We start from the raw sequence: 57,671 nt of genomic DNA on the forward strand, positions 1-57,671 counted from the left end.
GCGGGGCTCCGGGCGGCCATGTTCCTTAAGCCATTTCATCGGCTCAACCATGACAGCCATACCCGGAGCCCCTGAGCCCCACCGATCTTACGAATGACCAGTTCGAACCCACCAAGAAGGTAGGACCCCATGACCCTGATGGAACAGGCGACAGCGCTCCCCGCCCGGCAGACGCTGCCGGCCGAGGAGCGCCACGCCACCGAACTCGCCTTCCTCGCCGCCCACGACGACGGTCCGCGCCCGCCCCGCTGGGCGCTGACCCCGCGCGCCGTGGTCGCCTTCATCTGCGGCAGCGGCGGCGAGACCCTCCAACTGCCCAAACCGCATGAGACGTTGCCCGCGCGGCTGGCCATAGCCCCCAAGTTCGTCGGCGAACGCGCCCTGGTGGAACGCTGCGTTGTCACCCTCGCCGGTGAGCGCGGCCTGCTGCTGGTCGGCGAACCGGGCACCGCCAAGTCGATGCTCTCCGAGCTGCTGGCCGCCGCCGTCAGCGGCACCAGCGCCCTCACCGTGCAGGGCACCGCCGGCACGACGGAGGACGCGTTCCGCTACGGCTGGAACTACGCCCTGCTGCTCGCCCAGGGGCCCACCCCGCAGGCCCTCGTGGCCTCCCCGGTGCTGACCGCGATGCGCGGCGGGCAGGTCGCCCGGATCGAGGAGATCACCCGCTGCCTGCCCGAGGTGCAGGACGCCCTGGTGTCGATCCTGTCCGACCGGCGCCTGAGCGTGCCCGAACTCGCGGGCACAGCCGACGCGTTGGTCCCCGCCGTACCCGGCTTCAGCGTCATCGCCACCGCCAACCTCCGGGACCGGGGTGTCTCCGAGATGTCCGCCGCCCTCAAGCGGCGCTTCAACTTCGAGACCGTCCACCCCATCGCCGACGCCGACGCCGAGACCGCCCTCGTGCGCGGCCAGGCCACCGCCGCCGTCCAGCGGGCCGGTGCGGCCTTCGCCGTGGACGACGCCGTACTGGACGCTCTGGTCACCGTCTTCCGCGACCTGCGCTCCGGCCGCTCGGCGGAAGGCTGGGACGTCGAGCGGCCCGGCACGGTGATGTCCACCGCCGAGGCCGTGCAGGTCGCCGCCTCCCTGGGCCTGGCCGCCGCCTACCTCCCCGCCGGGGACCTCCTCGACCTCGTACCGGGGCACCTCCTCGGCGTCGTACGCAAGGACGACCCCGCCGACCACGGACGCCTGCTCGGCTACTGGGACGGCCCGGTCCGCCGCCGCGCCGAGGACGGCTCCGTCATGTGGCGCCGCCTCTGGGACCTGCGGGAGAACCTGCGTTGACCGTCACCGACCCCCGGGAGGCGGTGGCGGCCCTCGCGGCCTCCGTACGGCCGTACCTTCTCGGCGTACGCCACCACAGCCCCGCGCTGGCCTCCGCCGTACCCGCCCTGCTGGACGCCGCCGGGACCGAGGTGGTGTGCGTCGAGCTGCCGGCCGACTTCCAGCGGTGGCTGCCGCATCTCGCCGACCCGCGCGCCGTCGCCCCGCTGGCCGTCGCCGGCGCCGGAGAGGACGGCGGGCTCGCCTTCTACCCCTTCGCCGACTTCTCGCCGGAACTCGCCGCGATCCGCTGGGCCCGCGAGCGTGGGGCCGCCGTGCTGTGCTGCGACCTTCCGCTGGCCGATGCCGGCTGGTCCGCACCAGCCGCCACGGACAACGGTACGGACACCGGCGGTACGGAGAACGGCGCGGACACCCCGCCGGCCCGCGCCGGAACCGTCTACGCCGATGGCCTCACCGCCGCCGGTACCGGACGCGACGGCGACGACCTCTGGGACCGCGCCGTCGAAGTCCTCGCCCCCGGCTGCACGCCCGAAGCCGTCCGCCGCGCCGCCCTCGGCGTCGGCTGGGCCCTCCGCCAGGACGCGGCGGCCACCGGCGGCATCCCCGCCACCGACCTCGCCCGCGAAGCCCATATGCGCCGCGTCCTCACCGAGGCCGCCGCAGGTGGCCGCCGCGTCGCAGCCGTCGTCGGCGCCTTCCACGCCCCGGCCCTGGCCGGCCCGGACGACACGGTGCCGCCCGTGGCCGGTGCGGACGCGACCGGGTCCGTCCCCCTGGGTGAGGCCCGGTCGGCCCCGACCGGATCAGGGACAACGGAGACGAAGGGGACGACGAGTGGGGCCGTGCGCCGGGCTCCGGTCACCTCGCTGGTCCCGTACGCCTTCGATCTGCTGGACTCGCGCTCCGGCTACCCCGCCGGAATCCGTGACCCACGCTGGCAGCAGGCGGTCCTCACGGCCGGCGGCGACCCCGGCCGGATGCGCGACGCCGCCGCCCGCGCGATCACCGGCCTGTGCCGGGAGATGCGCGCCGCCGGGCACACCGCGGGCACGGGTGAGGCCACCGAGACCCTGCGACTGGCATGCGACCTCGCCAGGCTGCGCGGCCTGCCCGCACCCGGCCGGGGGGAGCTGCTCGAGGCGGTGACCACCGTGCTCGGCCAGGGCGAACCTCTGGGCCGGGGACGGGCGTTGGCCCGCGCGCTCGAAGTTGTGCTGGTCGGTGCCGAGCGGGGACGCATCGCGCCCGGCACGCCCCGATCGGGTCTCGGCCCGTCGGTGGAGGCGGAGTTGGCCGCGCTGCGGCTGCCGGGCCCGGACAGCGCGGAACCCCGTGAGATGCGCCTGGACCCGTTGCGGTCCGAACTCGACGGTGGCCGCGAGATCCTGCTCCAGCGGCTCCAGGTGTGCGGCGTCGGATACGGCGAGCCGGTCGCGGTGGCCGGTACGGGGGACGCGTCCGCCCTCACCACCCGATGGCGGGTGGCCTGGACCCCGTCGGTGCCGGCGCGGCTCGACCTGGCGGGCGTACGCGGCGTCGACGCCGCCCAGGCCGCCGCCGGAACGCTGCGCGAGACGTACCGCCGCGAGACGGCCGACGGCGGCGCGACCTGCGCACAGCTCCTGGGCGGGCTGCGCGACGCGGCCCGGTGCGATCTGCCCGATCTGGTCGCCGACCGTCTCGCCGAGGCCGCCGTCGTCCTTCCCTCCGCAGCCACACTCCCCGAACTCCTTGACGCCCTCGACCTGTTGGAGGCGCTACGCCGGGGCCACCTGCCCGGCACCAAGCCGGAGGGGCGCGAACAGGCCGCCGAGTTGGCCGTCACCCTGCTCGAAGCCGCCGTGAGGGCACTCCCCGGACTGGCCGGCAGCGACGATCCGCAGGACGCCGCCGCGCTGGTCGCGCTGGCGGCCAGGGCCGGTGAACACCGCCTCGGGCTGCGGATGGACGACGCCCTGGGCGCACTCGCGCGCACCGGCTCCCCGCTCGTCCAGGTGGCCGCGCCGGCGGCCAGGGTCCTGCTCGACCTCGACAGCCCCGACGCGCTCGGCGCCCGTGCCGCGGGCTGGGTCGACGCCGCGACCGGCCCGGACGGCCGCCACCGCCTGGCGCGCCTGCTCACCGGCCTGCTCACCGCCGCCGGACCGCTGCTCCAGGCGGCTCCCGCCGCCCTCGCCCCCCTGCTGGACCGCATCGACAGACTCACCGACCAGGCCTTCCTGGACCGCCTGCCCGCGCTGCGCGGCGGCTTCGACACCCTGTCCCCGGCGGCCCGCGACCGTCTGCTGCACACCATCACCGAACGTCTCGGCGACCGGCTCGACCTGACGCTGGCCGCCCCGCCCGAACTCATCGCCCTGTGGACCGCCGCCGACACCGCCGGACTCGCCGCGCTCAACGCGCTGGGCCTCCCGTTCCCGGCGGACGGCGTGCCCGGTGCGGACGGCTCAGCCCATCGGGTGGCCCAGGGGGTCCTGGACACCTCCGAAGAAGCACACGGACCGGCGCAGCCGCCCGAGACCGCCGCGACAGCACCCGAGCCCGCCGAGCAGGAACCCGCGAAGGGAACTCCGGCTGACGCCGGGCCTGCCCTCGCGCAACCCGCAGTACCAGTCCCAGCCGCCGTCGCGACCGCGCCCCGGGCTGTGGCCGTCCCCGCAGCGACAAGGGTTGAGCCGACCGGCGCAACGGCGACCACCGCGCCGGCCGACACCGCGACACCACCGGCCGCCGCGGCGGAGCCGCGCCTCGCCCCCGCCGACCGGTGGCGGCTGTTGCTCGGCCGGGAGACCGACCGGCTCCCCGCCGGAGCCCGCCGTTACGCGAACGCCCTCGACGAGCTGTACGGGGCCGGGCGCGGCGAGGGCGCCACCGACCTCGCCGACGGAACCGGCGGCGGGCAGGAGGGGGCCTTCCCCACCGCGCGCGAATGGGCCGAGGAACTCAACGCCCTGTTCGGGGCCGAGGTCCGCGAAGAGGTCCTCGGCCGGGCCGCCGGCACGGGCCGCACCGACGTACTCGCACAGCTCGACCCGGACGCCGTACGCCCCTCCGTCGAGCTGCTGACCTCCGTCCTCTCCCTCGCCGGAGGCATGCCCGAGCAGCAACTCGCCCGGCTCCGGCCGCTCGTACGCCGCCTGGTCGACGAACTCGCCCGCGAACTCTCCACCCGGCTGCGCCCCGCCCTGACCGGCCTCGCCACCCCGCGCCCGACCCGCCGTCCCGGCGGCCGGATCGACCTGCCCCGCACCCTGCGGGCCAACCTCGCCCACACCCGCCGGCTCGACGACGGCCGGACCGTCGTCGTTCCCGAGAATCCGGTCTTCAGCACCAGGTCCCGGCGCGAGGCCGACTGGCGGCTGATCCTCGTGGTCGACGTGTCCGGCTCGATGGAGGCCTCCGTCATCTGGTCGGCGCTGACCGCCGCCGTACTGGGCGGCGTACCCACCCTCTCCACCCACTTCCTCACCTTCTCCACCCGCGTGATCGACCTGACGGACCATGTCGCCGACCCCCTCTCCCTCCTCCTGGAGGTCCGGGTCGGCGGCGGCACCCACATCGCGGCCGGGCTCGCGCACGCCCGCTCCCTGGTGACGGTGCCAAGCCGCACTCTCGTGGTCGTGGTCAGCGACTTCGAGGAGGGGTATCCGCTGGGCGGCCTGCTCGGCGAGGTACGTTCGCTGGCCGCGTCCGGCGTCCACCTGATGGGCTGCGCCGCCCTGGACGACACCGGAGCCCCGCGCTACTCGGTGCCCATCGCCCAGCAACTTGTCGCGGCCGGAATGCCCGTGGCCGCCCTCAGCCCACTCGCCCTCGCCCGCTGGGTGGGCGACCGCCTCCGCGGAGAACCCCGATGAACGAGCAACTCCCGCCCGTCGCCCCGGATGTGGTGGCCGCCGCCGTGGAGAGTCTGACCTCCCGGCTGCGCAAGAAGCTGGACGCGGCGATCGAGCAGTACGCCGCCGTGCGCGCCGCGGTCGACGGCGACACCATCTCCGTCAACTGCGGCGAGGACGCCGTGGTCACCCTGGCGCCAGGCCCCTCCGGTACGGTCACCACCGCCGACCAGGCCCGCTGCACCTGCCTGCTCGCGCCCCGCTGCCTGCACCGGGCCGCCGTCCTCGGCGCCTGCCCGGTGGCGGACGCGGAGGCCACGGCGGCGGAGGGCACGACGGCAGGGAGCCCGGCCACGCCTGCTCCCGATGCTCCCGAGCCCGTCGCGGCCCAGGAACTCCCCGAGCCGGTGGCCGCCGCCCTCACCCCGGCGCAGACCGTGGCGGCATCCGGCCTGTGGTCGGCCGCCGCGGCGGTCCTCGCCGCAGGGGTGCCCGCCGCCGGAGCGGTACCCCAGGCCGAGTTGCTGCGGGCCGCCCACACGGCCCGCCTGGCCGGTCTGCACCGGGCCGAGGCCGCCGCCGTGCGCGTCGTACGCGGTCTGCGCGGCGCCCGTGCCCGGCACGACGGCCATCGCCTGGCCGACCTGGTCGCCGCCCTGAGTGAACTCCTGCTCACCACCCGCCGGTTGGCGGCGGCCCACTCCGACCCGGCCCTGATCGGCACCGCCCGCCGCGGCTACCGTCCTGGCGACGACGGCCTGCGCGTCCACGGGGTCTGCCGTGAGCCGGTGATCAGCGCCACGGGTTACGGCGGCGTGGTCACCCACCTCGTCACCGACGACGGCCGCTGGTTCTCCGTCGCCGACGTCAAGCCCGGCGGCGCGGCCCGCGCCCGGGGCGCCGCCACGGCTCCCGTCTCCCTCGGCCCGGCCGCGCTCGACCACGCCCAACTGGCGCGCGGCGGCCTGCTGATCACCGGGGCGACCGTCTCCCCGGACGGCCGCCTCGGCTCCGGCAAGGGCGTCCGGGCCACCCCTCTGACCGGCCTCCCCTGGTCATCGGGGCCGCTGGCCGCCCTGTTCGCCCGCCCACTCGCCGAGACCGTCGCCGAACGGCTCGCCACAGCCCCGGGCCAGGACGGTCAGGACGGGCGGACCGGCGAACCGATCGGCTGCGACCTGGTCGTCGTCGGCGCCTCCGGCGACCACCTCCTGGCCCGCGAACTACCGACCGCCACCGGCCCCCTCATCCGCCTCGCCCCCGCCAACGCCCACCCCGACCTCGCCCACACCGCCAACCTCCGCCGACTCGCCTCCCGCCCCGGCCTCCGCATACGCGTGATCGGCCGGCTCGACCCCGACCGGGCCGCCACCCTGCACCCGCTCGCCGTCGGCCCGGTACCGGGTGCCGAAGTGACCCTCCGACTGCCCCCGGAGTGGCTGGGCCGCGCCGACCTCGGCTACGACCGCATCCAGGGCGCGCACCTTCCGCCCCCCGACGTCGGTCAGCCCGCCGCCGAGGCGCTCACGGGGTCCCCGCCCGACCCGCTGGCCGACTCACCGCTGTGGCGGGTGCGGAGGCTGGTCGAACTGGCCGTCGCCGGAGGCCGCCGTGCGGTCGCCGAGCCCGCCCGTAGCGGCGATCTCGGCCGTGACACGGCTTCCCTGCGCCGTACGGGATTCCGCACCGCCGCCGACCTGGCCGCGGCACTCAGCGCGGCGGCCGACCGCCGCACCCGTGACGTCTTCGGCCGGCTCGACGAAGCCGACCCCGACCACTACGCGTCGGCCTGGCTTGCCGCGGCGGTCCACCTGGCGAGCACCGAACGGGTTCTGGTCCAGGCCACTTGGGGTGATCCCGGTCGTTCCGTCCCGTAGCGCGACGGCGACTCGACCCGCGATCGATCGGAGCCCGGTCGGCTGGACAACCGCCTTGCGGCTCCGGCCTGCCGAAGCCTCGCCGACCCGCGTTCACGCATGGACGTCCACATCGCCGGCCGGCACGGCACAGCACAGCAGTGCCTGGCCGGTGCCCGGCGGTACGGTCGGTTCGCTCAGGTGTGCCACCGGGCCGGTGACGCGCTGGCGGCAGGTCCCGCAGGCTCCGGCCCTGCAGGCGGAGGGCAGCCGGAGACCGGCGGATTCGGCCGCGTCGAGGAGCGTGCCGTTGTCCGGGGTCCATGTGGTGCTGACACCGCTCACCGTGTAGCGCACGGTGAAGGGGCCGGCGGCGGGTGGCGGTCGCTCGTCCAACCGCGCCGGGCGGGGCGAGTAGAAGTGCTCGTCGGTGATGGAGTCGGCGGGGACTCCGGCGGCCATCAGCGCCGTCCGGACGCTGTCGACGAAGCCCTCCGGGCCGCACAAGTACGCCTCCACGGTTCCCTCCGCCGACAGCGCGCGCAGGTCGGCGGCGGTGGGGCGGCCGGCTCGGGCGTCGTCCGGCAGTCGCTCACCGGGGCTCGTGACATACAGCCGTGACGTACCGTCCGGCAGTTTTGCCAGCAGCTCGACGACCTCGTCCCACAGGGGGACTTCGGCGCCGGTGCGGACCACGTTGAGCACCGTCACCGGTCGCAGCGGCGTGGTGTCCAGCAGGGAGCGGAGCACGGGGAGCACGGGGGTGATGCCGATCCCGGCGACGGCCAGCAGGAGCGGGCGGTGTGGGTCGGGTGTGGTGAGTTCCTGGCCGTAGGGGCCGGAGAGGAGTACGCGGGAGCCGGTCGGCAGCTCGTGCAGCCGGGACGACATCCGGCCGTCGGTGACCCGTTTGACGCTGACACGCAGTTCGGCGGTACCGGTACCGGTGATGGTGTAGCAGCGCCACAACGGAGGGTTCTCGTCGGTGAGATGGAGCCGCAGGTGCTGGCCCGGCCGGCAGCGCGACCCGGCGGGGTCACGGAAGGCGAAGGTGGTGACGGTGGGGCTCTCCTCGGTCCTCCCGATCAGCTCGGCGTACCGGGGGCGGCCGGGTTCGGCGAGCCGCGCCGCGTAGCGTGACGACCCCGGACCCGGACCTGGCCCCGGCGTCCTGACGGTTGCGGCGGGTCCGCCGTCCACGAACCGGTCCCCCACCGTGATCGGGCCGCCGCGTACGACCCTGGCGTAGATCCCGCAGTAGAGGTGGCCGAAGCGGGAGGCGAGCAGCGCCGGGACGTTGAGGTCGCGGGTCGCGGAGCCGGGTCGGACCGTGGTGGCACGGCAGCGTTCGGTGGGGAACGTGATCTCAAGTTCCGCGCCGCCCAGTCGGATCCGGTGCCCGGGCAGGTCGAGTTCGCGCCAGGCGCCGAGTCCGGAGACATACAGGTTGGCCCGGAAGCGGCGGGGGTCGACCGGTACACCGGCCGCTTCCGCCATGGCCTGCAACGTGTCGAGGTTGATGACCGACACGGGTGCGTCCGGCCAGTCCCACAGCGCGGCTCCGGGCCGTACGAACCGGACGGGGCCCAGTGGTCCGTGCGGAACCAGTCCCCGATCCGTTCGTCAGCCGCCGCCAGGTCGTCGTCACGGGGACGGCCCTCGGTGTCAAGACCGAGCCGCAGCCGCCGTCCGTCAGGTGCGGTGAACCACAACGCCGCTCCCTCCACTGCCAGTTGGCAGTGGGAGAGATCGGCGTTCTTCCTCAGCCGCAGGAGCGCCTCGCTGGAGATCCAGCCGTTCCGGTCCGCCTCGGCCGGTATCACTCCCCCGGACAGGCCGAGCAGCCGGTCCATGGGCAGCCCCCGGCCGGCGGTGAGCACCGTGTCGGTCAGCGGCTGCCCGGTCATGCCCTTCACCGGATAGTGGCAGATGGCGTCCAGGCGGGGGCGGTGAGCCGTCACACGTACTCCCACGACGACTCCTCCCCCGCTGTGCACGGTCCGCCCGCGTGGCACCGCAACCGTCCTTGCGCCAGGTCGAGTCCGACGGTGAGCAGGGTTCGCCACTGCTGGTGGAACGGCAGCCCCGGCTGCGGATGGCAGCACACGGGGGCGCCGTCGTCCTCGTGGGCGTGGAGCAGTTCGGTCCAGCGGGCCGGATCGGTGGCGGCGAGGAGTTCGCGTCGGGCGGTGAGGTGTTTGAGGCGTGCGTAGGTGCTGCCGGTGGGCGCCGCCGACTCCCCCGCTGCCAGCCGCTGGTCGAGGAAGTGGTTGGTGTGCAGGAGGTAGCCGTCGGGGTCGGGGGGCAGTACGGCGGTACCGGCCGGGCTGAGTTCGACGCACGCGGCGTCGCCGTGCCGTCCGTCGAAGGTGACGACGGTGAGCACGGTGGACGCCGACACGTCCGCCGAGCGGGCGATGTCCACGGCCTCGGCGAGGGTGGTGGCCTCGTCCAGGATCCGGCGGGCCACCACATGGACGGGTACGCCGATGCGTTCTCCGTCGGCGGCGTGGCTGAGGATGTTGAAGTGCAGCCCCAGGCCTGAGGAGTTGAGGCCGATCTTGCCGAGGATGCCGGCCTCGGTGAAGATCCGTGCGTCACCGGCCCGGCCGGCCGGATGCCGGGTGAGGGTCCTGCCGTCGGTGAACTCCTCGTGCCAGTCCCAGGTCTGGACGGTGTGCGGGGCGCCCGGACCGCCGACGTACACGGCGGTGGAGCACTCGCCCTCCGCCGTGGCACCGACGGTGGCGAGGATCTCGGTACGCGCGTTGAGCATGCCGAGCCGCCATACGTCGATGCCCGCGGCCTCTGCTACGGCGGCCAGTTCCCGGTGCAGGGCGGGCGCCCAGCGTCGTATCTCGTCCAGGGCCTGTTCCCCGTACGGCCGCAGCAGGGCGGGATCGACCTCCACGGCCTCGAAGAGCCTCTCGTATCCGGTGATGTTGGCGCGTATCCGGTCGCCGTCGGCGGTGCCGAGGGTGTGGCCGCGTTCCGTCGGGTCCGTGCTGTGGAGGTGGTGGCGGACGATCACCGGGCGCTGCTCAGGATCGCGTCCCACATGACCTCGCCGGCGATGGAGCCGAGCCCCACGGAGTTCAGCGCGTGGGCGCCGATCCGGGAGGGCGTGGTCGGCAGGTCGACCTCGTCGGTGGTGAGGGTGAACAGGGTGTCGCCGTCGAGGCTGGTGTGGAAGGGCTGGATACCCCGGTGCATGGATCCGTGCACCTGCCTGCCGAACTGTTCGAGCGCCCGGTCGTCGAGCCGTACGTTGGTGACCAGCACCGAGATCGTGGTGTTGCCCTGCATGGTGATGGGGCCGTCGCCCGCGAACGCCGCCTCGTAGTCGAGGTGCGGCAAGCGGCGTGTACCGGTGGCGGGGTCGTGGTTGCCGCGTACGACCGTGCCGTCGCGGTCCACGATGACGCCGACCGCGTTGACCACCGTGGCGGCGAGGATCTTGATGTCTCCGATCTGGCGGAAGGCGGCGCCCTGTCCGGAGAACTCGCAGCGCGTCCAGTCGATCTTGCCGACGGAGGCGCTGATCCCGGCGCCGGCCCGGCCGACGGGGAAGCGGCCCGGTACGGCCGTGCGGAGCGCCGCCCGGCCGAGGGCGGCGTCGGGGACGACCGCGTTGTCGCGCGTGGCGAAGTCGTAGATGATCGCACCCGACACGCACTTCAGGTCGTTCCAGCCGACCCGGTTGTCCACCCGGGCCCGCAGCTCGTCCGCGACCCCGGCGCAGGCGCCGAGCCCGTACAGCGAGCCGCCCGACAGACAGATGGCGTGGGCGAACTGCTTGTCGCCGTACGACAGTCCGATGGCGCCGCCGCGCTCGTCGATGAACATCCGGGCCCCGGCCGGGACATGGACGACGGTGGTGCCGGTGGGACCCTCGGCGTACTCGGCGGTGCCGACCTCCACGCCGGGGAAGTCGAACTCGACCGTGTCCCGGCCAGGGCTGGGCTGCGGGGTGAGGTCGAAGTCGTCGTTGGTTGTCGCCGGGCCGAAGGACTGGGCCGGGATGGCTCGGGCGGGGTTTCCCGCACGGTCGGTCACGGTCATAGCGTCTCCAGGAGCTGTCGTGAGTACGGGTGCTGCGGAGTGGTGTAGAAGCGGTGGGCGTCGGCGAGTTCGACGATCGCGCCGGCCCGCATCACCGCCACGCGGTGGGCGAGGTAGCGCACCGCGGCGAGGTCGTGCGAGATGAACAGGGCGCCGAAGCCCTGCTCGCTCTGCAGGTCGTGGACGAGGTTGAGGATCTGCGCCTGTACGGAGACGTCCAGCGCGCTGACCGCCTCGTCGAAGACGATGAACCTGGGGTGGGTGATCAGGGCGCGGGCGATCGCCACGCGCTGGCGCTGACCGCCGGAGAGTTCGTGCGGGAGCCGTTCGGCGAAGGACGCGGGCAGTCCGACCCGGTCGAGGATGCGCAGGGCGGCTGGGCGGTGGGTACGCAGTCGGCCGCCCTCGACGGCGGCGAGTGGTTCGGCCACCGAATCGGCCACGGTGAGGCGGGGGTTGAGGGACCAGTGGGGGTTCTGCAGGACCGCCTGGATGGCTCCGGCGCGGGTACGCCGGCCGCCGTGCGGGGCGCCGAGGAACCGGACGGTGCCGGAGGTGGGCCGGCGCAGGCCGAGAGCGACCGCGCCGGTGGTGGTCTTGCCCGAGCCGGATTCGCCGACCAGGCCGAGGGTCTCGCCCGCGGCGATGCGGAAGGTGACGCCGTCCATGGCGGTGACGGTGTGGCGTCGGCCGGACCTGAAGACGACACCGACGTCGGCGAGTTCGAGCACGGGTTCGCTGCTCATCGGACCTCCTCCTGTCCGCCCGGTACGGGCCCGTTCGGTACCGGCCTGTTCGGTACGGGCCTGTTCGGTACGGGTACGGGTTTCTCGCCCGGGTGATGGCACAGCACCGTCCGTCCAGCGACCGTGCGGGGCATAGGGCGGGTCGTGGCGCAGGTGTCGTCCGCCGAGGTGCAGCGCGGGGAGAAGACGCAGCCGGGCGTGTCCTCGGTGAGGACGGGTGGGATGCCGCCGATGGTGAGCAGCCGGGTGCCGTCCTTGGCGCGGGCGGGGTCGGCGGCCGACAGGGCGGCGGTGTAGGGGTGTTGGGGGGCGGTCAGGACGTCTGCGGTGGCGCCGTCCTCGACGACCCGGCCGCCGTACATGACCGCGATGCGTTCGCACCAGCGGGCGACGCCGCTCAGGTCGTGGCTGAGCCACAGCACGGTGGTGCCGTGTTCGGCGGCGAGGGTGAACAGCAGCCGCAGGACCTCCTCGCGGACCTGGCTGTCGAGCGCGGCGGTGGGCTCGTCGGCGATCAGCAGGGCCGGCCTTCGGGCCATGGCCATCGCCACGACGACGCGCTGGGCCATCCCGCCGGAGATCTCGTGCGGGTAGAGCCGCAGTACGCGTTCGGGGTCGCGGATCAGGACACGTTCCAGCAGCGCGACCAGGTCGGCCTGCGTGTCCCGCAGGGCCAGCCGGAGCTGTCGGCCGATGCGCAGCGTCGGGTCGAGAGCGCCGACGGGGTCCTGCGGCACGAAGGCCAGCCGTTCGCGGCGGAGCCGGGCGATCCGGTCCGGCGGGAGGTCGAGGACGGACTCGCCGTCGATCAGGACCCGGCCGCGCGGGTACGTGGTGGCCTTGGGCAGCAGGCGTCCGGTGAGCAGTCCGAGGGTGGACTTGCCGGAGCCGGACTCGCCGACGATGCCGACCCGCTCGCCGCGTCCGACGGTCAGGCCGACCCCGTCGAGGGCGCGGACGACGCGGGAACCCGTGCGGTACTCGGCGACGACGTCGTCGATCACGAGCAGCGGTGTGGTCTCGGTGGTCATACCAGGGACCTCGTCTCCTGGGGTTCGAAGCGGTCGCGCAGGCTGTCCCCGATGAGGTTGATCGCCATGATCGCGGCGACCAGGACGACGCCGGGGGCGACGATCAGCCAGGGGGCACCGACCATGTAGAGGCCGCCCTCCTGGATCAGCAGTCCCAGGGAGGCGTCCGGCAGCTGGACGCCGTAGCCGAGGAAACTCAGCCCGCCCTCGACGAGGATGCCGACGGACAGGGCGTAGGTGCCCTGGACGGCGACGGTGCCGGCGACGTTGGGCAGGATGTGCCGGAGCATGATCGTCGGGGCGCGGACGCCGCTGATCCTGGCGGCGGTGACGAACTCACGGCGGGCTACCGCGCGGGCGGCGGTGCCGACCATGCGGGTCATCAGCGGGACGGTCACCAGGACGATCGCGGCCAGTGCCGCCGTACGGCCGGGGCCGAGGACCGCGGCGACCAGGACGGCCAGCACGATGGCGGGGAAGGAGTAGAGGACGTCCCCGATCCGCAGGATCAGTTCGGCGGTCTTCCCGCCCCGGTAGCCGGCGATCACGCCCAGCGCGGTGCTGATGAGCGCGGTGCAGGCGACGGCCAGGCAGGACAGCAGGAGGGTGGTGCCGATGCCCTGGAGGAGGCGGGGCAGCAGCGAGCGGCCGAGGTTGTCGGTGCCCAGCGGCCAGCCGGCTCCCGGCGGCGTGAGCCTGGGGCCCACGATGGCGTCGGGCTGCCCGCCGACTCCGACGAGCCGGCCCGCCAGGGTGACAAGGAGCAGGATGCCGAGCAACCGCACGGCAGCGCGGAACAGTCCGTCGTACGAGCGCATGGCCAGCGCGCGGCGGAGGCGCGCCGCTGTGGCTCTTGCATCCCGCACGTCTTTCATGTCCCTCATGCCCCGGCCCTCTTCCCGGCCGTGCCGATCCTCGGGTCGATCAGTCCGCTGACCAGGTCGACCAGCAGGTTCGTCGTGATGAAGACGGCCGCCGCGAGCAGCACTCCGGCCTGGACGACCGCGTAGTCGCGGCGGTCGAGGCCGTCCACGAGGTACGAGCCGAGGCCGGGGACGTTGAAGAGGCGCTCGACGATGACCGTGCCGCCCAGGAGGTAGGCGCTGAGGGTGGCCACCAGGGTGAGGACGGGGACCGCCGCGTTGCGCAGGACGTGGTGGCGCACGATGGATCCCTTCGGTTCGCCGCGGGCGACGGCGGCGGCGATGTGCGGTTCGACGAGCACGCCGAGGACCGCGTCACGGGTGGTGCGGGCAGTGGCCGCGACGCAGAACACGGCGAGGACGCAGGCGGGCAGGAACAGGGAGCCGACGGAGCCGAGCGGGTCCCGCGACCAGGGCACGTAGGTGCCGACGGTCAGGCCGAGGCTGTAGCGGGTGAACAGGAACACCACCAGGCTGCCGAGCACGAACTCCGGCAGGCTCATACCGAAGGCGCTGACCAGTCGGCCCGGCACTCCCCCGCGCCCGCCGCCCTCGCGCGTGCCGGTGTACACGCCGAGCGGGATGCCGATGAGGACGGTGAGCGCGAGGGCGAGTGCGGTGAGGGTGACGGTGACCGGCAGTCGCTCGCCGAACTCGGTGGCGACCGGGGTCCCGGCGGCCAGGGAGGTGCCGAAGTCCCCTTGTACGGCGTTGCGCAGCCAGTACAGGTACTGCTCCACCACCGGCCGGTCGAGTCCGAAGCGGGCTGCTGCGGCGGCCTTCTCCGACCGGGTGGCGAGCGGTCCGAGCACCAGGTCGGTGTAGCTGCCGGGCATCGCGCGGACCGCCGCGAAGATCAGCACCGAGACGCCGAGGAGGGTGAGTACGGCGGCGGCGGTCCGGCCGAGGAGCCGGCGGATGTGGTCCATGACCGGCTACTTCTCGGCCGGGAGGGTGTACTGGGTGATGTCGCGCAGGAAGTTGCCGTAGCCCTCGGCGGCACGCAGGGTCGGGCTGACCTGGTCGGTGCGGTAGCCGATGACGGAGGGGCGGGTGACCAGGGGCAGCATCTGGGCGGCGGTGTCGACGCGGGCGCAGAGCTCGGCGAGTGTCTTCGTGCGGGCGGTGCCGTCGGGTTCGCCGGCCGCCTTGTCGATCAGGGCGTCGAGGGTCTTGTCGTCGTTGAGGAAGGTGCCGGAGAAGCCCGCGAGCACCGGGTTCCACCAGCGGGACACCATGGAGGCGTCCACGTATCCGGCGAACCAGCCGATGGCCAGGTCGAAGTCGGGCTTCGCGCCGAACACCTTGGCACCGTAGGTGGTGTCGTCGTACTTCTGGATCTTCACAGTGACGCCGGCCTTGGCGAGCTGCTGCTGGATCACCTGGGCGATCTGGCCGACGGCGGGCTCGGAGGTGTACACGGTGAGGCGCAGTGTCCCCGCCTTCTTCAGCGCGGCCGTGGCAGAGGTTTTGGGAGGCGCGGTGGTCGCGGCGGGCAGCTTCGCGGGTGCGCAGGCGCCGGGCAGGACGCTCGGGGTGACACCGGTGGGGACCGCCTGGCCGCCGAGGGCGACGGAGGCGATCTCGGTCCGGTTCAGGGCGCTGTTCAGCGCGAACCTGACCTTCTGGTCGGCGAGCGGCGAGTCCGGGTTCCTGGAGTTCTGGATCAGGTAGTAGAAGTCGCTGTTCGCCTGGCTGACGACCTTCGCGTTCCGGGTACCGGTCAACTGGTCCATGGAATCGATGTTGTTGAAGTTCACGAGGGCCGCGCTGCCGTTGCGCAGTGCCGCGAGACGGGCCGCTTCCTGCGGCACGATCTCGATCTTCAGATCGTCTACGTGGACTTTCTTCGTGTCGCGGTAGGCGGTATTGCGGGTGAAGTTCCAGTACTGGTCCTGCTTGTGGTTCTTCACCACGAACGGGCCGGTGCCGAGCATTTCCTTCGCCGGGTCCAGTGAGCCGTCGCCGATCTCCTTCATGGGCAGGATCGCGGCCGGGGTGTTGGCGAGCGCGGCGAGGAACGGCGTGTAGGCCTTGGTGAGTTCGACGGTCACCTGGTCCGCGCCGGTGGCGGTCACGGACTTGACCGGGCCCAGCTGGGCGGCGTAGGCGGCCTTGGACTTCAGCAGGCGCTGGAGGCTGCCGACGACGTCGGCGGTGGTCAGGGCGCGGCCGTTGGAGAACGTCACGCCCTTGCGGAGGGTGAAGACATAGGTGGTGGCGTCTGGCTGCTTCCAGGAGCTGGCCAGCAGCGGCTCGATCCCGAACCTGGGATCGACGGTCACCAGGGGTTCGTAGACGAGCGACTCGATCGACCAGGAACGGGCGGTGGCGGCGGTCTGCGGGTCGAGGCCGCCGGCCTCCACGGAGTCGTAGTCGAGCTGGACGGTGAGCGGGCCGGTGCCCTCGAAGGACGTGTCGGACGCTGTGAGATAGCCGGACTTCGAGGCTTTCCCGGTATCGGTCGCGTCGGTCGCCGCAGGCGCCGAACACGATGTCAGGGTGGCCGTCAGAGCGACGGAACACCCGACGATGATCGTTGATCTCCGCATTCCCACTCCTCGCATTCCCGATCCTCCTTTTCGGAGAGTTTGCCGGATCGTTCCGGCATGTGCAGTGAAGTTAGCCTCGACAAATATTCGTGTCAATGAGCGGAGGAGAAATAAACCCACTTGAAACACAGGCCCTGAACTGCGGTTTCAGCAAGGCACAGGGAATTACCGAACACCCTCCGGGAGTTCGGTAAACGTAATTCACATATGAATTACTACGGGCGGGTGGAGGCCCGGACGTTCATCTCGATGGGAAGGGCGCGCACAGTGCCCCGTGGCGTCTCGCCGGACAGGATTTCGCAGAGCAGTCGGGCGCATTCGGCGCCCATGGCCCGTGGCCGGAGGTCGACGGCGGTGATCGGTGGTTCAGCCGTCCGCATGGAGGAGCTGTCCACGCAGGAGGCGAGCAGGAGGTCGCTGCCCACCGTGCGTCCGACGGCGCGCAGTTCGGGCAGTACGGCGGCTGCGGCGCCGTCCGCCGCGCACACGATCGCGTCGGTCTCCGGCGATTTCGCGAGCAGGTCCCGGACCGCGCCCTGCAGCACGTCGGGAGTGGAACCGAACGGTGCCTTGCGGACGAGTTTCGGAACGCCACCCGCGGCGCACCAGCGGGCGTGGGTCCGCTGCAGCGTGGTGGCCCAGTCGGAGGTGGTGTCGGAGGCGATGAACGCTGGGTGCCGGGCGCCGGCCTCGTACAGGTGGTCCAGGAGTCCGGTCATCGAGGTCTCGTGGTCCGACCAGATCACCCCGGTCGGCTGCTGGTCCCCGACGTACCGCTCGGCCGTGACGACCGGCAGCCCGCTGTTCATCAGCTGGTCGACCACCGGGTCCTCGGCCACCGGGTCGCACAGCACGATCCCGTCCACCTGCGGGACCACGCCACGGTGCGGCAGATGCCCGGAGGACAGCAGGGTGACGTTGAGACCGGCGCGGGCCGCCTGTTCGGCGACGCCGAACACGAACGACATGTAGTACTCGGCGCTGGTCAGGAACTCCGGGATGTGCAGGGCGACGGTGTCGGTCACCGAGGTGCGCAGGCTGCGGGCGCTGCGGTTGGGCGCGTATCCCAGTCGCTCGGCCGCCTCCAGCACCGCCCGGCGCGTCGGGCCCGACACCCTGCCGTGGCCGCGCAGCGCGTCCGACGCCGTGGTCTTGGAGACCGCCGCCTCCCGCGCCACGTCGGCGATGGTCGGCGGGGTGTCGGGTCCGGGCAGCACGGTCGGAATCCTAGACGACATCGCAGGTCACCATCCGTACGTCAGTACGTCGTCGAGGGCCTCGACGAAAACGTCCGCACTGTCGCGGGTCAGGCACAACGGCGGCTTGATCTTCAGTACGCACTGGCGGTCGGAGGTCGGCTGCATGATCACGCCGAGTTCGCGCAGCCGCTCACAGATCGCCGCCGTCTCCTCGGTCGCGGGCTCCAGGGTCGTACGGTCCCGCACGAACTCCACGCCCAGGTACAGGCCCGAGCCGTGCACCGCGCCGATCAGCGGGTGCCGGTCGGCGAGTTCGACGAGCCGCTCCTTCAAGTAGCCGCCGACCTCAAGGGCGTTGGCCTGGAGGTTCTCGTCGCGCAAGGCGTCGAGGACGGTCAGGCCGACGACGGAGCTGACCGGGCTGCCGCCGGCGGAGGAGAAGAAGTAGCCCTGTGTGCGGTAGGCGTCGGCGATCTCGCGGCGGGTGATCACGGCGCCCAGCGGGTGCCCGTTGCCCATCGCCTTGGCCACGGTCACGATGTCCGGCACCACGCCCTGCTGTTCGAACCCCCAGAAGTGCGTGCCGAGCCGGCCGTAGCCGACCTGCACCTCGTCGGCGACGCACAGCCCTCCGACGGCACGGGTGGCCTCGTAGACCTGTGCCAGGTAGCCGTCGGGGAGGGCCATGCCGCCGGCGTTGCCGTAGTACGGCTCGCACAGGAAGGCGGCGGGCGGGGCTCCCTGCCCGGCGAGTTCGGCGATCCTGGCGGCGGCCTCGGGACCGTACCGCCACGCCTGCTCACCCCGGTGGCTGCCCCGGTAGGAGTTGGGGGCCGCGACCGTGTGCACCCAAGGCGGCCTGGAGGCGAGGGCGCCCGGGTTGTCCGCGACGGAGGTCGAGACGGCGTCGCTCGCGTAGGTCCAGCCGTGGTACGCCTCCTCGACGGCGACCACGTCCTGCCGCCCGGTGGCCGCCCAGGCCAGTCGCAGCGCGAGGTCGACGGCCTCGGAGCCGCTGTTCACCAGGAAGACGGCGTCCAGTCCGTCGGGCAGCAACTCCGTGATGCGCTCGGACAGTTCCACCACCGAGGCGTAGTGGAAGCGGGAGTTGGTGTTCAGGCGCCGCCACTGCCGGTGCACGGCGTCGCTCAGGGCGGGGTGGCCGTGACCGAGAATGGTCACGTTGTTGAGCATGTCGAGGTAGCGGCGGCCGTGGGTGTCGACCAGGTGGTGCCGCCAGCCGAGTTCGATGCAGGGCGGGTCGTCGAAGTAGTGCTCCTGGACGGTGGCGAAGGAGCGACTGCGCCGCTCCAGCAACTCCCCTTCATCGGCTGTCTGCTGGGGTTCGCCGGGGTCCTGGCCGGTCAGCAGCGCGGTCGGGTCCGGGCACAACTCCAGCCATCCGGCGGCGAGTTCGGGGTCGGCGAACCGTGGCACCGGCCCACCCGTCAGCCGGGACAGCTGAACTCCCAGCACATGGACGCCGTTTCGACTGGTCACCGTGCCGAGGCGCTGCCCGACCGCGACCGGACCGGTCGGACCGTCGCGGTCGACGCCGTACAGGATCAGGTCGGGCCCGTCCCCGCCGATGGCCCTGAGGGTCAGGCCGCCCTCGGCCTGCCGGGTGACCGTCCCGGGCCAGGGCGCCCGCACCTCCAGCGGCCCGGTGACGTACAGCTCCACCCCGAGCGCGCAGGTGCCGCCGTCGGTGTGTGCGCGCGTCGCCCGGAACTCCCCGTGCCGGGTCCGTACCGCCGCCCGTCCCGCCGTCAACGCGTCCACGGCGAGCGCGGGTTCGGCATCGGGCTCCAGCCAGCGGCCCGAGTGCAGGTCGTCACTGAGCGCCGACAGATCGAGGATGTGCACGTCTTCCGGCAGCCCGGGCAGCAGCCGGCCTCCGGTCACGGGCGCGGTGTGCGCCGGAGGACGGCCGAGCGCGTGCCGCAGCTGGGCGGTCATGACCTCCGCCGGGACGGACACCGCGGCCTCGAACATGGCCCACTCGCGGTCGAGCGCGGCCGAGGCATAGCCGTTCTCCGGGTCGAGGAGCGTGTCGTACTGCCCGCTGACCACCATGACTGCCGACCGCAGCACGATCAGCGGCCACAGCACGGCCGCCTCCTCGTCCGACAGCGGGCGGACCGCGTGGAACGCCCGTACGGCGGGCAGCACCGACGCCGGCCGGGCCCCGTGGTGGTGCAGTACGGAGGTACAGGTGACCGCGAGTTCCGCCACCGTCCAGCCGGGGCCCAGATCCCCGAAGTCGATCACCCCGACCGGGACGGGGCGCCCGTCGGGGGCCGTCTCGCAGACCACGTTGTTGTCGGTCACGTCGCCGTGGATCACCTGCACCGGCAGCGCGTCGGCGTACGGCTCCACCAGCGCGTACGCCCCACGAGCGGCTCGCAGGACCCGCTGGGCGCGCATCTGGTCGGACAGCCGCGGGGCGAGTTCCCCGATCACCGTGGGCGCGTTGCGCAGATCCCACAGCCGGGTCCGGTCGTACTCCACCACCGCGCGCCCCGCCGCCCCACGCCCCGCCTCGCCGGGTTCCGCCGCGTCGGGATCCGCGAGCCCGGCGGCGATGCGTCCGGCGAGTTCGCCGAGCCGGGCGACGATCCGCGGGGCGAGGTAGCGGCTGTCCATGATCGGTTCGCCGGGTACGTACTCCAGCAGCCGGCAGGCGAGGACCGCGCCGTCCACCGTGAGCCACTGGACCGCCGCGCCGTCCACTCCGGCGTGGGCCCGGGGCAGCCGCAGCCCGGGCAGGGTGTCCGCCAGGTTGTCGACCGCCGTGCCCTGCGCGTACAGGAGGGCCGGGTCCGAGGCGGGGTTGGCGAGCTTGAGAACGTAGTCGCCCGTCTCCGTGCGGACCCGGTAGTTGCGGTCCTGCTGGCTGCCCAGGTCCTTGAGGGTGCCGCGCACGCCGAACCGTTCGGCGAGCAGGGTGGTCAGATCGGCCTCGTCGATTGAGGGAAAGCGCGGGGGATGGCTCATGGAGAGCTTCACCTCTGTTTGCCGGAACGTTCCGGCAACCGTAGGGCGGTCATCTCGGACACGTCAATGCCCAGCACGCCCGAAATGGGCAACTTCACGACGGATCGCCCCACTCATCTTTCAAAAAAATTGAAAGCTTGGGTCAAGTAAAGCTGCCCTCACCTTCGCCCTGCCGCTCGGCGGCCACCTTTCACCCCCGGCCGACGCGATGAGACTCCTGCCCCTCAGAAGAACCCTGGACGCGGCCGAGGTGGTGACCGCACAGACCGTGGCGGACGCCTTCGGGCTGCGTACCGAGGTCATCGAGGACCCGGTGTCGGGCGCCCCGCTCGTCCTGCCCCTGGGACGCCACCGCACACTCCGGACCTAGGGGGTCTCCGACGGGCTTCCGGCATCCCGCTCCGCCTTGTACCTGCGCCACGCGGCGGGCAGCTGCTGCACCTCCAGCAGCCAGCCCAGATAGTCCCGCATGTTGAGGACGCGTTCATGGGCGGGACCGCCCGGGGTGGTCCGGGCGAGCGCCCTGACGGCGAGCGCACGTTGGCTGCGCAGGTAGTCCTGCTCCTTGTCCAGAAAGCCGGCCCAGACGTCCTCGTCCATGACGTAGTAGTGGGCCCGGTCGTCCGGACGCCGCACCAGCCGTACGAATCCCCTCGCGACGAGACTGCGGGTGTACATGGACACCGACCCGCGGCTGGCCCCGGCCGCCTCGGCCAGTTCCTCCGCCGACACGCCCCCGGTGGCATCACTGACCATCAGGTGGGCGGCGATACGGCCCTCGATGCGTGAGGACCCCATGCTCTGCCAGTAGTCGGCGAAACGCTCCACGAACCAGTCGGGGAACTCCCCCTCGTCGCCCTCTTCCGGGGGCTCGCCGCCATGCGGTTCCACTGCTCTGCCTCCCCGGCACGCGATCTTCACAGGACCCTAGGGAACCATGCACGGCGGGGCAGACGACGGATCGCCGGGACGACGACCGTGCCGGGAGGAAGGCTCTTTCGGCCTGTGCGCGTGCCCGCTCCCGACGCCACCCGACATCCGGCTGAACAACTGGGGCCCCACCAGCCGTAACTGATCGTGTGGCGGTTGGGACCGCACCGAGCGAAGGAGCACACGATGAAGGCGACCGCGCAGATCGGCGTCACCGGCCTTGCGGTGATGGGCCGGAATCTGGCCCGGAACTTCGCCCGGCACGGTTACACCGTGGCTCTCCACAATCGGACCCCCGCCAGGACGAAGGCGCTGGTCGAGGACTTCGGGCACGAGGGCGACTTCGTGCCGGCCGAGACGGCCGAGCAGTTCGTGGCGGCCCTGGAGCGCCCCCGGCGCCTCATGATCATGGTGCAGGCCGGGGCGGCCACCGATGCGGTGATCGACGAGTTCGCCGCGCTCCTGGAGCCCGGCGACATGATCATCGACGGCGGCAACGCCCACTTCTCCGACACCCGCCGCCGGGAACAGGCGCTGCGCGGGCTCGGTATCCACTTCGTGGGTGTGGGTGTCTCGGGCGGTGAGGAGGGCGCGCTGCACGGGCCGAGCATCATGCCCGGCGGCTCCGCGGCGTCGTACGCCGCGCTCGGGCCGATGTTCGAGACGATCAGTGCCAAGGTGGACGGCGAGCCCTGTGTCACCCATGTCGGCACGGACGGCGCCGGGCACTTCGTGAAGATGGTGCACAACGGCATCGAGTACGCCGACATGCAGCTGATCGGCGAGGCGTATCACCTGCTGCGCCAGGTCGGTGGCTATGAACCGGCGCGGATCGCCGAGGTCTTCCGGCAGTGGAACAAGGGCCGTCTCGACTCGTATCTGATGGAGATCACCGTCGAGGTGCTCGCCCACACCGACGCCGCCACCGGCAGACCCTTCGTGGACGTGGTGGCCGACTCCGCCGGGCAGAAGGGCACCGGCCGCTGGACCGTACGGACCGCCCTGGATCTCGGTTCCCCGGTCACCGCCATCGCCCAGGCCACCTTCGCCCGCGCCGCCTCGGGCCAGCGGGCCCTGCGCGCCGCCTACCGCGAGCTGCCCGGGGGCACCAGCTGGGACCTCACCGCGTACGAGTCGGAACGGTTCGCCTGCCTGGTCGAGCACGCCCTGTACGCGTCGAAGCTCATCGCCTACGACCAGGGCTGGAAGATGATCCTGGACGCGTCGGCGGAGTACGGCTGGGACATCGACCTCGGCGCGATAGCGAAGATCTGGCGCGGCGGCTGCATCGTGCGCGCCACCTTCCTCGACCGGGTCCGCGCCGCGTACGAGGCTGATCCCCGCCGGGTCACCCTGCTCACCGAGGAGGGGTTCGCGGCCGAGATCGCCGACTCGCAGGTTCCCTGGCGCGAGGTCGTCGCCACGGCCGCCCGGCACGGTGTCCCGGTCCCGGCGTTCTCCGCCGCCCTGTCGTACTACGACACCCTGCGCGCCGAGCGACTGCCGGCCGCCCTCACCCAGGGCCAGCGCGACTACTTCGGCGCCCACACCTACCGGCGTACCGACCGCGAGGGCCGCTTCCACACCCTCTGGGAGCGGGCCGACCGGAGCGAGACCGAGGTGATCTGACCTCGCGTCCGCGTTGTGCGACGCCGTCCGGCACTGACATGCCACGTCTTCGACGCACTCGGCAACACGTCTACTGAGAAGTGGGGCGGCTTTGGCGAAGGCTGTCGGTCAGAGCGCTGGCGGGGATCAGCACTCCGCTGCCGAGTTCCTCCTTCTTCCAGGGTGCCCACGGTACGGCGCTCGGATCGCGGCGGAGTGTGACCTGCTGATGGGTCTCGCTGGTGACGAGTCCGGAAGCCCGGTCAGGGTGCAGGAGGTGCTCGAACTCGATGTACCGCTGGGCGTACGTCCAGCGGCACGGCATGTAGTCCTCGGGAATGTCGCCGCTGACGTGTGCGGCCCGGAGGCCCTGCCATTGCCGGCCGTTCCAGATCTCCTCGAAGCTCTGGTCGGCGACTGATCCGAAGGTGTAGTCGCTGTCACCTCCGATGAGGTGGTCACAGAAGCCGATCTGGCCGTTGTAGCGCACATAGGCGTAGCTCCACGGGTGCATGCAGGCCGGCCGCCGCACCATGTCGGGCAGGGCGAGCGAGGGATCGGGGGCGGCTCCGAGTTGCACCACGACGCCTTCACGCCGGCCGGTCTCCGCGGCCTCCTCATACGCCTGCTGCGTACGTTCGAGATCGTTGCGCAGATGCGAAGGGTCGTCGAGACCCGTGACCAGGGGGTGGATGGACACCAGGGGCACATCGAGCCGGGCCGCGAGCCGGACGATGTCCGCGAGTTCGCCGAGGTTGTCGATACTCGAGACGACGTTGAGGCACACGTTCTCCCGGGGCGCACCATGACGGTCGCGGGCCTCGACAAGGGATTCGACGGTACCCACCAGGCGTTCGATCGTGCCGCCCGCGCGTAACTTGGCGAACAGTTCCGGTGAGGCCGCGTCGCAGGAAACCGTGACCATGGCGTGGGCGCGCATCATCATGTCCCACACAGGCCTGCGGTTGACCATCCCATTGGTGACGAGCCGCAGCTGGACACGGTGTTTGACCGCGCGTGCGACGAACTCACCGAACTGGGGAAGCATGGTGCTCTCGCCCCAGCCTCGGAGATCCACCACGTGAGCCGTGGGAAAGAGTTCCTCGGTCAAGCGGTCGAAGACAGCTTCGTCAAGGTTGAGTTTGGGGTCGTACTTCTCGCCGAACCGGCACATGGGGCAGCGCAGGTTGCAGTTCTGCGTGAGTTCGATGAACAGCGCGAGGGGACGGCTCTCCAGCACTGTCGCGCCCGACTGGTACTCGGCGATGTTCAGTTGCTGGTTGTTCTTCCGTAGATCGGTGAGCTCGAACGGCGCGCTGGGAAGGTCGAGAAGCAGGTCGTCGGACCTCATGTCATTCTCCCGGTGCAGTGGTTTCGCGGCTTTCTGACTGTCGATAGGAGCTGAGCGGGAAGATCACAGACCGAGATCACCTCAGGTCGGACTTTCGCAGGGGCCGCCGCTGCTGTCCGGCAGCGTGGTTGCCGTAGGCCCACTCAAGAATCTCTCCGAGGTCCTTGAAGCCGTAGCGGTTGCCGGCCGCGAAGTAGACGAGATAGTCGCTCAGCAGAGCACTCGCCCGCTCGTCTCCACGCAGGACATGGTGACCGAGGGCTTCTACCGTGCCGCGCAGGTAACAGCGCTCCGTCCACTCGGTCTCCTTGGGCCCCAGCCACGAGTCGTGCCGCATCCGCGCCTGCGGAACGTGGGCGAGGATGCGGCCGTCGGCCATGAGTGCGTACTGGTGGGCTCACTCCGGGAGACTGGCTCCGATCTCGCCTGCGGTGGCGTCGAGCGCTTCAACAGTACTGGCCGGTGGGCCTCACCCCTTCACGCGAACATCTTCGAAGAGCCGCGGAAGCGGACACACATCACCCGACACCGGGTGCTGTTGGGGGATCGCACCGTGTGGAACAAGGTGTATCGCCGGTCCTTCTGGAGGCGGCACAGGTTTCTGTATCCCGAGCATCCCTACGAGGACGGATTGATCTCGGTGTCCGCGCACGTACTCGCCGAGTCCGTCGATGTGGTCACCGGACCCGTTTACTTCTGGCGCCAACGTGATGCCGGCCCGCTGTCCATAACGCAACGGGACCTGGACCTCCGTAACATCGACGGAAGAATGCGGCAGATACAGACGATATCCGAATTTTTGGGAGACCGGGACGCCGGGCTCCGGGATGCGTATGATCGTGTCGCGCTCGAACATGATGTCATCATCCTGCTCATGGCCACTCCGCGTCTCGAAGTACCTTTCCGGAATGAAGTCCTGGATTTTACCCGAGAGTTCCTGGGCAGGGTGTCGAAGGATGTCTTACGGGGGCTCTCCGAAGAGAACCTAAAATTCTATTCCCTGCTACAGGAACGGAAGACGGAGGACCTTCTTTGCTGCCTGGAGAATCGGCCGCAGGATGCGCTCCTTTAATCAGGTGCCGCAAGGAAGGTGTCCGGAAATCGCTGAGATCAGGTTGTCCAGGAAGAAGAGCAGGAGTGAATCGGAATCGGAGGCATTGCGGGCACGTATCGCTATTTGCCTGCTGTTTGCAGCTCTGGGGCTGACCAATGCCGCTTGGTCCTCTCGAATTCCGGACATTCGCCAAAATGTGGGTGCGGACAATGCGACCTGGGGGCTGGTGGGCGCATCATCGGCTGTGGGAGATCTGGTCGCGATCGCGGTGACCATGGTCCTCATCGGCACAACGAGGATTCGGAAGCTCACCCGTGTCGGCGCCCTCCTGATGCTGCTGAGCGGGCCGCTGCTCGCCGGGGCCTCGGCATTCGTCGCGCTGGCCGCCGGGCTGGTGATCTGGGGCTTCGGTGCGACCCTGCTGGCCACCGCGATCAACACCCAGGGTGTGAGCGCTGAAACGACCTACGACCGGCGCATGGTGCCGTTCTTCCACGCCTGCTACAGCTGCAGTGTGCTCGTCGGAGGCTTGTACGGTTCGGCATCGGCTGCCCTGGGAGTGACTCCAGGAGTGCAACTGGCCATCAGTACAGCGACCTTCGGGCTTCTGCTGCTGGTGACCGCCAACTGGCTGCCTGACGACGCTCCGCAGGCGGACAGTTCTCACACCCCGCTGAGAGAACGGCTTCGGAACCGCTGGGGTCCCCAGCTGCGGGTGCTCGCCCTCCTCGCCTTCGTCGCTTCCTTCATCGAGGGAACGGTCGGCCAGTGGTCCGCCATCTACGCCACCGACAGCGCGGGCGCGAACGCCGCGGTGGCTGCCGGGGTCTATACCGCCTTCACCGTTGCCATCCTGGTCGTCCGCCTGGTCGGAGACCTCATCATGCAACGCGTCGCGGTCCGGACGTTCCTGCAGTGGTCGCTCCTCATCGCCGGGCTGGGGATCGCGACGGTGATCCTGTGGCCGTCCACGGCAACGGTGATCGTCGGCTTCGTTCTCGCGGGTGTCGGCATCGGCTGCGTCATGCCGGCGGTGATCCGCCTGGCCGGAAAACAGCCGGACGTCAGCGCGGGCGAGGGAGTCTCCACAGTGACCCTCGGACAGTGGCCCGGCTTCCTCCTGGCGTCGCCTGTCATCGGCGTCGTCGCGGGCGCCACGGATCTCCGTACGGCGCTCACGCTGCTGATCGTCTGCGGCGTCGGCGGCGCGCTGTTGGCAAGGAAGGTGCGGCAGGTCGAACTCCATCAGGAACCCAGGGGCACATGAACGCCGGACAGGCCGCCAGAAGCGGCCGGAAATGCGAGTGACATCGTGCGCACACTGAACTTCGTTGACTTCGAAGGCGGCTTCGGGTGCTATACGCCGGCTGCCGACAACCCGGTATTCGTCGAAGCGGAGATCATCTATTCCGAGCTGTTCCAGAAGGACACCTACCTGAAGAACATGGATCCCATCCGGCCGGGCGGGCTCGTCATCGACGCGGGCGCCAACATCGGACTGTTCGCCCTGTTCATCAAACGGCGTCACCCCGACGTCCGCGTGCTGGCGATCGAGCCGATACCGGACAACGTACGGGCTCTGCACGCGAACATCGAACTGCACGGGCTCGATGGGGTCACGGTGTGCCCGAAGGGGCTGTCGGACGAGAGCGGCCTGCGCGAGTTCTACTACTTCCCGTCGATGCCTGGGAACTCGACCACCCAGCTGGCCGAAAAGCTCAGGGACCGGGAAACCATGACCACCTACGCGGAGCGCCGGGTGGCCGAGGAGGTGTTCCAGCACGAAACGGTGAGCGTTCAGGTCGCCAGGCTTTCCGAGATTCTCGGCAGTACGGAGCCGTCCGACGAGGTGGACCTGCTGAAGATGGACATCGAGGGCGACGAGGTAGCGGCACTGCGCGGCATAGACGACGCCGACTGGGCGCGCATTCGTCAGGTCGTGATGGAGGTCCACGCAGCCAGGAACCAACTGCCGAGCGTCCTGGAGCTGCTCACGGCACAGGGATTCACCGCGGAGGTCGAGACGCCGGCGGACATCCCCGACGGGCTCGACAACAAGATTGTCCACGCACGCCGTATCTGACTCCGCCGTGCCTGTCGTGCTCGCTGAAGCGCGGGGTGGGGTGCCAGGGCCTGTCGTGAGTCCGGTGAGGCCCGGCTCACGGCGGGCCCCCGCCCCGCTCCGCGTGCGTCAGTTCGGGCTCGTGCAGCTGCTGCCGTTCAGCGTGAAGTCGAACGGGGCCTCGTTCTTGCCCTGCCAGCTGGCGAGGAAGCCGAAGGAGACCGTGCCGCCGGCCGCGACGGCCCTGTTGTAGTCGGCGGCCGTGGCCGTGACGCGGGCGCCGTCCTGGGAGAAGCCCGCGTCCCACATCTGGCTGACCTGCTGGCCGTCGCGGAAGCTCCAGGCGATGCGCCAGCCGTCGACGGCCGTCGTGGAGGTGACGCTGATGGTGGCCTGGAAGCCGTCGGGCCACTCGTTGACGAGGTCGTACTCGACCTCGCAGGACACCGGTGCGCTCTCGTCGGGGCTCGGCTGCGGAGTCTCGGCGTGCGCGGTGGACGCGGAGGTGCCCTGGGGCTCCGTGTCGGGCTTGTCGGCGGGTGTCGGGGACGACTCCGGGTCCGGGGCGTCCGACTGCCGGGGAACCGGGGACGGAGTGGAGCCCGCGGGGACGGTCAGGCCGGACGGCAGGACGGGTGACGGGTCCATCACGGGCTTCCCGTCGGTCACGCCGCCCTTCGCGGAGGGGTTGTTGCCCGAGCCGTCGAAGGGCATCAGCGAGACCGTGAGCGCCAGCCCGGAGACGAGGACGGCGGCGACCATGATCGCCGTACGGCCGATGCGCGGGCGGTACTCCCCGATGGTCAGACCGGTGTTGATGCCCGCTTCGGAGCGCCCGCCGAGGAGACCGGCCTCGGCCGCGCGGCGGCGCCGTTCCAGGTAGGCGAGCCCGCCCCAGCCGATGACACCGCCGGCGAGCGCGGCGGACAGCCCGCTGATCCCGCCGTACAGCCGCAGGCAGGCGGCGGCCTCGGCGCACTCCACGCAGGTCGCGAGGTGCCGGGAGAGGTCCTCGGGGACCTCGGCGCCCTGCGAGCGGGTGACCGCGTCGAGCAGCCGGGCGTAGCGGCGGCAGTCGGAGCTCAGCGGGGTGTCGAGCAGGTTGCGCTGGCAGCGGTCCCTGAACAGGACGCGTACCTGGGCGAGTTCCTCGGCGGCGTTGACCGGGTCGAGGCCGAGCCGGCGGGCCACCTGGGCCAGCGGCAGCGCCTCCACCTCGGCCAGCCAGAGCAGGGCGGCGTCCGGTTCCTGCATGTCGCGCAGGGAGCGCAGGGCGAGCGGGCGGCGCAGCGGCGGCCCCACGTACCGGGCGGCCTTGTCGGAGTTGAGCCACAATCGCAGGTCGGGGTCGAGGTGGTTGCCGTGCCCGGTCTCCTCCCAGGACACGGCGGTACTGCGAACTGCCGCCAGCAGCAGGGGTATCCAGGGCAGGCGGGGTATGCGGCGCCCGGTGCTGCGGGCCCCGAAGTCGGCGGCCCGGGCCGCGTGGATACCGTGCGTGAACGCCTCGGCGGCCAGTTCGGTGCCGGCGGACGAGCCGGACGTGCACAGGTCGGCGTACGAGAGGACCGCGTCCCAGCACTCGGAGAACAGCGCTGCTTCGGCGGCGTCCTGAGGGGTCGGCAGATCTGGCATATGGGGGGACTCCAGCATCAACGGCTTGCACACGCCAACGTCAAGGTCAACTGACCCCACGAGAAGGGGAGTTGGGGACCGTTTTGCAAAACGGAGCCCGAGCTTTTCACGTTTCCCGCACAACTGACAAGCGACGTATCCACATGTCGCAACATGTCAACCCGGGCTCGCCGTACGGTGGTCCGAGGTGGGAAAAACGACCGGATTCGTTCCCCGGAAGCACGACCCCACCGTCCCCCCGTACGGATCCCGGCGGCGTTCCGTTCAGACCTTCGGCCCCTTCAGTCCCATCGGCCCCTTCAGACGCTCGATGCCGGATCCCGGGCCGGCAGGCTGTCCATGAAGGAACTGACGGAGAAGACGGCGCGGCCGGGGCCGGGTTCGCCGTAGCCGGGGGGCGAGGCGAGGCCGAACTCGTCCATCGTGGCGCGGTAGGCCTCGAGCAGGCGGATGTGGTACTCCAGCGGCGCGCCCTGGGGATTGGCCTTGCCGAGCGGGGTGGTGGGCTCGGGGCACCAGGTGGTGAAGCGGGGCGTGATGCCGTGCGACATGAAGAAGCGCAGGCCCTCGGTGGTGGAGGCGATCGCCTCGTCGACCGTCGTGAACCCGGACGGCTCGGCCATCTCCACGCCGGCCACGAAGTTGGGGATGACGTTGCGTGCGCCGAAGACGTCCGCCGAGTCGAGGATGCGCTTGTGCCACTCGTCGCGGCCTACGTAGCGCTCCTTGCCGGGGCAGTACAGCTCGAACAGCTTGCGGTCCCACACCTCGTAGTTGGGGTGGTAGATCTGCACGCCGTAGTCCTTGAAGCGCTGTACGTCGTCCTTCGGCAGCGCCTGGGCGACGACCTTGCCGATCCAGCGGCCCGGGAAGTGCTCCTCGATGGCCTTGGCGTACATGCCGTAGAAGTCGGCCTCGTCCCGGCCCTGGAGCTTGGAGGTGATGGCGCCGCCGGTGAGGGTGTAGGCGGTGGAGGCCTTCGCCGTGTCGTAGCGGTCGATGATCTCCAGGGCTTCCAGGACCTCGTCGACGTCCTTGACGCCCGTGTAGGGCCGCCCGGCCGCCTTGTGCTGGCGCCAGTTGTGGTTGATGTCGCAGTACTGGCACTCCTCCTTGGCGCCGAAGTACTGGCAGACCCGGAAGACGGTCAGATAGATGAGGTAGCCCCACTGGATGGTGGGGGCGACCTCCATCACGGACTTCCCGTTGGAGAGCTTGTGCTTGTAGTACTCGGGCATCGGTGGCACCCCGACGTCGGAGATCCGCTTCCCGTCCAGGTAGAGCCCGAGGACGCCGTCCTCGTCGGACGCCACCCGGTAGGGCGAGGCGGGGTTCACCCGCACCGAGACGACGGTCCGGCGCAGGTCGTAGGGGCCGCCGGTGAGGATGATCTCCTCCGGCGGGCGGCGCAGCGCGGCCTCGCCCAGCTCGGGGAGGGTGCCGTGGTCGAAGGAGAAGATGAAGTACGACTTCGGTTTGACGTCGCCGACTGCCTCGTTGGTGGTATCGCTGAGCGCGGACGGGTCGAAGGCCACACCACCCCTGAGCAGGTCCTCTTTGAAGACTGCTTCGCGCGGTACGTGCGGAAAGCGCTCCATCAGATCCTCGACCAGCGCGGTGCGGCTGCCCATCCCGTGTCTCCTCCAGCTCCGGCGGTACTCCGGCGTTCGACTCCTCACGGTATGCCCCCGCCTGCGTGTCCGTGGCCGCGGGGCCCCTCGGGCATGTCACACGGGGCTGCGTGAGAGGGTCGACACATCTGAGCGGAGGGACGGACCCGATGGCCGAGACGCTGACCAACTGGGCGGGCAACATCATCTTCACGCCCACGGAGCTGCACCGACCGGGCTCCCTGGACGCCCTGCGGACGCTGGTGGCCGAGAGCCCGCGGGTGCGGGTGCTGGGCAGCGGGCACTCGTTCAACGAGATCGCCGAGCCGGGCGACGGCGGTGTGCTGCTCTCCCTGGCCGGGCTGGAGCGGGAGGTCGACGTCGACACGGCGGCCCGTACGGTACGGGTCGGGGGCGGGGTCCGGTACGCGGAGCTGGCCCGGGCCGTCCACGGGCGCGGGCTCGCGCTGCCGAACATGGCGTCCCTGCCGCACATCTCGGTGGCGGGTTCGGTGGCGACCGGCACGCACGGTTCGGGGGTGGGCAACGGCTCGCTGGCCGCCCCGGTGCGTGAGGTCGAGCTGGTCACGGCGGACGGCTCGACGGTGACGATCACCCGGGGCGAGGACCGGTTCGACGGCGCCGTCACCGCGCTGGGCGCCCTGGGCGTCGTCACGGCCCTCACTCTCGACCTGGAGGCGGACTTCGAGGTCGAGCAGTACGTGTTCACCGAACTGCCGCTGGACGGGCTGGACTTCGAGGCGGTGGCGGGCGCCGCGTACAGCGTGAGCCTGTTCACGGACTGGCGTGCGCCGGGCTTCAGGCAGGTGTGGCTGAAGCGGCGTACCGACCAGGCACGGCAGGACTTCCCGTGGGCCGCGCCCGCCACCGAGGCGATGCACCCGGTGCCGGGGATGCCTGCCGTCAACTGCACCGCGCAGTTCGGTGTACCGGGGCCCTGGCATGAGCGACTCCCGCACTTCCGGGCGGAGTTCACGCCGAGCAGCGGCGAGGAGCTCCAGTCGGAGTACCTGCTGCCGCGCCCGTACGCCCTGGACGCCCTGCGCTCGCTCGACGCGATCCGGGACGTCGTCGCGCCGGTGCTCCAGGTGTGCGAGGTCCGGACGATCGCCGCCGACACGCAGTGGCTGAGCCCGGCGTACGGGCGGGACAGTGTGGCGTTCCACTTCACCTGGGTGGCGGACACCGACGCGGTGCTGCCCGTGGTCCGGCGGGTCGAGGCCGCACTGAACCCGTACGGGGCGCGTCCGCACTGGGGCAAGGTGTTCACCGTGCCGGCGGAGGTGGTGCGCGGACGGTATCCGAAGCTGGCGGACTTCGCGGCGCTGGCGGCGTTCCTGGACCCCTCGAAGAAGTTCACGAACGCGTTCGTACGGGAGGTGCTCGGCGACTGACCCCGGGCCGGATACGGCGCCACGTGCGCGGAGACTTTCATCAGCCCCTTTCCTAACCCCTTGTCGAACCTCCCCCACTGCCCATAGCCTTGCGCCGCGCCGGTGCCGTCGTGCTCCGGTCTGTCCGTATTCAGGTCTGCACTGAGGTCTGCACGGCGAGGGGGCAAGCCCGGTGGTGAAGCGCACGTCACGTGACATCCGCACCGCGAACCGCTACGAGGTGCTGCGCCAGATCATCGCCGAGTCGCCGACGTCCCGGCAGGAACTGGCCGCCGCCACCGGGCTCAGTCTCGCCACGGTCGCCACGCTCGTCGGGGAACTCATCGACCTGCGGATGATCACGGAGGTCGGGTTCGAGGACTCGGCGGGCGGTCGTCCCCGGGGCCTCGTGGCCGTCAACGCGTCGGGGGGCGCGTTGATCGGCGTCGACATCGCGGAGACGTACGTCCATGTCGAACTGTTCGACCTCGGGCTGAACGTGCTGGCCCGCGCCGAGGAGGACGTCCGCCCCGGCGAGAGCCTCCCCGAGCAGGTGGTCGGCCATGTCGCCGCCGCCGTCGGCTCGGTGGTCACGCAGGCCGGGATCGAGGGTGCCCGGGTGCTCGGTGTCGGCGTGAGCGTGCCGGGGCAGGTGGACCGCGCGACCGGCATCGCGGAGTACGCGCCCAACTGGGACTGGCACGACGTGCCGCTGCTCGACCTGCTCACCGAGCACATCGCCTACCCCCTCCACCTGGACAACCCGCTGCGCGCCGGCGCGTTGGCCGAGCTCTGGTTCGGGGCCGCGCGCGGGCGCGGCAACGCCGTGGTGGTCAACCTCGGGACCGGTGTGGGCGCCGGGCTGATCCTGGGCGGCGGGCTGCACCGGGGGGTGAGCAACAGTGCCGGCGAGTGGGGCCACACCACGATCGTCCTGGACGGCCGACCGTGCCGCTGCGGCAACCAGGGCTGCGTGGAGACCTACGTCGGCGCGCCCGGCATCATGCTGAACCTGCGGGAACTCAGCCCCGGCAGCCCGCTGTTGCACCCGGAGGACCAGACCGCCACCATCGACGCACTGGCCCGGGGGATGATCGAGCAGGACCCGGTGGCGGTCCAGGTCGTCCGCGACACCGCCCGTTACCTCGGTGCCGGCATCGCCACCCTGGTCAACATCTTCAACCCCGAAGTGATCGTGCTCAGCAGCTGGGTTGCGGCCGCCCTCGGTGAACCGCTGGTCGCCGAGGTGCGCGAGGCCGTCGCCCGGCACGCGCTGCCCCGGCCGTTGGCCGCCACCGAGATCGTCCTCTCCCCGATCCCCCACGCCCCGGCGTGTCTGGGCGCGGCGACCTTCGCTCTCGAAGGCGCCCTGTCCGCGGTCACCCAACGGTCGTCGGCCGCTCGTCGCAGCGGTCCGGTGCCACTGAAATAGGTCCGGTCCAACCCTCAACCACCCGCGCGGGAACCGCTGTTGAGGCGGCCCGCCAATCCGTCGTGTCCGATATCCCGAACGGTCGGCAACGTTTCGAACGGGCTTCGTCCAACCCCTTGCCGAAGGCTTAGCCGAAGGTTAACGTCCGGCTCCGCACCTCCTGTTTCAGCCACTCGGCGTTGAGCCCGTGGCCCGCAGCCGCACAAGAGACAAGGACGTCACCATGTCGGCCATGAGCAGCAACTGGGACCGCCGATCCATCCTCCGCGCCGCAGCAGGACTGTCCGCCGCGGGCGCGCTGACCGCCTGCGGCGGCAACAACGGCCGCTCCAGTGGGGGCAGTTCGGGCACGAACCTCACCCAGTATTTCCACGCGTACGGCGAGGCGGGCACCGAGCAGGCCATCAAGAAGTACGCGAAGGCGTACGACGCGGCCAACGTGACCACGCAGTGGATCACCAGTGCCGACTTCGAGAGCAAGCTCTTCGCGACGTTGCTCACCAAGAACGCGCCCGACCTCTTCGAGTTCCACCCGCAGATGCAGATGATCACGAGCGGCCAGGTGGCGGACCTGACCGACATCATCACGCCGGTGAAGGACGACTTCAACCCGGCCGACATCAAGTCGCACACGGTGGACGGCAAGATATACGGCGTCCGCATGATCGACGACCCGCAGTTCTTCTTCTACCGCAAGTCGATGCTGGAGAAGGCCAAGGTCGAGGTCCCGACCACGCTCGACGAGCTGGCGGAGGCAGCGGCCAAGCTGACCACCAGCAAGGTCAAGGGCCTGTACATGGGCAACGACCTGCACAATGTCATCGACACGATGATCTGGTCGGCCAACGCCGACCACCTCAACGAGAAGAACGAGATCGCCTACCACACCCCCGGCGTCATCGAGGGCCTGAAGAAGATGCGCAAGCTGTTCACCAGCGGCGACCTTCTCCTCGGCGCACCGACCGAGTCCTGGGACCCCTCCTCGCTCAACCAGGGCCTGTGTGCCATCCAGTTCTGCGGCATGTGGGCGATGCCGGGGATCCAGGCCGCGCTCGGCGACGACTGGGGAGTCTTCCCCTTCCCGAAGACGATCGACTCCGGCAAGCAGTCGGTCTACAACGGCGGCTGGTCGATGTTCGTCAACGCCAAGGGCGAGAACGTCGAGGCTGCCAAGGAGTACGTCAAGTGGCTGTGGCTCGACCAGAAGGAGTACCAGGAGGACTGGGCCACCTCCTTCGGCTTCCACATCCCGCCGCGCACCTCGCTCGCACAGACGGCCACCAAGCTCAAGTCGGGCAACGCCGCTGAGGGCGTCCGGCTCTTCAACGAGTTCGGGCACTTCGACAACATCGGGTGGACCCAGGCCATGCGCACCTCTCTTGAGGACGTCTTCGCCAACTCCGTCCGCAAGGACATGGACCCGGAGGAAGCCCTCGACAAGGCCGACACGGCAGTCAACCGCGAGCTCAAGAAGCTCTTCGGATAGACCGCGGGACGGACCACGACATGTCGACGACCAAGACGCGCGACCTCGCGCGCCCCGCCGCGGCGAAGGCCTCACCGGCCAAGCCGCGGCAGGGTCTGCGGGGCAGCCCCACCCTCAACTTCTGGCTCTTCACCGGGCCGTTCCTCATCGGCCTGGCGGTCTTCGTCTACGCGCCGATCCTCTGGAGCCTCTGGCTCAGCTTCTTCGAGGCCCGCTTCACCGTCACGCCCGACAAGTTCGTCGGCTTCGCCAACTACACGTACATGCTGACGAACGACGACTTCGTCGGCTCGCTCGGCACCTTCACCGCCTTCGCCGCGTTCATCGTGCCCACCACCTGGGCGCTCTCGCTGGGCCTGGCCCTCCTGGTGACCCGGCTGCGCTTCATGCGGGCGTTCTTCCGGTCGGTCTTCTTCCTGCCGACCGCGTGCAGCTATGTGGCCGCCTCGATGATCTGGAAGATGTCCATCTTCAGCGGGGTCCGGTTCGGCCTGATGAACACGGTCCTCGGCTGGTTCGGGATCGAGAACATCGCCTGGCTGGCCGACCCCAACCCCCCCTGGTACTGGGTGGTCATCGTCAGCGCGCGTCTGTGGCTGCAGGCCGGCTTCTACATGATCCTGTTCATCGCGGCGCTGCAGAACATCCCGGGCGAGCTGTACGAGGCCGCCGCCATCGACGGCGCCAAGCCGGGCTGGCAGACCTTCTGGTACATCACGCTGCCCCAGTTGCGCGCCACGTCCACCGCCGTGGTCCTGCTGCTGCTGGTCGCCGCCTACCAGGCCTTCGACGAGTTCTACAACCTCCTGTCGAAGACCACCTGGGGCCGTCCGCCCCTCCTTGAGCTGTACTACAAGGCCCTGGGCGAGAGCCAGGACTACGGCGCCGGCAGCGCGGGCGCGGTCATCCTGACCGTGCTCATCTGTGCCGTGACCCTGCTCCAGGGCAAGTTCATGGGCTTCGGAAGGGGGGAGGAGACCAAGTGACCACCACGATGCCCGAGGCACCAGAGGTACGGGATTCCGCGCCACCGTCGGACAAACCCCGCCGCGTCCAGCGCGGTGGCGGCGTGATGAGCTCCACCGGGCTCTACATCGCCACCGGGATCGCCGGCTTCCTCTTCCTGGTCCCGTTCTACCTGCTGGTCCGCAACGCCCTCTCCACGGACGCCGACATCACGGGCGAGAACTGGAAGTTCTTCCCCACGGACATCCAGTGGGGCAACATCAGCGAGCTGTTCAACGATGGGACGGTGCCCTTCGCCCAGTCCCTGTGGAACTCGGCGGTCGTGGCCACCCTCCACACCGTCGGCGTCCTGCTGGTGTGCTCCCTCGCCGGCTACGGTCTGGCCCGCATCCCGTACAAGCACGCCAACAAGGTCTTCTACGCCGTCCTCGGTACTCTGATGGTCCCCACGGCGGTCACCTTCGTCCCGAGCTTCGTGCTGGTCTCGTCACTCGGCTGGGTGGACACCTACCGGGGTCTCATCGTCCCGGGCCTGTTCAGTGGTTTCACCTGCTTCCTGTTCCGGCAGTATTTCCTGGGGTTCCCCAAGGAGCTGGAGGAGGCGGCGCGCGTGGACGGACTGGGCTACTGGGGTGCGTACTGGCGCATCGTGGTGCCCAACTCGCTGAACTTCTTCGCGGCGATGGCGACCATCACCTTCATCCAGGGCTGGAACTCCTTCCTGTGGCCGCTGGTCATCGGTCAGAGTCCGGACGCGTGGACCGTTCAGGTAGCGCTCTCCAACTACATGAGCAACCAGACCGTCATCTTCCATATGATCTTCATGGCCACCGCCTTTTCCATCCTGCCCCTGGTGTTCGTGTTCCTCTTCCTCCAGCGCTGGCTGGTACAGGGGATCGCCCAGACCGGCATCAAGGGCTGAGCCGCCTATCGGGCTGAACCACGGGCTGAACTAGGAGACCGATGTCCTTCCGCACCACGGCAGCGTCCATCACGACGGCGACCGACTACGTCGAAGATGTCTCACCCGGCCGCGGGGCCCTTCCGCCCCGCGCCTGGTACGCGTCCTCCGACGCCGGTTCGCTCTCCCTGAACGGCAGTTGGCGTTTCCGGCTGTCGCCGACCGCCGACGGGGCGGACGACTCGTTCACCGAGCCGGGGTACGACGCCGGGGACTGGGCGGAGGTGACGGTCCCCGGTCACTGGGTCCTCCAGGGCGACGGGGCATTCGGTTCACCCATCTACACCAACCATCTCTACCCCTTCCCGGTGGACCCGCCGCGGGTGCCGACCGAGAACCCGACCGGCGACCACCTGCACGTCTTCGACCTGCCGTCCGACTGGCCCGATCTGTCGGACGGCGGGGCGGTGCTGCGCTTCGACGGGGTCGAGTCGTGCGCCCGGGTGTGGCTGAACGGCACGGACATCGGCGAGTTCAAGGGCTCGCGGCTGGCGCACGAGCTCGCGGTCGGGCAGCTGCTGAAGCCCAGCGGCAACGTCCTCGCCGTCCGGGTCCACCAGTGGTCGGCGGGCTCGTACCTGGAGGACCAGGACCAGTGGTGGCTGCCGGGCATCTTCCGCGACGTGACGCTGCTGCACCGCCCGGCGGCCGGTGTCCTCGACTTCTTCGTGCACTCCTCGTACGACCACACGACCGGCGAGGGCACGCTCCGCGTCGAGTCCGACGTGGAGGGGCGAGTCACCGTCCCCGAGTTGGACATCGATGTCAGGACCGGTGATCCGGTAGCGGTCGCGGTCGAGCCGTGGACCGCCGAGACACCCCGCCTGTACGACGGTGTGCTGGTCACAGCGGGTGAGCGGGTGCCGCTGCGCATCGGCTTCCGGACCGTGGAACTGGCGGACGGGCTCATCAAGGTCAACGGCAGGGCCATCCTGTTCAAGGGCGTCAACCGGCACGAGTGGCACCCCGAGAAGGGCCGCACCCTCGACCTGGAGACCATGCGGGCCGACGTGCTGCTGATGAAGCGGCACAACCTGAACGCCGTCCGCACCTCGCACTACCCGCCGCACCCGGCCTTCCTCGACCTGTGCGACGAGTACGGTCTGTGGGTCATCGACGAGTGCGACCTGGAGACCCACGGCTTCACCGAGCAGAACTGGCGCGACAACCCCGTCGACGACGACCGCTGGACCCCGGCCCTCCTGGACCGCGCGTCCCGGATGGTCGAGCGCGACAAGAACCACCCGTCGATCGTCATCTGGTCACTGGGCAACGAGGCCGGCACCGGACGCGGGCTGACCGCCATGGCCGAGTGGATCCACGGCCGCGACAGCTCCCGGCTCGTGCACTACGAGGGCGACTGGGACTGCCGCGACACAGACATGTACTCCCGCATGTACGCCGACCACGCGGAGACCGAGCGCATCGGCCAGGGCCTGGACGGCGGCACGCAGAAGCGGCGCGGGCTCCCGTTCATCCTCTGCGAGTACGGGCACGCCATGGGCAACGGCCCCGGCGGCATCGCCGACTACCAGCGGATCTTCGAGGCCCACGACCGCATCCAGGGCGGCTTCATCTGGGAGTGGATCGACCACGGCATCAAGGACGAGCGGTTCGGCTACGCGTACGGCGGCGACTTCGGCGAGGAGCTGCACGACGGCAACTTCGTCTGCGACGGGCTGGTCTTCCCGGACCGGACGCCGTCCCCGGGGCTCGTGGAGTACAAGAAGGTCATCGAGCCGGTCCGGATCGAGGGCGTCGGCACGGACGGGACCGTGCGCGTGACCAACGCGTACGACTTCGCCGACCTGTCCGCGCTCACCTTCACGTGGTCGTACGACGTCGACGGCACGCCGGTCGCGACCGGCACCCTGGCGGTGCCCGCGTCCCTGGCCCCCGGCGAGTCGGCCGAGGTGAAGCTGCCCGAGCCGCCGTCCGACGGCCAGGACGCCGAGACCCGCTGGACCGTGCGGGCCACGCTCGCCGAGGACACGGCGTGGGGACCGAAGGGGCATCCGGTGGCTTGGGGCCAACTCCCCGTCCAGGCACGCCCGTCGGTGACCGTCACCGCCAGTGCGCGCCCCGTTGACGACGAGGAGGAAGGCATCGTGCTCGGGCCCGCCGTCTTCACCCCCTCGACCGGCGAACTGGCAATGATCCACGGCATCGACGTCATGGACGTCAAGCTGGACGTGTGGCGGGCGCCCACCGACAACGACTTGGGCGCGGCCTGGCAGCCCGACATCCGGTACGGCGTCCTCTGGCGCAAGCTGGGCCTGCACCGGATGCAACACCGTCTGGACGGTATCGAGTTGGGCGAGGACGCCCTGACCGTACGGACCCGGGTGGCGCCGGCCGCCGCCGACGTGGCCCTGCGTACGGTCTATCGGTGGACCTCCGACGGGACGCGGCTGAAGCTGACGGTGTCCGTGACCCCCGAGGGCGACTGGCAGGTGCCGTTGCCCCGGCTCGGGCTGCGCCTCGGGCTGTTCGCCGGCACCGACGTGACCTGGCACGGCGGCGGCCCCGGCGAGGGCTACCCCGACACCAAGTCAGCCTCCATGCTGGGACGTTGGGAGTCCACGGTCGACGACCTCCAGACTCCCTACCTCCGCCCGCAGGAGAACGGCGCCCGCGCCGACGTCCGCTGGGCGGAGATCGGCTGGGGCAAGGGTCTCCCCTCGCTGCGGATCGACGGCGAGCCGGAGTTCTCGTTCACGGCGCGCTACTGGACGAGCGAACGGCTCGACGCGGCCGACCACCTCTCCGACCTGTGGTCCGGCGACACCCTGTGGATCAACCTCGATCACGGGCAGCAGGGCATCGGCTCGCAGTCCTGCGGCCCGGGCGCGCTTCCGCAGTACCTGCTGCGGGCGGCACCGGCGGAGTTCTCCTTCGTGTTCTCCGCACTCAACCTATAACTGACGCATCGTCAACTCATTCCACTCGGGGGTTCGTTGAGCGGCAATATAGAGGTCCGTGGCCTGTCCCGGACCTTCCACACCACCGTGCGGCGTCCTGGCTTCGCCGGGGCGCTGCGCTCCCTCGTCCAACCGGAACGGGTTGCGAAGCACGCCGTCTCCGACATCACCTTCGACGTGGCGCCGGGTGAACTCCTGGCCCTGCTAGGGCCGAACGGCGCAGGCAAGTCGACGACCATCAAGATGCTCACCGGCATCCTCACCCCCACGTCCGGCGAGGCGCGGGTCGCCGGCGTGGTGCCGTACCTGGAGCGCGAGCGCAACGCCCGCAACATCGGGGCGGTGTTCGGGCAGCGCACCCAGCTCTGGTGGGACCTGCCGGTGCGCGAGTCGTTCTCGATCCTGCGGGACATCTACGAGATACCGAAGCCCGAACACGCGGTACGCCTCCAGGAGTTCGACGACCTGCTGGAACTGTCCACGTTCTGGGACACCCGCGTACGGCATCTGTCGCTGGGCCAGCGGGTGCGCTGCGACCTGGCGGCGGCACTGCTGCACGATCCGCCGGTGGTGTTCCTCGACGAGCCCACCATCGGGATGGATGTGGTCGTCAAGGAGCAGGTGCGGGAGTTCCTGCGCCACCAGGTCGAGGAGCGCGGCCGGACCGTGCTGCTCACCACCCATGACATGACGGAGGTCGAGCGGCTCGCCGAGCGGGTCGTCCTCGTCAACCACGGCCGCCTCGTGCTGGACGGCACGCTGGACGAGATCAAGAAGAGGTTCGGCTCGACCTGGCAGGTCCGGGCGACACTGGCCGACCCGCATGCGGAGGTAGAGGCACTCCCGGGCATCGCACTGCTCCGCCGCGAGGGTCCGAAGGTGGTCTTCGGCCCGGACGGTCCGGACGGTCCGGCCGCCCCGACGGTCCACCAGGCGCTCAAGCGGGTGATCGAGCGGTACGAGGTGACGGACATCGCCCTCGACGAGGCCGACCTGGAGGACGTGATGCGGGCCGCGTACGTCCAGGCCGAGGCACCGGAATCGCGCGGGGGCGGCTGACATGGCCGTCCTGCACGCCTGGCGGGCCGCCAGGGTCACCCCTCTCGGTGAGCTGTACGCCCCGCCCCGGATGACCGCCGCCCTGATCCGGCTGACCGTCCAGGTGGTGCTGGTCGCGTCCCTGTGGAACGGCCTGTACCAGCAGACCGGCACGACAGCCGGAATCAACCGCGAGCAGGCGGTGACGTACGCCGTCATGGCCGTACTCGCCTCCCGGCTGCGGGAGTTGGACCAGTACGCGGGCCGCGACACCGTGCTCCAGCACATGCACTTCGGCACGATCGTGTACTGGTACCTGCGCCCGCTGGCACCCCAGCGCTACTACGCGCTGCGGGCGCTCGGCGAGCAGTTGTACGGGCTCGCCTGGGCACTGGCCGGGTTCACCCTCTGCCTGGCGACCGGGGTGGTCCAGCCACCCGGATCGGCCGCCGTGGCAGGGGTGTTCGCGCTCAGTCTGCTGCTCGGCCAGCTGGTTCTCTACTACGTCATGCTCGTCATCGACCAGTTCTGCTTCTGGACACTGCGCAACGGCGCCGCGATGCTCATCCTGGTCTTCGCGCAGAACCTGCTGTCCGGGGTGTACGCACCGCTGTGGTTCTTCCCGGACTGGTTCATCACGCTCAGCTCCTTCCTGCCCTTCCAGGCCACGCTGAGCGTGCCGTTGTCGCTGTACGTGGGGCGCATCCCGCTCTCGGACGCCGCCTTCCAGCTCTCCGTGCAGGCCGGGTGGATCCTCCTTCTGGCCCTGTTCACCCGGTTTTTGTGGCGGCGGGCCGCCCTCCGAGTCGTCTCCCAGGGAGGCTGAGGCCCGTGAACGCCGTACGTATCGCGTGGCGCATCACGCGCCTCAACTTCCGTGCCCAGCTGGAATACCGCTCCGAGTTCCTGCTGATGATCGGGATCGGCGCCATCTGGCAGGTGTCGGTGATCGTGTTCGCGACGGTGCTGCTGACCCGGTTCGCCGGGATGGGCGGCTGGGACAGCTCGGAGGTGTTGCTGATCCCGGCGACCCGGATGCTGGCACACGGCATCTTCGTGCTGTTCCTCGGGCGGATGCACGGAATCGGCAAGATCATCCAGGAGGGGATGATCGACACCTATCTGGTCCGTCCGATGCCGGTGTTCCGTCAGGTCCAGCTGTCCGTCTTCCCCACCAACGCCATCGGCGACCTGACGGTGGCCGTGGGCCTCATGGTGGGCGCGCTCTCCCGCAGCGACCTGGACTGGACCGCGGGCCGCATCACGTACCTCGTCGTCTGTGTCCTCGGTGGGATGCTCCTTGAGGCGGCCCTGTTCACCGCGGTGGCCTGTGCCTCGTTGCGTTTCCCGGCCGCCGACTACTGGGGACGCTGGCTGGAGGAGCTGCTCGGCACGTTCGGCAGCTATCCGCTCAACGTGCTGCCCAGGGCGGTGAGCGGCTTCCTCACCTTCGGACTGCCGCTCGCGTTCGTCGCCTACTTCCCGGCGGCGGTACTGACCGGTCACGGCCACGACACAGGCGTGCCGTACTGGCTGGCGGCGGCCTCACCGCTGCTGGGACTGGCCGCGTTTGTGGGAGCACGGCTCCTGTGGCGGTGGAGCCTGGGGCACTACACGGGGGTGAACGGGTGACGCCCATGCGGTGATCCGCGCGGCACGGTGACGGGAAACATGAACCCTGCTCGACCAGCGAGTGATCGCCGAACGACCCGGACGCGGCGGATCGTCACTCCACTCATTGTTCCCCCAACAGCCCTTGTCCAGCACACTGTTGGCCGTGAACCTGAGCAGTGTTCACCTACCCCCCATGGAGACCCCCCACCATGAGAAGACTCATCGGCACCCTCGTCGCCGGCGCCCTGGCCCTGACCGGGCTCGCCACGGCCGGCTCGACCCCGGCCGCCGCCGCTGCCACCTCAGGCACCTTCAACGTCCTCACGTACAACGTCGCGGGCCTCCCGGACCTCCTGAGTTCGGGAAACCCCGAGGTGAACACCCCGCTGATATCGCCGCGTCTGGGCGCGTACGACATCGTCAACGTGCAGGAGGACTTCAACTACCACGCGGCGTTGTACGCGAACGACAACCACGCGTACCGCACGGCGACGAGTGGTGGAGTGCCCTTCGGTGACGGCCTCAACACCCTCTCGGACTACGCTTTCCAGGACTTCGAGCGGGTGAAGTGGAACAACTGCACCGGCACCAACTGCCTCACCCCGAAGGGCTTCTCACTGGCCCGGGTGCGGATCGCCGAGGGCGTCTACGTGGACGTTTACAATGCCCACCCCAACGCGGACGACACCGACGAGGCGCACGCCGCGCGCCGGGCCAACATCTCGCAGCTCTCCGCCTTCATCCAGGCCAACTCCGCGGGCAACGCGGTGATCGTCGCGGGTGACACGAACACGCGGTACACCCGCGCGGGCGACAACATCCGCACGCTCGCGTCCGAGAACGGCCTGACGGACGCCTGGGTCCAGTTGGTCAAGGGCGGTACGCCGCCGGTCCAGGGCAGTGACGCGCTCGTCTGCCCGACGACCGCGCCGACGAACAGCTGCGAGGTCGTCGACAAGGTCCTCTACCGAGGCAGCAAGCTCGTGAACCTGTCCGCGACCCGCTACAACAACGAGTGGGCGTCCTTCCTGGACTCCGCGGGCGGCAACCTCTCCGACCACTTCCCGCACACCGTCGACTTCTCCTGGACGCTGCCCTCGAAGCTGCGCGCGAGCGACTTCCTCGGCGGCGAGCACGGCACGGCGTTCACCGACGCCGACGACCTCCCGGCGACGCCCTCGCCCCGCACACTCACCCTGCGCGGCGGCTCCCGTCTGGACGGGGTGTCCCTGACGCACGACGGCGGCACGACACTGACCCATGGCGGCACGGGCGGCACCGCTTCCTCCCTCACCCTGGCGTCCGGCGAACACCTCACCTCGGTGAAGCTGACGCAGGGTCAGAAGGACGGCCGGACAAGGATCTTCTCGGCGGCGTTCACCACGGACAAAGCCCGCACCCTGGCCTCCGGCACGGCCACGACGGCCACGGCGACGTTCACGGCACCGTCCGGCTGGCAGATCGTCGGCTTCACCGGCCGCTCGGGCACCGAGATCGACAAGCTCGGCGTGGTGTACGCACCGATCGCCTGAACCTGACCAGCCCAACTCCCGTTACTGGAGCTGCTGTTGTGTGGGCGGACAGCCTCCCGGTGTCCGCCCACTCGCACACCTGTCCGGACGTCCGCAAAATCATTCCGCGCCGGGCCTTCCCAGCCGGTAACTTCGGGAGGATGAGTGATCACTATGACGTGCGTGGTACCGGCCCCGTCCTCCTCATCATCCCCGGCGGCGCCGGACATCCCATGGGCCTCGAGAAAGCCACCGACCTCCTCTGCGAACGCTTCACCGTCGTGACGTACGACCCGCTCGGCCTCGCCCACGGCCAACTCGGCAAGCCCGTCGAGGAACAGCGCGTCGAGTGGTGGAGCGAAGGCGCCGCCCGGGTGCTGGAGGCGGTGCTCCCCGAGGGTGAGTCCGCGTATGTGTTCGGCACCAGCGCGGGGGCCGTCGCCGCCCTCGATCTCGCGTCCCGGCACCCGGGGCGGCTGCGGCACGTGGTCGCGCACGAGCCGCCGGTCGTGGCGGTCCTGCCGGACGCCGAGCGGCAGCGGGCGATGTTCACCGAGGTGCGCGACACCTACCGCGCACGGGGCGTCGAGGCAGCCTCGGCCCGTATGACGGCGGGCCTGGAGGAACGGGGCCTCACCCAACAGGAACTGGACAAGGAGTCGGGCACGGAATCGGGCACGGAGGGCCAACTTCCATCCCTCACGGATGAGTTGGCAACCCCTATGGGCGTTCTCCTCACCCGCGTCCTGGTCCCGTTCACCTCCTACGCCCCCGACCTCACCGCCCTTTCCGCCCCCTCTCCCCGGCTCACTATCGCCATGGGCATCGACTCCGCCGGCCAACTCCTGCACCGCACCGGCACGTTCCTCGCCCGACGGACGGGCAGCGTCGCCCGCCAGTTCCCGGGCGGGCATCTCGGGCTGCTCACCCACCCGGTGGAGTTCGCGGGGCGGCTCCGGGAGACATTGGTTCCGGTCGGCTGACGCCGGTCGGGGCCAGGGTCGGAGCTGAGGCCGAGTCAGTGGTCCTGGAACCGTGGCGCTGGTGACCGAGCGCCATCACTTCGTCGTACGAGGGTGCCTCACCCCGGGGAACCCGCCCCGCCCTGATGTCGCCGAGCGCCTCCAGGGCCGCGCCCAGTGCCCGCCGGTAGAGGAGCGAGCCGAGGCTGATGCGGCGTACGCCGAGGTCGGCGAGTCGGGCGACCGTGGGGCCGGTGGGCGAGTAGAGGATGTTGAGCGGGACGCCGAGACTCCTCACCAATGCGGCGATCTGATCCGGGTCGGTCAGGCCGGGCACGAACACCCCGTCGGCGCCCGCCTGTTGGTAGGCGTCGAGGCGGGTCATAGTGTCCCGGGCCAGGGTGGGGGACCGGCGGTCGCCGAGCCAGTGCGTGTCCGTCCGGGCGTTGACGAAGAGGGCGGGGGCGGCGGCCTTGACGGCGGCGATCTTCTCGGCGTGCAGGCCGGCGGGTCCGAGGCCGTCCTCCAGGTTGATGCCGACGGCGCCCACGACGGACAGTTTCCGCGCGAACTCCCCCACCTGGACCGGGTCTTCGCTGAATCCGCCCTCGGCGTCGACGGACAGCAGGAAGTCCTCCGTGCCGAGGTTCAGGGCGAGTTGGAGGGTGTGGTCGCGGGTGGCGGCCGTACCGTCGGGCAGCCCGACGGCCGCTGCGACGCCGAGGCTCGTGGTGCCGATCGCCGCGAAGCCCTGGGTGGCGAGGAGCACGGCCGAGGCGTGGTCCCAGGCGTTGGGCAGCAGGAGGGGCTCGTCGTGGTGGTGGAGGGCGGCGAAGGCGGACATGGGCTCGGTCATGCGGCCACGGTAGGGGCGTAATTGTTCGGCACCCGCCGAACCGTCCCGGCCTGCTCGGTGCGCCCGGTCTTCCGGTCGGCACCGGTCCGGCCCGGCGGCAACCTTTCCCCGCGCCACGGCAACAGACAGGTATGACATCAGCACCACTCCCCCGCACCTCCGCCCACCGTCGCACCCACGCGGCCCGCAAGCCCCTGATCGCCGGCCTCGCGGCGGCCGGTCTGCTCGCCGGTGCCTGGTACGCGACGGCCGGGGCGGCCACCGCGCCCGCCGCGCCCACCCTCGCCGTCACGAACACCTCCGTGACGCTGCCGGCCAAGTTCCCCTACCTGTCCGCCGGTTACAACAACACGCGGGAGTGGACGCGCACGGCGACCGCGGTAGCGCCCAACGGCACTCTGCGGGTCGCCTGGCCGGCGTCCGACGGTGTGCACGTGACCCCACTCACCTCGGCCGGCAAGCGCGCGGGCGGTGACGCGATCATCAAGGGCGCCAAGGAGGTCGGTGGACTGGTCGCGCACAACGACGGTTTCGCGCTGCTCACCCGGGTCGCCGACACCAACAAGTGGAAGGAGACGGCGGCGGCCCTCGTCCGCTTCTCGCAGGGCAGGGAAGCCTGGCGCACCAAGCTCACCGGCACCGCGTCCAACGACACTTCCCCGACCCTGGACGGCCAGCTCACCTGGAACGGCACCAAGTACGGCGCCTACTTCGTCGTACACGGAGCGGGCGGCTTCGCCGACGGCCACTTCGGCGACAAGCTGTCGTACCTGAGCGCCAAGGGCGCCAAGCTGGGCGGCGGTTGGGGCTGGGGCTGCTCGCACAACGAGGGCATCGCCCTGCACGCCGAGCCCACCGGCGACTTCACTTCCCTCTGCTTCGACGACTGGCGGTCCGGCCTGTTCGTGTCGACAGGCATCGGCGCCCCGGACAACGCGCCGGCCGTGCAGCGCGAGCAGTGCTGGGCGGGCTACTGCGGCGGCACGTACGCCGGCCGCACCGGCGACCTGGTGAAGTCGTCCACGGGCCGCTACGCCACCGCCTACGGCTCGCGCGGTTCGGCCTCCGCCGCGAAGAACCCGGACGACTCGAGCGGCCGGGGCTGGACGGTGAAGCCGAGGTGGAGCACGCACCAGGTGGCGGTGTCGTTCCTCAAGAACCGCAACTCGCCTGCGGGCAAGGCCGTTTACCTGACGAACGCGCCGGGCACCGAGCACGTCAACGTCCGCGTGGCCCCGTACGGCAAGGACCGGCTGCTGGTGTCCTGGGAGTCCCTGAAGAACGCCAAGTGCGCGAGCGGCACCTGCACCGGCACGTTCACAGGCACGCACCTGCGGCTGATCGACTGGAACGGCGCCTTCAAGACACCGGACAAGGTCGTCCAGGCACGCATCACGGGCGACATAGCGGCCCTCAAGGACGGCTCCCTGACCTGGGCGTACGCACCGGTGACCCCGTCGTACGCGACCCCGCTGACGGGCGCGTCCCCGGTCACGGCGACACTGCGGGTCGCCCGGCTGGCGCTCTGAACCGGCCGCACCGTACGGCTGGTCGCGAGGCCCGAGTGGTCCGGGGCAGCTGCGGCGAGTCGTCGAACCTGGAGCGCCCCGGTTCCGGTCGGGACGCTCCAGGGGCTCTTGTAGTGGTCCTAGCGGACCCCGCCCCGCGGAATCAGCCGCTGCGCCACCAGTTCGTCACGCACCAACTCGGCGTACACCGTGGCCCCGCGGACGGACGTGTGCGTGTTGTCGCGCTTCTCGTTGTAGAGGTACAGCGCCTTGGAGCCCTCGACGCCGAGGGACTCCACGAGCGCCTTCGTCTTCGCCGTCAGGTCGATCAGCGGTACGTCCTGTGCCGCCGCGACCGCGCGGATGACCGCCGGGTGGTCGACGCCGAGGCCGTTGACCAGCAGGGCCGTGCCGTTGTTCAGGGTGCCGTCGGAGTTGAACCAGCGGCGCACGATCGGAGTCACCAGTACCGGTTTCCCCCCTCGCTCGCGAATACCCGCGACGAGCGTCTCCAGGTTCGCGCGGTACGTCGGCTCGTCCGTCTGCTTGTCGTTGTGGGCGAGTTGGACGAGGACCAGGTCGCCGGGGCGGATCAGCGGCTGGACGGTCGGGAAGAGCGCGGAGTTGGCGAGGTAGGTGACCGTGCTCTCCCCGGAATCCGCGTAGTTGGCGACGGACAGCCCCTTGCGCAGGTACTGCGGGAGCTCCTGGCCCCAGCCGGTGTACGGGTCGCCCGGCTGGTCGCAGACGGTCGAGTCGCCGACCAGGAAGATCTGTCGCGTGTGCCGTGCGGCGGGGGTCACCCGGATGTCCGCCAGGGCCGGCGCCGAGCCGCCGAGCACCAGGTCGAGGCCGGGCGTGCCCTCGGCGCCGGTCGGTTCGCCCTCGGGCGTACGGACGTTGACGGTGAAACTGCGGGCCACGTGCTCGCCGGCCGCAGTGGCGGTCTCCGGGAGGAGCGCGCGCCGGGTCTCGCCGGTGACGGCGGTACCGGCGGCGGCCTCACCGCCCAGCAGCACCCGGACGTCGTACGTGCCTGGCGCCACGTCGAAGTGGCAGGCGGTGGCGGTGCAGTTCTCGATACCCAGGGCACGCGGGCCGTGCGAGGGCCGTTCGTGAGCGGCGGCGGGTACGGCGGCCAGCGTGGTTGCCGTACTCAGGGTCACAGCCGCCAGCACGGCTCGGTTGAAACGTCTCATCACGGTTCCCACAGCAGTCCTCCGACGCTCGACAAGGCCCAGCGGCAGGACCGTACATCGTCTGGCAAGCGCTTTCTAGAGTGCTGCACGATTTCACATATCTGCCAACTTCCTCACGACGAAAGCCCTTTCGCGAAATCGATTCAACTGTCAGTCTTCCGAACACCGCACACCCCCCACACCCCCACATCTCGTACCCCCACATCTCTCACCCCCATCTCTCACCCCACGTCCCGCACCTCCGAAGGAGGCACCCCCACATGTCCGCAGGCAACGACAGACTTCCTGAACACCCTGGACACCCTGGGCACTCCGGGCCCCACCTCGGCCGTCGTGCGCTCGTCCTCGGCGCCACGGCCGCCGCGGCCGGGCTCGCCCTTCCCGGTACCGCGCAGGCGGCGACCTTCGGCTACACCGACGACGGCACGAACTACGTCATCGACACCGGCGCCAACCTCGTCTTCAAGGTCCGCAAGTCCAACGGCGACCTGTCCTCGCTGGTCTACCGGGGCACCGAGTACCAGGGCTACGGCGGCAACAACTCGCACATCGAGTCCGGCCTCGGCTCCTCCACCGTGACCATCCAGCAGTCCGGTTCGACGATCCTGGTCAGCGTCACCTACGGCACGTTGAAGCACTACTACGCGGCTCGCAGCGGCGAGAACAACGTCTACGTGTGGACCAACAAGGCCGACACGTCGGTGTCGGCGACCCGCTTCATCCTGCGCGTCAAGGCGGGCCTGTTCCTCAACGACGAGCCCGACTCGTACACCTACACGAACAGCACGATCGAGGCCTCGGACGTCTTCGCGAAGTCCGACGGCCAGACCCGCTCGAAGCACTACTCGAAGCTGCGCGTCATCGACTACAGCCACGTCGGCTGGACCACCGGCAGCGTCGGCCTGTACGTGGTGCGAAGCAACCACGAGAAGGCCTCCGGCGGCCCGTTCTACCGCTCGCTCCTGCGCCACCAGAGCGCGGACGGCGGCGGCCTGTACGAGATCCTGTACTACGGCCAGAACCAGACCGAGGACCAGCGCTTCGGCCTCCAGGGCCCGTACGTCATCGCCCTCACGGACGGCGGAGCGCCCTCCTCGTCGCTGTACGCGGGGACGCTCACCACCGCTTGGGCAGACTCGCTCGGCATCTCCGGCTACGTCGCCGCGGGCGGCCGGGGCCGGGTCGCGGGCGTCGGCATCACCGGGCGCGACACGGCGTACGCGTACACGGTCGGGATCGCCAACTCGGCGGCGCAGTACTGGGGTTCGGCTCGCGCCTCCGACGGCTACTTCTCCATCGCGGGCGCCCTGCCGGGGACGTACACCCTCACGGTTTTCAAGGGCGAACTCGCCGTGTACACCGCCTCGGTTACGGTCACCGCCGGTGGCACGACCACGCTCAACTCGATCGCGATCCCGTCCACGAACGACCCGAGCAACGCGAGCGTGATCTGGCGGATCAACGACTGGAACGGCACGCCGAGCGGCTTCAAGAACGCCGACCTGATGACGTACGCGCATCCGTCTGACGTTCGGGCCGCCGCCTGGACCGGCAACGTGGTGGTCGGCAGCGGCACCGAGACGTCGGGCTTCCCCTGCTACATCTGGAAGGACGTCAACAGCGGCCTGCTGGTGTACTTCAAGCTGACCGCTGCGCAGGCCGCCGCCGCGCACACCCTGCGCATCGGCGTGACGACGGCCTTCGCCAACGGCCGCCCGCAGGTCGTCGTCAACGACACCTGGACGTCGGCCATCCCGTCCCCGCCCACCCAGCCGACCAGCCGGTCGCTGACCAACGGGTCCTACCGGGGGAACAACAACACGTTCACCTACAGCGTTCCGGCGAGCGCCTGGCTGACGGACACCAGTCAGTACAACGTGCTGAAGATCAACGTGGTGAGCGGGTCGGGGACGACCTCCTACCTCAGCGCGGGGACAGCGATCGACGCGCTCGACCTGCTGGCCTAGCAGCTTGACTGTTTGTCATGTTCCGCGTGTCCACTGCTGGTTCGTGCCGCTGCCGCACGTGTACGTGATGATGGCGGCCGAGTCGGCGGTGGACGCGCCGTTCACGTCGAGGCACTCGCCACTCGCGCGGGAGACGACCTTGACGTAGGAGCCGGTGGTGGTGAGCGACCACTGCTGGTTGGTGGCCGAGGAGCTGCAGTTCTCCTGTGTGACCGTGCTGGCGTTCTCCTGGACGCACAACGAGCTGTTCCGGACCATCAGTTGGTAGTAGCCGCTCGCGACGGACTTGAACCAGTACTTCTGGTTGTTGCCGCTGTTGCAGGTGTACTGCTTGATCTGGGCGCCCGCCCACAGCGACTGGCTGGTGACATCGGCGCACTTGGACGAGTGCCGGGCGATCAGCGTGTTGTACGTGGCGCTGTTCCCCGTGACCGTCCCGGTGGCGGTGTCGAGGGTGACCTCCGGCGACCAGGACATGGAGATCGTGGTCGAGGACGTGAAGCTCAACGGCAGCCAGACATAACGGGAGTCGTTGACGGTCCCGCCGAAGGCGTTGCCCCAGCGGTCGCCCATGTAGAGGTACGAGGTGCCCGAACTCCCCTGCACGGGAAGGACGTACGCGGCCTGCGAGCCGTACGTCGTCGAGTCGCCGACGTTCGTCATCGCGGTCCACGGGCCGGCGATGCTGGTCGCGGTGGCGTACTGCTGCTGGTTGGGGCTCCAGCCGGTGGCGCCCGAAGTCAGCATGAAGTAGACGCCATTGCGCTTGAACAGGGCCGGCGCCTCACGGTGACCGCCGTGCCAGGGGTCGGCGACCAGGCTGTCGATGCCGGTGTAGTCCGCGGTGAGCCTGTAGATCTGGAGGTCGTAGTTCTCGCGGGCCGCCGAGATCATGTAGCCGGTGCCGTCGGTGTCCACGAACACCGTGATGTCGCGGGACATGTAGGTGTCCAGCGGCTGGAAGCTGCCCTGCCAGGTGTAGTTGCCGTCCACCGTGTCGGAGACGGCGACGGCGGCACGGGCCTCGCTGTAGTCGGCGCCGTTCTCCTTGTGCATCCACATCACGTACTTGCCGGTGGCCGCGTTGTAGATGACCTTCGGCCGCTCGATGTTGGCGGTGGCGAGTTCGGAGGCACTGGACTGGGTCAGGACGTGGTTGCGGAACTCCCAGGTCTTCAGGTCGGTGGAGCGGTAGGCGTCCACGTACTGGAAGGTGTTGTCGGCGTTGCGGTGCTCGCCGAACCAGTAGTAGTAGGACCCGACCTTGATGACCCCGCCGCCGTGCGCGTGGACGGGGTCACCGTTGGTGGCGGTGAACTGGGTGCCGTTGGTGATGGTCACGGCCGCGGCCTGGGCGGGCCCGGCGGTGGTGAGGGCGCCGGCCAGCGCCAGACAAAGGGCGAGGAGAACCGCGTACACACGTCTCATGAGCCACTCTCCAAAAGTGAGCCGACCTGCGTGTCTGCCTGTGTGACTGCCTGCGTGCCCGTCCGTGTGACGGTCTGTGTGTCGGCGACGGGGACGCCGAAGTCCGGGGTGCCGTCGGTGTTCCACCCGAGCTTCTGCACCCGGGTGTGCCGGTTGGGATCGTTGAGCGGATCGCCGACGATCTCCTTGTACTGCCGTGCGTGGTAGACGAGGACGTCGGTACGGCCGTCCTCGGCGACGGTGAAGCAGTTGTGGCCGGGGCCGTACTGCTTGGTCGTGTCGTTGCTGGTGAAGACGGGTGTCGGGGACTTGGTCCAGTTGGCCGGGTCCATGAGGTCGGCGCGGGCGTCGATGGTCAACAGGCCCATGCAGTAGTGGAAGTCGGTGGCGCTCGCCGAGTACGACATGAAGATCCGGCCGTTGCGCTTGATGAACGACGGCCCCTCGTTGACCCGGTAGCCGATGCGCTCCCAGTCCAACTCCGGTGTGGTGAGCCGGACCTGAGGTCCGGTCAGCGTCAGCGGATCGGCCATCTTCGACAGCCAGACGGCGGTGTTGTTGTCCATGCCGGGCTCGTGCTGCGCCCAGGCGAGATAGCGGGAGCCGCGGTGGGTGAAGGTGGTGGCGTCGAGCGAGAAGGTCTCCCAGGCGGTCTTGAGCTGCCCACGCTCGACCCAAGTCCCGGTGAACGGATCGCGGTTGGCGTTCTCCAGGACCCAGATACGGATGTCCCAGATGGCCTCGGCGGGCGCGGAGGCGAAGTAGACGTACCACTTGCCGTCGATGTGGTGGATCTCCGGCGCCCAGATGTGCGCGCCCATGGCCCCGGTCTCGTGCTTGCGCCAGATGACGGACTCGTCGGCGGTGGCGATCCCGCGGATGGTGCGGGAGCGGCGCAGGATGACGCGGTCGTACTCGGGGGCGGTGGCCGTGAAGTAGTAACGGCCGTCGGTGTGGCGGTGGATGTGGGGGTCGGCACGGTTTCGCACGAGGGGGTTGACGTAGGGGGCGGTGTCACAGAGGGCGCCCGCCGGAGCGGTGGCGGCGTGCGCGGTGCCGGAGATCCCGGGAATGGCGGAGCTGGCTGCCAGGACTCCGCCGGCCAGGGCGCCCTTCAGGAGGGTTCTCCGCGAGGAGAGGGCGGGGTCTTCGAGCGGGTCTTCGAACGGATCTTCCGGCAGGTCGTCGGCGCGGCTCATGCGGGCTGCCTCTCGGGGTGGGGCACGAGATGTCGGTGGGTGCGGGTCTCGGGGATCTCTGGGGGTCTCGGAGTCTCGGGGTCTTGAGGTGTGTATTTGTGTGCGTCTGTGGGGGGTGACACGAGAAACGTTCGTAATTACGAACAAGATCCGTCATTCCGGGTGCCGAAAAGGTAAGCGCGTGTTACGGGAAGGTCAACGGGTCGGAACGAATGAATCCGCCGAACAACTTTCTGTTATTACCGGGAAGTCCGGTCCGTCTCCTGTCACGTGCACAGCGACTCCCCCACCACCAGCCCCATCGCCGGCCTCGCCCCCGGGGCCGCTCAACGGACGGTCACGGCTGCCGCGGCCCTCGCGATGACCGCCCTCCTGCTCGGCGCCCCGCCCGCGTCGGCGGCCGGTTCCCGGGACGCCACCTCCGACGTACTCGCCGGCCGGGACATCACGCTCACCGGCGACACGGTGGTGACGGTGCCCGCCGGGACGACGACGTACGACGGCGTCCTCCGCGGCGAAGGCACTCTCACCGTGCGCGGCACAGGCACTCTGATCCTGACCAGGGACAGCGACTTCACGCTGCCCAGGTCCCGGCAGGGGCAGCGGGTGAGCATCCCGGGCGGCAACCACCCGTACGTCACGGTGACGAACCCCGACCCACCGGCGGTGACGGTCGAGCGGGGAGCCACTCTCCAGTACGGCAACGGCGGAACGACGGGCCTGATCGGCCACTTCCCGTACAACACCCCGTCGTTCCGCCTGAACCAGGACAACATCAGGGTGGACGGCACCCTGCGCCTGTCGCTGAAGAGCGCGTACAACCTGGGCACGATCAGCGGCGCCGGACTCGTGACCCAACCCCGCTTCCTCTGGGGCACCTGGGATCTCTCGGGCACCCACTCCTTCTCCGGAGTCATCGACAACGGCACCCAGGTCAACGCGGGCCGACCGGAGTTCGCGACGTCACTCCCCCGCGTGCGCAAGGTTCTCAATCAGGGCACCTGGACGGTCGACACGCCGCTCGGCCAGACGGTCACCATGGGGATGGACTTCTACCAGCGCGAGTACGGCAGCGACATCAACGTCCAGTCCCGCCCGGGCTCGAAGGTGGTGCTGACCGGTCAGTACAGCTGGTCGAACCAGGGCGGCGACACCGACCCGTCGCTCAGCGACCCCGCCCTCAACTGGACGCCCGCCCGCAAGAACGTCAACAAGCGCGGCACCAACATCAAGGGCGCGAACGTCCAGTGGGGCGACGGCACGACGAACAAGATCTTCATGCCGGGTACGTCGGAGACCGTATACATCAACCTCCTCGCGGCGAGATCCCGTTCACTCCTGACCTTCGACTACGACGGCCCGGTGACGCTGGGTGCCCCCATCGGCGGCGGCCGGTTCCACGACACCCTGTCCGCGCCCGGCGCCGGGGACATCGTCGTCAAGGGAACGCGCGGCAACGATGTCACGTTCGCCGCCGTCCAGTACTACGACGGGTCGACGACCGTCGAGAAGGGCGCGGTACTGCGACTGGGCAGCGGAAAGGCGGGCGGTGACGGCGGCCTGTACACCGCGGGCTCGCTCTACAAGGTCGTGAACAACGGCTCGTTGGTGGTACGGAACACGAGCAGGGCGCTGGTGCTGTCGCGGATCAGCGGCGGCGGCTCGTTCACACAGTCGGGCGCGGCGACGACGACACTGACGGGCAGCGGAGTGACGTACGGCGGCAGCACGACGGTCACGAAGGGCACGCTGGCGCTCAGGGGCGGAGCAACTCTCGCTCGCAGCAAGGCGATCCGGCTGACTGCGGCGGGCGCACGGCTGGACGTGGGCTCGGCGGGGCTGCGCGTGAGGACCACGCTCACCGGCTCGGGGACGGTCAAGGGCTCGGTGACGAACGAGGGCGTGGTAGCGGGCGGGTTGACGGTGACGGGGAGCTATACGCAGGCGGCGAAGGGCGAACTGGTGCTGCGGGGCCGTCCGTTGAAGGTCGCCGGTGCGGTGCGGCTGGCGGGGACGCTGGACTTGTCGGCGGCGGGTTCAGCCCCTGCCTCTGCCTCTGCCTCTGCCCCTGCCTCTTCCTCTGCCCGCACGATCACGGTGCTGAACCACTCGGGGCGGGTGAAGACGTCCGGTGCGTTCAGCGGGTTGAAGGAGAGCACCGCGCTGAAGCTCGGCGACACGACGTACCGGATCAGCTACCGGGGCGGCGACGGAAACGACGTGGTCCTGACGCCGGCCTCGAAGACTGCGTCACCGACTGCGAGTCCGGGAGCGCGCTCCGGGTCGAAGACGGGGACAGGATCGGGCTCGGTCACGGCGGCCGGCGCGAGCACCGACTCCACCTCCGCGGCGTCCGGTCTGGGGCTCGGCTTCTGGCCGTACGCGATGGCGGTCGGGCTGTTGGCGGGACTGAGGATTCCGGCTACCCGGAGGGTCCGGGGACACGGAAACGGACGGCGCCGGGGCGGACGGCATGCGGCGCAGGGCGGAACGGGACGGAGTGGGACTGAGCGGGACTGAGCGGGACTGATCCGGGGCGGGCGAGACCTGTCGGTATCGCCCCCCGCTCCGGATACTGGAGAGCATGGGATTCGCCGTCTTCATGACCTTGCCGGGGCTGGTCATCCTGCTGACCGCCACGGCCTTCGCAGATCAGCTGCTGTTGCGTGCCGGGCGGGCCGGACGGCTCCCCTGGCGCAACAGCGCCCGCCAGGGCCAGATATCGGCAACCGGGTTCGAACAACTCCACGCGACCTTCTCCCCCGGGAAACAGAACGAACTCAAGGAACGGCAGTCGTCGCTGCTGATGCGGGACGACGAGGAGGACGGAGCGCCGCCGAACCGGACGACGGTGGATCTGGAGGGAGGGGTCGCGGTCGTCCGTGTACCGCAAACCGACCAGTAGGGCGCGGGTACGGCGTCGTCGTTCGCGAACGTCACTCCCGCGCTCTCGGGTAAACGAGGGAGCGTCTGGGAGTACCCGGGGTGCCCCGGACTCCCCGGTGTACGTAGTAGTGCTCGCAGACCTTCCCCTGAGCTGAGCGCGGGAGAACGAGGTTCTGAAGCTCTTGCCATTCGCGGACTCCCTGGTGACCTCCGTGCGCGTCTCGCACCCGGGAGATCACCAGGGCATCCTCCCAGGCCGCGAGCGAGGTCTGACCATCATCCGCGACCTACTGTCGAACTGAGGGAGCAACATGACCATCATCGCTGTGACAGGGCACATCGACCTGACCGACATTAGTGTGCCCCTGGTACGCGAGGCCCTCCACGAAGCGCTGAAGCCATTCGCCGACTCCGGTCTGACCGGCGTGTCATGCATCGCCAAGGGCGCCGACTCGCTGTTCGCCGAGGTCGTGCTGGAACTCGGCGGGCGTCTGATCGTCGTCATTCCCTCGCGGGACTACCGGCAGAACAAGGTCAAAGCCGACCATGCCGAGACCTTCGACCGGTTGGTGGAGTCCGCCGACGAGGTGCTCGTGCTTCCCAACGAGGCGGCCGGTCGATCAGCGTACGAGGATGCCAACCGGGCGCTTCTCCAGCGCGCCGACCGACTTGTGGCCGTGTGGAACGGAGAGCCCCCGACCGGCAAGGGTGGCGGCACCGCGGACGCCGTCATCGAGGCGCGCGAAGCAGGCCTGCCTGTCGACGTCGTCTGGCCGGACGGCGCGTCCACGGGCTCGTCGTCCGCAGCACCCCGCACCACGAAGGTGTCTGCCACCGGCACAGCCGCTGGCTCCTCGGAGCAGAGCAACACGATCTGACGCTGCTGCCCGAGGTTCTGCGGGCCAACCTCCAGCATCACCGGATCGTCCGCCGGGGCGCCCATCCCTTCACCGAACTGGCCTTCATCGACGCCCGCGACTGGCTGACCAGGTGGTTCACCAGTGAGCAGAGCGGAGAGCCCCTTCGGCAGAGGTGGAACCGCCGACTCGAAATGCTGGGCGAGGACCCGTTCGGTGATCCCCACCGTCCCTCCGAGCCCCGAACCGAAGTGGCCACCTACCCCGAAGTCATCCACCTTCACTGCGAATCCTGGAGCAGGGCGTCTCACCACCCTGACAATGCTCATCGAGGCCAACCGACTCTCAAGGGTTGGGGGTCGGCAGAGGTTTGGCCTACGAAGTGGCGTGGTTGGCCCGCGTACGGGAGAGGTCCGCCGTCCGTTGGCGGAGGTGGCGGACGTCGCGTTCGACGATGCGCGGGACCGGTCGTCACACAATGGAGCGCGCGATGCGGAACCCTACGTCGTCGACCTGGAATGTCGGGTGGCTGCGGCGCCGCGCAGAGGCCCGGCAACTCCAGTGCTCATCGAACCAACCACCGCCACGGAGCACCCGGTAGGTGCCGTAGACCTCTGCGTCGTAGACGTCCCAGCACCAGTCCCAGACATTGCCAAGCATGTCGTAAAGACCCCATGGGTTGGGGTCTTTGCCGCCCACGGCGTGGATGCGCTCGTCCGAGTTGCCCCGGTACCAGGCGAT

General features: G+C 70.1%; 43 protein-coding genes and 2 pseudogenes (1 of these 45 running past the window's edge). 25 read left to right on the forward strand and 20 right to left on the reverse strand.

Features of this window, described 5'->3' with window-relative positions; translation table 11 throughout:
* The first annotated feature begins 129 nt into the window (after positions 1-129).
* Genes G3I71_RS30025 through G3I71_RS30035 form a run of 3 tightly spaced genes read left to right on the forward strand, consistent with a single transcriptional unit; the run spans position 130 to position 7,006 of the window.
* The gene (locus G3I71_RS30025; RefSeq protein WP_164319405.1) at positions 130-1,290 is read left to right on the forward strand and encodes an AAA family ATPase; all 1,161 of its coding nucleotides are present in this window, start codon (positions 130-132) and stop codon (positions 1,288-1,290) included.
* Positions 1,287-5,150: a DUF5682 family protein gene (locus G3I71_RS30030; RefSeq protein WP_164319407.1), complete on the forward strand. Its 3,864-nt coding sequence runs from the start codon at positions 1,287-1,289 to the stop codon at positions 5,148-5,150. Before G3I71_RS30025 ends, G3I71_RS30030 begins: the two co-directional genes overlap by 4 nt.
* A complete protein-coding gene (locus G3I71_RS30035; protein WP_164319409.1) occupies positions 5,147-7,006 on the forward strand; it encodes an SWIM zinc finger family protein in 1,860 nt (619 codons plus the stop codon). The genes G3I71_RS30030 and G3I71_RS30035 overlap by 4 nt, the downstream gene beginning before the upstream one ends.
* Positions 7,007-7,099: 93 nt before the next feature.
* Here G3I71_RS30035 and G3I71_RS30040 read toward each other — a convergent pair whose 3' ends face one another.
* Positions 7,100-8,515 carry an MOSC domain-containing protein gene (locus G3I71_RS30040; RefSeq protein ID WP_164319411.1) on the reverse strand — a complete coding sequence of 472 codons (1,416 nt, stop codon included), beginning with the start codon at positions 8,513-8,515 and terminating at the stop codon, positions 7,100-7,102.
* A gap of 171 nt (positions 8,516-8,686) precedes the next feature.
* Between G3I71_RS30040 and G3I71_RS30045 the strand changes: the two genes are divergently transcribed.
* Positions 8,687-8,908, forward strand: coding sequence for a hypothetical protein (locus tag G3I71_RS30045; RefSeq protein WP_164319413.1), 222 nt, complete (start codon positions 8,687-8,689; stop codon positions 8,906-8,908).
* A 34-nt stretch (positions 8,909-8,942) separates the two neighbouring features.
* Here G3I71_RS30045 and G3I71_RS30050 read toward each other — a convergent pair whose 3' ends face one another.
* The 9 genes from G3I71_RS30050 to G3I71_RS30090 form a co-directional block, all read right to left on the reverse strand.
* On the reverse strand, positions 8,943-10,043 hold the full coding sequence (locus G3I71_RS30050) for a C45 family peptidase (protein ID WP_164319415.1): 1,101 nt from the start codon (positions 10,041-10,043) through the stop codon (positions 8,943-8,945).
* The gene (locus G3I71_RS30055; RefSeq protein WP_203731776.1) at positions 10,013-11,041 is read right to left on the reverse strand and encodes a P1 family peptidase; all 1,029 of its coding nucleotides are present in this window, start codon (positions 11,039-11,041) and stop codon (positions 10,013-10,015) included. The genes G3I71_RS30050 and G3I71_RS30055 overlap by 31 nt, the downstream gene beginning before the upstream one ends.
* A 2-nt stretch (positions 11,042-11,043) precedes the next feature.
* Positions 11,044-11,793: an ABC transporter ATP-binding protein gene (locus tag G3I71_RS30060; protein ID WP_164319419.1), complete on the reverse strand. Its 750-nt coding sequence runs from the start codon at positions 11,791-11,793 to the stop codon at positions 11,044-11,046.
* On the reverse strand, positions 11,790-12,824 hold the full coding sequence (locus G3I71_RS30065; RefSeq protein WP_164319421.1) for an ABC transporter ATP-binding protein: 1,035 nt from the start codon (positions 12,822-12,824) through the stop codon (positions 11,790-11,792). The genes G3I71_RS30060 and G3I71_RS30065 overlap by 4 nt, the downstream gene beginning before the upstream one ends.
* Complete coding sequence (locus G3I71_RS30070) at positions 12,821-13,708, reverse strand: ABC transporter permease (RefSeq protein WP_203731778.1); 888 nt, start codon at positions 13,706-13,708, stop codon at positions 12,821-12,823. Before G3I71_RS30070 ends, G3I71_RS30065 begins: the two co-directional genes overlap by 4 nt.
* Complete coding sequence (locus G3I71_RS30075; protein WP_164319423.1) at positions 13,705-14,676, reverse strand: ABC transporter permease; 972 nt, start codon at positions 14,674-14,676, stop codon at positions 13,705-13,707. Before G3I71_RS30075 ends, G3I71_RS30070 begins: the two co-directional genes overlap by 4 nt.
* Before the next feature lie 6 nt (positions 14,677-14,682).
* On the reverse strand, positions 14,683-16,299 hold the full coding sequence (locus G3I71_RS30080) for an ABC transporter substrate-binding protein (RefSeq protein ID WP_203731780.1): 1,617 nt from the start codon (positions 16,297-16,299) through the stop codon (positions 14,683-14,685).
* Positions 16,300-16,514: 215 nt separating this feature from the next.
* Entirely contained in the window at positions 16,515-17,516 is a 1,002-nt protein-coding gene (locus G3I71_RS30085; protein ID WP_343243116.1) for a LacI family DNA-binding transcriptional regulator, read from the reverse strand.
* A 27-nt stretch (positions 17,517-17,543) separates the two neighbouring features.
* Positions 17,544-20,495: an aminotransferase gene (locus G3I71_RS30090; RefSeq protein WP_164319429.1), complete on the reverse strand. Its 2,952-nt coding sequence runs from the start codon at positions 20,493-20,495 to the stop codon at positions 17,544-17,546.
* Between the two features lie 244 nt (positions 20,496-20,739).
* Between G3I71_RS30090 and G3I71_RS30095 the strand changes: the two are divergent.
* A pseudogene (locus tag G3I71_RS30095) lies at positions 20,740-20,865 on the forward strand (ABC transporter ATP-binding protein); the annotation flags it as partial.
* Here G3I71_RS30095 and G3I71_RS30100 read toward each other — a convergent pair.
* Positions 20,862-21,386, reverse strand: coding sequence for a MarR family transcriptional regulator (locus G3I71_RS30100; protein WP_203731784.1), 525 nt, complete (start codon positions 21,384-21,386; stop codon positions 20,862-20,864). The pseudogene G3I71_RS30095 and the gene G3I71_RS30100 sit on opposite strands and share 4 nt — an antisense overlap.
* A 225-nt stretch (positions 21,387-21,611) precedes the next feature.
* Here G3I71_RS30100 and gndA point away from each other — a divergent pair, with 225 nt between their 5' ends.
* On the forward strand, positions 21,612-23,054 hold the full coding sequence (gndA, locus tag G3I71_RS30105; protein WP_164319431.1) for an NADP-dependent phosphogluconate dehydrogenase: 1,443 nt from the start codon (positions 21,612-21,614) through the stop codon (positions 23,052-23,054).
* A 70-nt stretch (positions 23,055-23,124) separates the two neighbouring features.
* On the opposite strand, the gene G3I71_RS30110 is transcribed toward gndA, so the two are convergent.
* The gene (locus G3I71_RS30110; RefSeq protein ID WP_164319433.1) at positions 23,125-24,384 is read right to left on the reverse strand and encodes a radical SAM protein; all 1,260 of its coding nucleotides are present in this window, start codon (positions 24,382-24,384) and stop codon (positions 23,125-23,127) included.
* Between the two features lie 76 nt (positions 24,385-24,460).
* On the reverse strand, positions 24,461-24,763 hold the full coding sequence (locus tag G3I71_RS30115; RefSeq protein ID WP_164319435.1) for a hypothetical protein: 303 nt from the start codon (positions 24,761-24,763) through the stop codon (positions 24,461-24,463).
* Here G3I71_RS30115 and G3I71_RS30120 point away from each other — a divergent pair.
* Genes G3I71_RS30120 through G3I71_RS30130 form a run of 3 tightly spaced genes read left to right on the forward strand, consistent with a single transcriptional unit; the run spans position 24,737 to position 27,521 of the window.
* Positions 24,737-25,456 carry a hypothetical protein gene (locus tag G3I71_RS30120; protein ID WP_164319437.1) on the forward strand — a complete coding sequence of 240 codons (720 nt, stop codon included), beginning with the start codon at positions 24,737-24,739 and terminating at the stop codon, positions 25,454-25,456. The two genes, G3I71_RS30115 and G3I71_RS30120, sit on opposite strands and share 27 nt — an antisense overlap.
* Positions 25,443-26,705 carry an MFS transporter gene (locus G3I71_RS30125; protein ID WP_164319439.1) on the forward strand — a complete coding sequence of 421 codons (1,263 nt, stop codon included), beginning with the start codon at positions 25,443-25,445 and terminating at the stop codon, positions 26,703-26,705. Before G3I71_RS30120 ends, G3I71_RS30125 begins: the two co-directional genes overlap by 14 nt.
* Positions 26,706-26,750: 45 nt before the next feature.
* The gene (locus G3I71_RS30130) at positions 26,751-27,521 is read left to right on the forward strand and encodes an FkbM family methyltransferase (protein ID WP_164319441.1); all 771 of its coding nucleotides are present in this window, start codon (positions 26,751-26,753) and stop codon (positions 27,519-27,521) included.
* Between the two features lie 108 nt (positions 27,522-27,629).
* Here G3I71_RS30130 and G3I71_RS30135 read toward each other — a convergent pair whose 3' ends face one another.
* Positions 27,630-29,135 carry a cellulose-binding domain-containing protein gene (locus G3I71_RS30135; protein ID WP_164319443.1) on the reverse strand — a complete coding sequence of 502 codons (1,506 nt, stop codon included), beginning with the start codon at positions 29,133-29,135 and terminating at the stop codon, positions 27,630-27,632.
* 299 nt (positions 29,136-29,434) lie between these two features.
* Positions 29,435-30,766 (reverse strand): radical SAM protein, encoded by a 1,332-nt coding sequence (locus G3I71_RS30140; RefSeq protein WP_164319445.1) that lies wholly within the window; start codon positions 30,764-30,766, stop codon positions 29,435-29,437.
* A gap of 149 nt (positions 30,767-30,915) precedes the next feature.
* On the opposite strand from G3I71_RS30140, the gene G3I71_RS30145 reads away from it, so the two are divergent.
* The 11 genes from G3I71_RS30145 (at position 30,916) to G3I71_RS30195 (ending at position 45,051) form a co-directional block, all read left to right on the forward strand.
* Positions 30,916-32,160: an FAD-binding protein gene (locus tag G3I71_RS30145; protein WP_164319446.1), complete on the forward strand. Its 1,245-nt coding sequence runs from the start codon at positions 30,916-30,918 to the stop codon at positions 32,158-32,160.
* A gap of 172 nt (positions 32,161-32,332) precedes the next feature.
* The gene (locus G3I71_RS30150; RefSeq protein ID WP_164319448.1) at positions 32,333-33,571 is read left to right on the forward strand and encodes an ROK family transcriptional regulator; all 1,239 of its coding nucleotides are present in this window, start codon (positions 32,333-32,335) and stop codon (positions 33,569-33,571) included.
* Positions 33,572-33,794: 223 nt separating this feature from the next.
* Positions 33,795-35,057, forward strand: a complete 1,263-nt coding sequence (locus tag G3I71_RS30155; protein WP_164319450.1) for an ABC transporter substrate-binding protein — start codon at positions 33,795-33,797, stop codon at positions 35,055-35,057.
* A gap of 20 nt (positions 35,058-35,077) precedes the next feature.
* Positions 35,078-36,043 carry a carbohydrate ABC transporter permease gene (locus G3I71_RS30160; RefSeq protein WP_164319451.1) on the forward strand — a complete coding sequence of 322 codons (966 nt, stop codon included), beginning with the start codon at positions 35,078-35,080 and terminating at the stop codon, positions 36,041-36,043.
* Positions 36,044-36,051: 8 nt separating this feature from the next.
* On the forward strand, positions 36,052-36,945 hold the full coding sequence (locus G3I71_RS30165) for a carbohydrate ABC transporter permease (RefSeq protein ID WP_164319613.1): 894 nt from the start codon (positions 36,052-36,054) through the stop codon (positions 36,943-36,945).
* A 41-nt stretch (positions 36,946-36,986) separates the two neighbouring features.
* The gene (locus G3I71_RS30170; protein ID WP_164319453.1) at positions 36,987-39,905 is read left to right on the forward strand and encodes a glycoside hydrolase family 2 TIM barrel-domain containing protein; all 2,919 of its coding nucleotides are present in this window, start codon (positions 36,987-36,989) and stop codon (positions 39,903-39,905) included.
* A 36-nt stretch (positions 39,906-39,941) separates the two neighbouring features.
* Positions 39,942-40,964 (forward strand): ATP-binding cassette domain-containing protein, encoded by a 1,023-nt coding sequence (locus G3I71_RS30175; RefSeq protein WP_164319455.1) that lies wholly within the window; start codon positions 39,942-39,944, stop codon positions 40,962-40,964.
* Between the two features lies 1 nt (position 40,965).
* A complete protein-coding gene (locus G3I71_RS30180; protein WP_164319457.1) occupies positions 40,966-41,769 on the forward strand; it encodes an ABC-2 family transporter protein in 804 nt (267 codons plus the stop codon).
* 5 nt (positions 41,770-41,774) lie between these two features.
* A complete protein-coding gene (locus G3I71_RS30185) occupies positions 41,775-42,575 on the forward strand; it encodes an ABC-2 family transporter protein (RefSeq protein WP_164319459.1) in 801 nt (266 codons plus the stop codon).
* A gap of 191 nt (positions 42,576-42,766) precedes the next feature.
* On the forward strand, positions 42,767-44,089 hold the full coding sequence (locus G3I71_RS30190) for a jacalin-like lectin (RefSeq protein WP_164319460.1): 1,323 nt from the start codon (positions 42,767-42,769) through the stop codon (positions 44,087-44,089).
* A gap of 140 nt (positions 44,090-44,229) precedes the next feature.
* Complete coding sequence (locus tag G3I71_RS30195; RefSeq protein WP_164319462.1) at positions 44,230-45,051, forward strand: alpha/beta fold hydrolase; 822 nt, start codon at positions 44,230-44,232, stop codon at positions 45,049-45,051.
* Here G3I71_RS30195 and G3I71_RS30200 read toward each other — a convergent pair.
* A complete protein-coding gene (locus G3I71_RS30200) occupies positions 44,993-45,886 on the reverse strand; it encodes an isocitrate lyase/phosphoenolpyruvate mutase family protein (protein WP_239149428.1) in 894 nt (297 codons plus the stop codon). The genes G3I71_RS30195 and G3I71_RS30200 overlap by 59 nt on opposite strands.
* Positions 45,887-46,017: 131 nt before the next feature.
* Between G3I71_RS30200 and G3I71_RS30205 the strand changes: the two genes are divergently transcribed.
* Entirely contained in the window at positions 46,018-47,415 is a 1,398-nt protein-coding gene (locus G3I71_RS30205; RefSeq protein WP_164319464.1) for a hypothetical protein, read from the forward strand.
* Between the two features lie 119 nt (positions 47,416-47,534).
* Here G3I71_RS30205 and G3I71_RS30210 read toward each other — a convergent pair whose 3' ends face one another.
* On the reverse strand, positions 47,535-48,593 hold the full coding sequence (locus G3I71_RS30210; protein WP_164319465.1) for a rhamnogalacturonan acetylesterase: 1,059 nt from the start codon (positions 48,591-48,593) through the stop codon (positions 47,535-47,537).
* Between the two features lie 260 nt (positions 48,594-48,853).
* On the opposite strand from G3I71_RS30210, the gene G3I71_RS30215 reads away from it, so the two are divergent.
* Positions 48,854-50,560, forward strand: a complete 1,707-nt coding sequence (locus G3I71_RS30215) for a rhamnogalacturonan lyase B N-terminal domain-containing protein (protein WP_164319467.1) — start codon at positions 48,854-48,856, stop codon at positions 50,558-50,560.
* A gap of 15 nt (positions 50,561-50,575) precedes the next feature.
* Here G3I71_RS30215 and G3I71_RS30220 read toward each other — a convergent pair whose 3' ends face one another.
* Entirely contained in the window at positions 50,576-51,988 is a 1,413-nt protein-coding gene (locus G3I71_RS30220; protein WP_164319468.1) for an RICIN domain-containing protein, read from the reverse strand.
* On the reverse strand, positions 51,985-53,187 hold the full coding sequence (locus tag G3I71_RS30225) for a family 43 glycosylhydrolase (protein WP_164319470.1): 1,203 nt from the start codon (positions 53,185-53,187) through the stop codon (positions 51,985-51,987). The genes G3I71_RS30220 and G3I71_RS30225 overlap by 4 nt, the downstream gene beginning before the upstream one ends.
* 360 nt (positions 53,188-53,547) lie before the next feature.
* Between G3I71_RS30225 and G3I71_RS30230 the strand changes: the two genes are divergently transcribed.
* The 3 genes and pseudogenes from G3I71_RS30230 to G3I71_RS30240 form a co-directional block, all read left to right on the forward strand.
* Positions 53,548-55,707 (forward strand): autotransporter, encoded by a 2,160-nt coding sequence (locus G3I71_RS30230; RefSeq protein ID WP_164319615.1) that lies wholly within the window; start codon positions 53,548-53,550, stop codon positions 55,705-55,707.
* 64 nt (positions 55,708-55,771) lie between these two features.
* On the forward strand, positions 55,772-56,092 hold the full coding sequence (locus G3I71_RS30235; protein WP_164319471.1) for a DUF6191 domain-containing protein: 321 nt from the start codon (positions 55,772-55,774) through the stop codon (positions 56,090-56,092).
* Between the two features lie 292 nt (positions 56,093-56,384).
* A pseudogene (locus G3I71_RS30240) lies at positions 56,385-56,861 on the forward strand (hypothetical protein); the annotation flags it as partial.
* A 540-nt stretch (positions 56,862-57,401) separates the two neighbouring features.
* On the opposite strand, the gene G3I71_RS30245 reads toward G3I71_RS30240, so the two are convergent.
* A protein-coding gene (locus tag G3I71_RS30245) for a formylglycine-generating enzyme family protein (protein WP_164319475.1) crosses the window boundary here: on the reverse strand, positions 57,402-57,671 show its 3' end. The gene runs 402 nt beyond the window's last position; only the last 270 of its 672 coding nucleotides appear in the window; its start codon lies off the right edge, out of view; it ends in the stop codon at positions 57,402-57,404.

Source organism: Streptomyces sp. SID12501, from assembly GCF_010550245.1.
Classification (GTDB): domain Bacteria; phylum Actinomycetota; class Actinomycetes; order Streptomycetales; family Streptomycetaceae; genus Streptomyces.

Coding starts and splice junctions, on each gene's coding strand:
- G3I71_RS30235 (WP_164319471.1), top strand. CDS start 55,772: ATGGGATTCGCCGTCTTCATGACCTTGCCGGGGCTGGTCATCCTGCTG.
- G3I71_RS30220 (WP_164319468.1), bottom strand. CDS start 51,988: ATGAGACGTGTGTACGCGGTTCTCCTCGCCCTTTGTCTGGCGCTGGCC.
- G3I71_RS30035 (WP_164319409.1), top strand. CDS start 5,147: ATGAACGAGCAACTCCCGCCCGTCGCCCCGGATGTGGTGGCCGCCGCC.
- G3I71_RS30160 (WP_164319451.1), top strand. CDS start 35,078: ATGTCGACGACCAAGACGCGCGACCTCGCGCGCCCCGCCGCGGCGAAG.
- G3I71_RS30210 (WP_164319465.1), bottom strand. CDS start 48,593: ATGAGACGTTTCAACCGAGCCGTGCTGGCGGCTGTGACCCTGAGTACG.
- G3I71_RS30025 (WP_164319405.1), top strand. CDS start 130: ATGACCCTGATGGAACAGGCGACAGCGCTCCCCGCCCGGCAGACGCTG.
- G3I71_RS30110 (WP_164319433.1), bottom strand. CDS start 24,384: ATGAGGTCCGACGACCTGCTTCTCGACCTTCCCAGCGCGCCGTTCGAG.
- G3I71_RS30190 (WP_164319460.1), top strand. CDS start 42,767: ATGAGAAGACTCATCGGCACCCTCGTCGCCGGCGCCCTGGCCCTGACC.
- G3I71_RS30125 (WP_164319439.1), top strand. CDS start 25,443: ATGCGCTCCTTTAATCAGGTGCCGCAAGGAAGGTGTCCGGAAATCGCT.
- G3I71_RS30090 (WP_164319429.1), bottom strand. CDS start 20,495: ATGAGCCATCCCCCGCGCTTTCCCTCAATCGACGAGGCCGATCTGACC.
- G3I71_RS30065 (WP_164319421.1), bottom strand. CDS start 12,824: ATGACCACCGAGACCACACCGCTGCTCGTGATCGACGACGTCGTCGCC.
- G3I71_RS30145 (WP_164319446.1), top strand. CDS start 30,916: ATGGCCGAGACGCTGACCAACTGGGCGGGCAACATCATCTTCACGCCC.
- G3I71_RS30155 (WP_164319450.1), top strand. CDS start 33,795: ATGTCGGCCATGAGCAGCAACTGGGACCGCCGATCCATCCTCCGCGCC.
- G3I71_RS30080 (WP_203731780.1), bottom strand. CDS start 16,299: ATGCGGAGATCAACGATCATCGTCGGGTGTTCCGTCGCTCTGACGGCC.
- G3I71_RS30225 (WP_164319470.1), bottom strand. CDS start 53,187: ATGAGCCGCGCCGACGACCTGCCGGAAGATCCGTTCGAAGACCCGCTC.
- G3I71_RS30075 (WP_164319423.1), bottom strand. CDS start 14,676: ATGGACCACATCCGCCGGCTCCTCGGCCGGACCGCCGCCGCCGTACTC.
- G3I71_RS30205 (WP_164319464.1), top strand. CDS start 46,018: ATGACATCAGCACCACTCCCCCGCACCTCCGCCCACCGTCGCACCCAC.
- G3I71_RS30115 (WP_164319435.1), bottom strand. CDS start 24,763: ATGGCCGACGGCCGCATCCTCGCCCACGTTCCGCAGGCGCGGATGCGG.
- G3I71_RS30140 (WP_164319445.1), bottom strand. CDS start 30,766: ATGGGCAGCCGCACCGCGCTGGTCGAGGATCTGATGGAGCGCTTTCCG.
- G3I71_RS30060 (WP_164319419.1), bottom strand. CDS start 11,793: ATGAGCAGCGAACCCGTGCTCGAACTCGCCGACGTCGGTGTCGTCTTC.
- gndA (WP_164319431.1), top strand. CDS start 21,612: ATGAAGGCGACCGCGCAGATCGGCGTCACCGGCCTTGCGGTGATGGGC.
- G3I71_RS30165 (WP_164319613.1), top strand. CDS start 36,052: ATGCCCGAGGCACCAGAGGTACGGGATTCCGCGCCACCGTCGGACAAA.
- G3I71_RS30215 (WP_164319467.1), top strand. CDS start 48,854: ATGTCCGCAGGCAACGACAGACTTCCTGAACACCCTGGACACCCTGGG.
- G3I71_RS30195 (WP_164319462.1), top strand. CDS start 44,230: ATGAGTGATCACTATGACGTGCGTGGTACCGGCCCCGTCCTCCTCATC.
- G3I71_RS30180 (WP_164319457.1), top strand. CDS start 40,966: ATGGCCGTCCTGCACGCCTGGCGGGCCGCCAGGGTCACCCCTCTCGGT.
- G3I71_RS30200 (WP_239149428.1), bottom strand. CDS start 45,886: ATGACCGAGCCCATGTCCGCCTTCGCCGCCCTCCACCACCACGACGAG.
- G3I71_RS30170 (WP_164319453.1), top strand. CDS start 36,987: ATGTCCTTCCGCACCACGGCAGCGTCCATCACGACGGCGACCGACTAC.
- G3I71_RS30070 (WP_203731778.1), bottom strand. CDS start 13,708: ATGAGGGACATGAAAGACGTGCGGGATGCAAGAGCCACAGCGGCGCGC.
- G3I71_RS30230 (WP_164319615.1), top strand. CDS start 53,548: ATGACCGCCCTCCTGCTCGGCGCCCCGCCCGCGTCGGCGGCCGGTTCC.
- G3I71_RS30135 (WP_164319443.1), bottom strand. CDS start 29,135: ATGCCAGATCTGCCGACCCCTCAGGACGCCGCCGAAGCAGCGCTGTTC.